This is a genomic window from Muribaculum gordoncarteri (assembly GCF_004803695.1).
GTDB classification, from domain to species: domain Bacteria; phylum Bacteroidota; class Bacteroidia; order Bacteroidales; family Muribaculaceae; genus Muribaculum; species Muribaculum gordoncarteri.
Window position 1 is genome coordinate 1 of record NZ_CP039394.1, and the last position, 57671, is coordinate 57671.

Genomic DNA, 57671 nt, shown 5'->3' on the forward strand with positions numbered 1-57671 from the left:
ATGCCTTCTTTTGACATCGCGGCAGAGTGGCGCGGCATCCTTTCCCGGCTTATCGACATTGTTCCCAAGGTGGATGCAGACGGTGAAATAATATCCGAGGATGTTCCTTTTTCATCGGACGCTCTTGACCGCCTCTATCAGTGGCAGAACGAGCAGACCGACCGTTGCAACGCTGACGGCAGCGATACCCTTACCTCCATAGCAAGCAAACTCGAAATCTACGCTATCCGCTTTTCTCTCTTGCTGGCCCTCTCCGACTGGGCGTGCGGCAGTGAAAAGAAAATGATAGAGGTGGATACGGTGGAGAGGGCGATACGTCTTGCGGAGTATTTTCGCATAAGTGCCTCAAAGGTGCAGGGCATCATCAGCGAGGATGCCCTGACTGAGATGCAGCTCTCGGTTCTCTCGGAGCTTCCCGACGGCTTCACTACCGCAGAGGGTGTGGCGATCGCCGGGAAATGCGGTATGCCTGAGCGCAGTTTCAAGAGGTTTCTCAGAGACAGAAAGGGAGTGCTTTTCATCCGCAACACCCACGGAAATTACACCAAGTTATAACCTATCCACCCCTTGGCATTTTTGGCACTTTGGCATTTCTGACGGATATGCCGAGGCATCCCCTTTATGCCAAAATGCCGAAAGTGCCAGGGGGTAAATCCAAAACTGAAATCCCGTGAAACATTCTTTTTTCATTGAAGAAACCATTGCATTCAGTGCAGTGGTTATAGCGGTGCATCACTGCTATGGCAGTGCAGTACCATCCGTGCAGTGGCGGCACGGAAATTACGCCATCCGGAAATTCCTTAGCATATTAGGGAATTTTCCGAGCCGCATATCGTTCCGATACGCTGAAAATGTCCCCAATATGCCAAAGAGGTCAACCCCTTTGGAAACCCCGGAACGGCTTAACAGAAAGCCGTACACTCCGATTGCTCCGCAACTTAAACTCGTCCGCCTATGAGCTACGCAGTGTTACACATCATCAAGGCGAACTCGTCACTGAACTCGATAGCCAAGCATATCGAGCGCACCGCCCATCCCGAAAACGCGGACCTGGCGAGGACGCATCTCAACCGCTACAATCTGGTCGAATATCCCGACGGGATAACCGGGCTTGCGGCGGCTGTCGAACACCGTATATCCAATGCAGGGATTACCCGCAAAATCTCCGACAGGCAGGTTCGGTGCCTCAACTTGGTTATGACCTCCGACAACGAAGGTATGCAGAAAATCATCGACAGCGGCAAGCTCGACGAGTGGATTGCCGACAACATAAAGTGGGCGCGCGACACATTCGGCGGCGACAATGTTGTCGGAGCCGCACTGCACATGGACGAGCGCACTCCGCATCTTCACATCGCCGTCGTTCCGATAGTGACCGCCGAGAGAAAGAAGAAAGCGAGGGAGGCGACAGCAAAGAAGCGTTACCGCACAAAAGCCGCCAACCGTCCGAGGCTGTGCGCCGACGACATAATGGAGCGCGGAAAGATGAGCCGCTATCAGGACATCTATGCCGAGGCTATGGCGAAATACGGTCTGGAGCGTGGTATCCGTGGTTCCGAGGCGCGCCACATCGGGCAGCACGAATATTACCGCGACTGCATGGTGAAGAAGAAAGGTCTTGAAGAAGACATCGGCAATCTCTCCATTGAGAAAAGAAAGCTCGACAAAGAGAAAAAATCTCTTGAGAGCAAGGTGGAGAGCCTTGAGTGCCGGACAACCGCCCTTGACACCCGGAAGAAAATGCTCACGCAGGTCAACGAGGAAATACGGCAGCAGAACAACGAACTTTATTCCGAAAACACTCGGTTGACCGAGGCTAATTCTTCTCTCGCCGCCGAAAACAAATCGCTTGCCGACACCAACGCTGGACTGTCGGAGGAATCCGTCAGACTTGCGGAGCAACGGAAAGGACTTGCAGAGGATACCGACAGGCTGACCGCCGAGAAAAAGGCATACGAGGCACAGACTGATGAGGCGAGAAAAGAAGCCCGAAACGCCATCCGTGAGCGCGACGAGGCGAAAGCCGAGCGGGATGCGCAACGCAAGGAACTCGGCAGCAACATCGCCAATATATTCACCGGGAGCAAGACCAAGAGACTTGAAGCCGAGATTGTCAGAAAGGATAATGAAATCAGCGAGATGAAAGACCGTGCAGAGGCGCGGGAGCGGGATTTACACCGTGAGATATCCAATCTATCGGATAGCCTGAGACGGCAGAAAGAACATGAGGCAGACACCGTCCGCAGCTATGAATGGAAGATTGGTAACTTCGTCAAGTTCTTTCCCGATGCGGTTGCCATGCTTCCGGCGATAGAGGAATGTCAGGACGTGGGATTGAATGACAACTCCATAAAGGGGCTTCTCTCAATGAATGAATATGTCTTAAAGTCAGGCACGACACTCTATTATCCGTTCCAGCGGAGAGAGGTGGACGCTTCGGGGGCAAAGGTACAAATCAAGCGAGACCCCACGGACAACAAATTCCATCTCCATGTCAATGGCACCCGGATATTCCAATGGCTCAAAGACCAATGGCAACGGCTGACACAGACCATAAAGCGAGGCTTCGGAATAAGATAAACAACCGTACACATTACAAGAGCCACTGAGAACAGTCAAATTTTCTCAGTGGCTCTATAATGGTTAATTCAAATCAGCTCCTTCATTTAAGAATTGCACTCTGTCCAGTACCAGAGCCACTGACTTCATTACCCCGTTGTATCTTTTTACCGTATCCGAAAGTATAAGTTACAGAGAATTGGAAACGCATATGCTGCGCTGTTCCATATGTGCGTCTGTCAAACTGATAGTATTGGCTGGTTAGTGTCTCACGGGATGATTCCCAGCTTGAACGAAGAAAATTGTAAGCTGTCGCAGATGCTCTCCAAGCCCCTTTGCCATATCCAATTTGAAGCTGGTATCGTGATGGTGTCCTATCCTTTATTCCGGATGTCTGGCTGAGGTCTTTCCGTGGAGTGGTATATACCATCCAAAAAGGTAAAAATTGCCGAAATACCATGTGAGTTGTGCCGTGCATTGTAGTCCGTCCATCTTTTGCGCGTATTCGCCTGTCGTGGAATAGTGCGTGTACATGGGACTAACCCGTGCAATTAGTTTGCCTCCGAGAAATTTAGCAGTGGCGTTTGCCGTTACCGTAGTCCAGCTGAAATTACCATCGTTGAGATATTGCCGCAACATCGTGCCATTCGGAGCTGTGGGAGTATAAATAGAGGTTACACGGTTGTCTGCTATGAAATAAGCCCCATTCAGAGAAAGTTGCCATTTATTGTTCGGAAGCCATGTATATGTAGCATCGGCCCTATGATTCCAATAGTTGTCAAGTCCGGGAGTTCCGGCATACCACATCAATTCATCCTGCTGAAGCATATTAGGGCTCTTTTGGTAAGTATCGGGAACCTGCTTGCCAAAAGCGTATGTGATTTCAACCTGATTCTTATCGTTGGGAGAATATGTGCCGAAAACGTTTCCTTGTGGATAATTGTCTTTTATTCGTGTGCCTGATAGATCTACGTCAGCATATACCCAGCCCACAAGACCGCCCGCAGACCATTGGCTTTGCTGATAAGTGTATTTCACGCCTGCCATATATCCCCAGATGTCGTAATCCTGATGCGACGGCGAATTCCCAAAATAATTTATTTTGGTTGTCGAATATTCAGCGTGCATATACGGCATCAAACTGTTATGATTATTGGGATTCCATACGAGGCATGGCGTGGCACTCACATAGTGCATATCCTCTTTCGCATCATTGATAATACGGAAATCATTGTCTGTGTAATCCGAATTTGATGTGTTATGGTCGTAATTATAACGTGATTCTATGTTCATACCCAATTTCTCGCCGAAGGAGCGATAAATCTCAAAATTATAATTAAGACTGAAGTTATTGCTTGAGGCGACTGACTTAGCTGTCGAACCGGGTAAGAAATCATTTGCATATGTCAGTGATGTTGTGGCATCATTACGCGGTATAGAGGTGAATGCCAACGACAGCGTATTGGAGATTTGTGTCTTGTCTGTATTATATAATGCACGAAACGTTATGTCATTGCTATTGTTTCGGTAACGGAGAGCAGCGGGAATGGAAACTCTCTCAACGGTCTGCGGCCCCTTACCATATAAATCCGGGAAACGAAAAGTTTCGGTTGACTGTGTCCCTGTGTGTCGGTTTGTCAGATAAATTTCATCCGCATAGAGGTCAAAGGTCATTCGCTTGTAGGAAAATTTTGAATAAACCGAGGCCTCCGAGCGATTGACGCCAAACCATTTGTCTGCACTAAGTTTTGTATAGCCACCCCATTCATATTTCTGCATTACGAAATTTATGACATATTGCGCCCCTCTGAATCGCGGGTCAGTGGGATAAATGAGATATTCGACCTTCTTTACATCAGTTGTGCGCATTCCGCTCAAATCTTGAGCAGAGGCAGCGACATAGTCTATAAATATTGAAACGGCCTGACCCGAAACAGTCTTTACATTTTGACTTGCAGGGTCAACATTGAGCTGGGGTATTGCCATCTGACTCAACAGCGATATAGCATCCGAAGCTGTATTCTTTTGCCGCGACATCGGAATGTAAGTGGAAGATGTTGATGAAGTCCGCTGATTAGAAGCCTCCACAACGACCTCATTAAGTTCTTTTCCCTCTATGCTATCCGGAATTTCTGTTTGAGAATATCCCAAAAGAGGAATAAGAAACAACGAAGATAGTATTACTTTACGCATAATCATTCGGTTAATAATTTACCCTACAAGAAGCGTGAGCAACTATGTCACGTCTTGATAGGAGGCCCTGAGAAAGCCTGTGAGCAGATATAACAGTAGCAGCCCACGCTATATGCGTGAGAACCACTATGCTTTCTCTGCTCGGTTGAAAGTTTCTCAGGTTTCCTACCATAAGATAAACATAATGCTTCGTTTCCAAAATGTAGTGGAATGACCTGTGTCAATCCGACTGCAAAATTAGCGATTTTTTCTCAATGAACAGCCGTTCAGAGCCTCAAATCTACTGCGACTATGAGAAAAAGAATCGAATTAAATATAACTAACAACCCTTAAATATCCCAAAATCGGACATCCGTTTTTTGATTTCTCCAACTAATTAGTACACCACGAGTACACCATCAATTTTGTATAACACTGTATATCAGCACAGTTATAAACAATAAAATTAGATAAGGTATATTTTCAGTTACCCGAATAATTCTAAGTAACTGAAAATGCCTTCACCGCCGTGGGCAGAATTATCCTCCGCAGTCGGATAATTTCGGGGTTCTTTAATCAAAGATTAAGCAATAGACAAGCCATAAAATTAAAAGAATTAAGAAGTATGAAAAAGAAGACTAAGTACGGGAGAAATCCCAAGTTGAACCCGAAGACGCACTGCGTGATGGTGCGCTTCGACGATGTGGAATGGAACAGGTTCCTGACGATGTACGAGGAATCGAACGTGTATGCGAAAGCAGTCTTTCTAAAAGCGCACTTCTTCGGACAGAAGTTCAAGGTGCTGAAGGTGGACAAGACGATGCTGGACTACTACACCAAGCTGTCGGATTTCCATGTCCAGTTCCGCTGCATAGGCACGAACTACAATCAGGTCGTTAAAGAGCTGCGCATCCACTTTTCGGAGAAAAAGGCGATGGTGTTGCTCTACAAGCTGGAGAAGTGTACCATCGACCTCGTGAAACTGAGCCGGGAGATTGTGGAGCTTTCGAGGGAGATGGAGGCTAAGTGGCAACAAAGATGGGACGATTCCATGGCATAATGCTCCTTTGATAAGCAGTCCGGCAAGTGAACGAATTCCCACGGGCAATTTCATTGCCGACCATGTCACAATCGTGCGTCCGGGGCTGTATGTCAAGGATGAGAACCGACCGATAGGAATGAAAATGTAAAATTTTAATAGTCCCAAGAAGCCATTTAGAGTGAATTGTAGTCTGAATGGCTTCATTTACATGTTATGTTATAGATAGTTTGAAATAAAATCACTACCTTTGCAAATAGATGTCATACAGACTATTATATGGATAAATTCAATCTCTATATAGATAAAATTGATTTGAACTTTTGGCGCGAACTATGCACCAAAGAGGGTAAGTTACGCTCATACAAAAAAGGTGAATATTTTCTTCATCGTGGAGAAACCACAAAATGTGTATGGGGATTCATTAAACACGGATATTTCAAGTATTCTGTGATAGACTCAGAGGGTAATATTCATATTACCGGATTTTCATTTTGTGATACTCCGATAGGTGATTATTCAAGTCTGGTGATGAATACTCCTGTTGCAGCAGATATTATAGCGGCAAAGGATTCTGAAGTTTATGTATGTAACCGAAACATTGTGGATGAACTATTCGAGAAAGAACCTAAGCTGCATAGTGCTATATCGGACGGATTTTTCATTCAGGCATACGATAGTTTTCTGAATATGTATCGTCTGTCTGCAAAGGAACATTATATCCATTTATTAAGGTGTTGCCCTGATATACTGCAAAACATCACACTTAAAGAATTGGCATCTTATCTGCAAATAACGCCAACATATCTTAGCCGTATTCGCAAGGAGATTACTTTTGGAGAGAAATAGCATCTCCGAAAAAATACCCTTCTGTGCAACTCTCAACTTAGTTTGAGAGTTGTTTCGTTTAATGCCCGTAACTTTGCACTGATTATAACAACCAAAAAAAGTAATATGAACCAACTTAAATTCTGGCATATAGCATTGCTGCTAAGCATATGGTCACTGACAAGTTGCAGTGATGATAATAACGAAAATGAAGCGATTACTCCGTTCTGTCTTGGAGATACTTACTATGAGGTAAGATTAGGACAAGAAACTAACAGCATCTACATAACAAATGGTAGTGGGGATATTAGTTTGGCGATAGAAGATGAAAATATTTTGCAAGCCACTTATAATGGCAAGTTATATGCAGACAAGCCGGGAGGTGTTGTCTCTTTGTTCGGAAAACAGAAAGGAAGTACCATGCTGTCCATTATAGACAATGTGACAGGAGATAAAGAAACTATTGAAGTGAAAGTAACAGATTGCTACCTTGCATACGTTATCAATGACAGCAACTACCCGATATTGCCGGCAGGCACCACACTCTTTTTAGTGAACAATCAAGCTCAGGACTACTATCTGTTCGACCAAGATAACATATATAACAAGCCTATACTAAAAGACAGCGGTTACGAGTTCTTCATCACGCAGAATGCCGACACAGGTGCGGCACCCACTAAATACGCTATTCCCAACTTACGCTTATACAAACACAATCCCGCTGATGCTGGAACTACTGCGTCGAAGTTCTATGATTTCCAAATAGAACTGTATGGCGAAGAAGCCAGTTCTTCGTACGTGCTACAAGTCATTCAAGCCTACTTAGGCGTCGATTGGGAAAGGCTTATAAACAATGCTTTGACCAAATCACCTGCTCCCATAGATATGACTATGATATTGACCGTTCCTGATACAGACTATCGAATAAGAGGAATAATAAGCTTTGTATCCATTCCGAAATACATATTGGATTGATAGATTTCTTGTAATCAACTGAATTCGTATGATGCAGTTACGCAAAATTAAAGTACTTACATTTTTCTTCCTATCGTTCGTTTGCTCCCAAACGACTGTTTATGGGCAAATGATTAGCGGTAAAATAATAGATGCCGAACAACTACCGATAGACGGAGCGACTATTATTCTGCAAGCGATGGATTCGACCTATATAGCCGCATCCATCTCTAATACTGACGGTATATTCGTTTTTAATAGCCAACAGGAAGAATACCGTTTGATAATACAACACATTTTATATGAAACCAAACAAATGGCAGGTAAGGGAAATGATGTCGGAACTATTCAACTTCAACCTAAAGACTATGCTTTGGATGAAATTATTATAAAGGCAGAACGTCCTTTTGTTAAAGTGAAGAATGGACTTTTAGGGTATAATCTTGCTGTCCTTACCCAAAATCAACTTGTAAACAATGCTTATGAAGCATTGACAAAGATACCGGGAGTACAAGAAGAGAGAGGAATACTGACTTTGGCAGGAGCCGGGAAACTGACGATTATTCTAAATGGCAAACCAACAACAATGGATGCCGGACAACTTGAAACGATTTTGCGCAATACTCCGGTTAATCGTGTGGAAAAAGTGGAAGTGATGTACAGTGCGCCTCCTGAATATCATGTACGGGGCGCGGCTATTAATGTTGTTTTAAAGCGTTCAAACGACTACTCTTTTCAGGGTGAGATAAGTGCTGACTATAAAAACCAATACTTCAATGACGGGGGAATGAACGGGAACTTTCGGTTGTCAACTCCTAAAATGGCTTTTGATGTAATGTATGGAGTAAATAACGTAAAAAAAAATGGAGTACATAGACCTTGATTCCAAGCATACGCTAAAAGAAGAACTCCATTCTATCACACAAAATGAACAGTTGCGCAGCAAGTATTGGAAGCATGACCTTAGAGCCGCTTTTGAATATAATTTCAACGATAAAAACAATATCAATATTGCCTACACAGGTAGTTATACCCCTGACCAATATAATAACAGCCGGACATCAGGCAATTACCAAACCGGTAATGTTGATAAATATATTGACAATCAAATGCACAATGTCACATTGCAATATCATTCAGGATTCGGTCTTGAAATAGGAGGTGACTATACCTATTATACTTCCAATAATAATCAATGTTTACATACTGATTATCAAAATGGAAATCAGAGTAGTTTCTCTATGGTTGGCGGACAAAAGATAGACCGCTATTCTATTTATGTAGACGGGAAACACTCTTTATCCAAAGGATGGAATTTGGGTTATGGAGTTTCCTATCGATTTGCCAAAGATCTTGATTTCCAAACTTACGATAAAGTGACAGGTGACATTCAAACACAAAATACATATTCCAATCTGAGAGAACAAACTGCCAGTTTTTATGTGTCGTTGAGCAAAAACTATGCAACAGGTACATCTTTATCCGTTTCTGCTACAGGAGAGTATTATACGATTGGCAATTATCATAAATGGGCAGTCTTTCCACAAGCATCATTGACCTATTTTAAAACACCGGAACATCTGTTTCAATTGTCATTATCTACGGATAAAACCTATCCAAGTTATTGGGATATGCAGTCTTCCGTCAGTTATCTTAATGGATATACAGAATTGTGGGGTACACCGAATTTGAAGCCGATGACGAATTATAATCTGAATGGAAGTTATATCTTCATGAAGAAGTATATTTTCAGTCTGTTTTTCACGCATACATCGGATTATTTCACACAAGCCGCCTATCAATCTACCGACAGGCTGGCACTGATCTATAAAAATACAAACTGGAACTATATGCAGCTATGGGGAGCAAATATCATAGTACCCTTTAAAGCAGGAAACTGGCTGGATTCCCGATTCTCCTTAGTCGGAATGCAAATGCACCAACGCTGTGATGATTTTTTCGACATTCCTTTCAATCGGAGGAAATGGGTATTTAGCGGCACATTGGATAACACGTTTAAAGTAAACAAGAATTTATCTTTCGAGTTGATAGGGAATGTACAGACTCCTGTCATACAAGGGACATTTGATATAGAATCTATTTTTAATCTCACTGCCGGATTAAAATGGAATTTTGCAAATGACAAATTGAGTTTATCAGCCCGTTGCAATGACATATTTGATACAGGAATGCCTGCAACAAAAGTCCGCTTTAAGGGGCAACACTTGGATATGAACAGCGGATTTTATTCACGTTCATTTACTTTGCATTTCAGTTATTGTTTTGGCGGATATAAGAAAAAGGAGATAAAAGGAATAGATACATCAAGATTCAGATACTAATTCAAAAATGATATGAGGACATTGTTGCTAACTCTGAGTGTTTTATGCTTATACTCATGCTCATATAAAACTTCTCTGATTACCTATCGAAATGGATATGTATTTAACACCCAGGGTAAAATGATTGGAAACTATTCCAATGGCTATATTTTCACCGAAAATAAAATACTCATAGGATATTACTTCAATGGATATATTTGTGATGATAATCACAATATTATAGGAAACTATGCAAATGGATTTGCAAAAATTGGAAAAACAAAATAATTAATTTTTTTCTGTCAATATCATAGATGTAAACATACAGTGAAACATCTTCAGAAAGCGGTCGCTTTCGGCTATACACTTATTGCATTGTTAATCGGATGTATTGCCTACACTTGGCATCATGAATGGCAGGAAGTGGAAGCATTGGAGGTTGGCAATCGACGTATAAATGAATTCAGGAAGGATGTAAACCGTATTCATATCCGACTGATAGAGTTCTCTTTGTTGGGAGAAACTATATTGGATTGGGACGAAACAGATTTGGAGAATTACCATGCCCAACGTATTGCATTGGACAGTATATTATGCAGTTTCAATGTAACTCACAAAATTGAGCGTGTTGACAGCGTGCGCAGTCTTTTGGAGTATAAGGAACGGCAGATATTCCAGATTGTCCGGTTAATGGATGAGCAACAATCCATCAACAGGAAGATAGCCAGCCAAGAACCGGTGATTGTGCAGAAGATTGTGCAGGAACAGCCCAAGAAACCGAAGCGCAAAGGATTCTTGGGCATATTCGGTAAAAAAGAGAAAACGAAGCCATTGACAACAACGACTACGCTTCGTTCTCCCGATAGAAACATGGTCAGCGAACAGAAAGCACAAAGCCGTCGGTTGTCGGAACAAGCCGACAGTCTTGCGGCTCGTAATGCCGAACTTAACAGACAACTGCGAGGATTGATTTGCCAAATCGAAAAGAAGGTACAATCTGATTTACAAAGCAGGGAAGCCGAGATAACCGCCATGCGTGAAAAATCATTTATGCAGATAGGCGGCTTGATGGGATTTGTCCTTTTGCTGTTGGTCATTTCTTATATCATCATACACCATGATGCAAAGAGCATCAAACGATACAAACGCCAGACAACGGATTTGATAGGGCAATTGGAACAGTCCGTGCAACAAAATGAGGTACTCATAACCTCCCGAAAGAAAGCGGTATATACTATTACCCACGAGTTGCGTACACCGCTGACGGCAATAACAGGCTATGCCGAACTGTTGCAAAAAGAGTGCAGCAATGGGAACAATGTGCATTTCCTTCAAAGCATACAACAATCCTCCGACCGTATGCGGGCTATGCTCAACACTCTGCTGGACTTCTTCCGCTTGGATAACGGCAAGGAACAGCCCAAAATGCAACCTTGCAGAATTTCAGCAATCACGCACATCCTTGAAACGGAGTTCATGTCCGTTGCCATGAACAAGGGACTGTCCTTGACCATGAAGAACGGGAATGATGCTGTTGTATTGACCGACAAAGAGCGAATAGTTCAAATCGGTAACAACCTGCTGTCAAACGCCATCAAGTTCACAGAGAAAGGTGGTGTGTCACTGACTTCCGACTATACCAACGGAGTGTTGACACTGACCGTCGAGGACACCGGTACGGGCATGACCGAAGAGGAACAGCACCATGTGTTCGACGCATTTGAACGCCTCTCAAATGCCGCCGCAAAGGACGGTTTCGGACTTGGACTTGCCATCGTTCATAATATCGTGACGATGCTTCATGGAAAAATCAGACTGAACAGTGAAAAAGGGAAAGGAAGCCGTTTCATGGTGGAAATACCGATGCAAAAAGCTGATGATGTGCCGGAGCAAGTAATACAGACGTATATTCACAGAAAAGACAGAAACCTCAATGTCATCGCCATCGACAATGACGAGGTGTTGCTCCTGATGCAGAAAGAGATGTACGCCCAAGAGGGAATACACTGCGATACTTGCACCGATGCGGCGGAACTGATGGAGATGCTACGCCGGAAAGAATATAATCTGCTGCTGACAGATTTGAATATGCCCGGTATAAACGGTTTCGAGTTGCTGGAACTTCTGCGTTCGTCCAACGTGGGCAATTCATAGATAATCCCCGTGGTCGTGGCAACCGCTTCGGGCAGTTGCGATGCGGAGGAACTTTTGGCAAAAGGCTTTGCCGGATGCCTGTTCAAGCCGTTCTCCATATCGGAGCTGATGGAGGTCTCGGACAAGTGCGGCATAAAAGAAACTCTGGACGGAAAGCCGGACTTATCCACCTTGCTGTCATACGGCAATGAGGCCGTCATGCTGGAGAAACTGATAACGGAAACTGAAAAGGAAATGCGCTTGATGCAGGATGCGGCAACGCGAAACGACCTGCAAGAACTTGATGCCTTGACACACCACTTGCGTAGCTCGTGGGAGGTACTCCGTGCCGACCAACCGCTGAGGGAACTTTACGGATTGCTTCATGGAAAGGCTATACCGGAAGAAAGTGAGTTAAGCCATGCTGTTACCGCAGTATTGAATAAGGGCGCGGAAATAATCCGGCTGGCAAAAGAGGAAAGGAGAAAATACGAAAATGGATAAGACCAGAATAATCGTGGTGGAGGACAACATCGTGTATTGCGAATATGTCTGCAACCTGCTGGCACGGGAGGGCTACCATACCGTGAAAGCTTACCACCTATCGACAGCGAAGAAACATCTGCAACAGGCAACGGATAATGACATAGTAGTTGCCGACCTGCGCCTGCCTGACGGCAACGGTATAGACATGCTGCGTTGGATGCGCAAGGAAGGAAAGATGCAGCCGTTCATCATCATGACCGACTATGCCGAAGTACATACTGCCGTGGAGAGCATGAAACTCGGTTCGATAGACTATATACCTAAAAAACTGATAGAGGACAAACTCATTCCACTTCTCCGTTCCATACAGAAGGAGCGTCAGATGGGACACCGCCGTATGCCCGTGTTCGTCCGTGAAGGTTCCGCCTTTCAGAAAATCATGCATCGCATAAGGTTGGTAGCCGCTACCGATATGAGTGTGATGATATTCGGAGAGAACGGCACGGGCAAGGAGCATATCGCCCATTACCTACACGACAAGAGCAAACGTGCGGGCAAACCCTTCGTGGCGGTTGACTGCGGTTCACTCTCAAAAGAACTTGCGCCGTCGGCATTCTTCGGACACGTCAAGGGAGCGTTTACAGGTGCAGACAGCACCAAGAAAGGGTATTTCCATGAAGCGGAAGGTGGCACGTTGTTTCTGGACGAGGTGGGCAACCTCGCGTTGGAAACCCAACAGATGTTGCTCCGTGCCATACAAGAGAGACGTTATCGCCCGGTCGGTGACAATTCGGACAGAAGTTTCAATGTCCGCATCATCGCCGCCACCAACGAGGATCTGGAGGCGGCAGTGAGTGAAAAGCGTTTCCGGCAGGATTTACTCTACCGTCTGCACGACTTCGTGATAAGCGTGCCGTCGTTGCGTGACTGTCAGGAAGACATTATGCCGTTGGCAGAGTTCTTCCGTGAGATTGCCAACAAGGAACTGGAGTGTAATGTGGGCGGATTCAGTCCCGAAGCCCGTAAAGCATTGCTGATCCACACATGGCCGGGCAACGTGCGGGAACTTCGGCAGAAAATCATGGGTGCGGTATTGCAGGCGCAAGAAGGTGTTGTAACGAAAGAGCATCTGGAACTTGCCGTGACGAAACCGACCTCACCCGTCAGTTTCGCCCTGCGCAATGATGCAGAGGATAAGGAACGGATAATGCGTGCGTTGAAACAAGCGAACGGCAATCGGAGCCTTGCCGCCGAACTGTTGGGAATAAGCAGGTCGGCACTATACAGTAAACTTGAAGAGTATGGACTTAAATATAAATTCAAGCAACCATAGCCGATTTTATTGAATTTGACTATCTGCAAAGGTTTATTATTCAAAAAATAATATTACCTTTGCATTTAGGAAAAGCGTTCTTTTGAATTACTGCAAAACGAAGTGAAACACAGAATTTCGCTGGTTTCTAAATCGTTACCTGTCAAGCTGCAAAAATTTGCAAGTGCTTGAATTTTAGCAAGAAAGAAAATTTGATATGTCTTCTCACATGGAAAGTGATGCGTCGGGTTAATCCCGCGGACTTTATCCACTCTTTCAGAGGATGGTTGACCATGTGGCGTTTCAGACCATTGAAAACAAGGCCTTCTGAACGCTCTCCGCACAGAGCCAGTGTTTCATCACTGATTGGGAGATTCGTTTCTTCTTCCGTTTTCTCGGTGCAGAGACGGATTAGATAGCCTCCGTCCTGACCCATCTGGATATGTTTCCATGAGAGTTGCAGGATGTCGCTGATTCGTAGCCCTGTCATGCAACTGAACAGCACAGCTTGTTTGAGTACGGGTATCTTGCAGGGAGTGGCGACAAGCTGCTTGACTTCTGCGAGTGTAAGAAACTCCTTCTTGACCTCCTTCCACTCAATCTTTTCCAGAAAGTCATTGAGATTTTCGCGGATATATTTCTCCTGATAGGTGATTTTCAGCAGAGCGCGGAATGTTGACCAGTAGCCCGCAGCAGAATTGTGGGATATTGGCCCTTTGCCATTGTTGCGCTGACGCTGGGCGGAGAGAAGATATGTGCGGAAGCCATTGCAGAAATCCACAGTAAGGTCGCCGAAAGTGCATTTGCCCTTACAATAGATAGTGAAATGGCGCAGAAGCAATCCCATTTCTGATATTTCTGACGGCACTTCTGCTTGAAGTAGGCGAGGAAGTCCATACGCAGTTTCTCCTTGTCGAGAAAATCAAACTGCTCGTTGAGCAACTGCTCGAAGCGACGGCAACGGATAGCCTCCGCCTTTTCCATCATGGAGGCGTTGAACTCTCGTTCACGGGCATTTGCCGGATGCCCCTAGAGATATATTCCCAGACCCTCACGGCGGCTGAGCCTGTTGGTGTGAGGATTTCGGATTGGGGGATAGAAGTCGAGGTAGAGCGATATGCGGTCGCCCGATATTTCCTTTTTACGAAGGAAAACTTTAGTGCAGGTATTCATTGTATCTTGAAAGAGTTAAAAGTTTGACGCAAAGTTCGGTAGTGTTTGCATGGTGGAATCAGCCACCATCGCGCCACTATAGCCGGATTCGGCTAAATCGTAGGTGGCGCAAGCAAATCATCCAGTTCTTTGCGGGAGAGATAGGTAAACTTGCCTCTCTTGGTACGGGTTATCTTATAGGTTTTGACATAGTGATAGAGCTGGTCTCTGGTCATGCCAAACTTTACCATAGCCTCTGCTATCGTGTATTCAGCCGGAGGTTCAGGTTCCGCCACACCTTTAGCCACATCAAAATGATTCTTTGAATAGCGTACTTCTTTACCGACTTTAGTTTTCGGAATTCCTTCCTTGGAAGCAAGGTTGTATATGGCTGATAGTGTCATCCCGAATTTCTCTTGGATTTCAGCAACAGTGTACCACTCTGTGATTCCCTCCGGAGTTGGTTTCTTTGCAAATGCCCGGTCAACATGGGCTTTGCTCCACATGTTTTTCCCACGATACACGGTCTTGGGGATTTTCTTTTCTTTACAGACTTTCCAAAACCAGCCGTTAGATACCTGATATTTGTCAAGAACTTCCTGTGTAGTGTAAAACTCAGAAATTGGAGTTTCCTCTCGTGCAATGGTTGTCCGTTCCGTCGCAGCGAATAGAGTGTCAATATCGCTTCGCTTGACAAGGGTCTTACGGTTGAGTTTCCATGCCTTGATTACACCTTTATTGATATAGATGTAAAAGGTCTTATAGCAAAGACCAAGATACTGAGCTGCCTGACGGGGAGTGAGAAATTCTTTCTCGTCAATTTCTTTCATCCCGGTCTGAACTCGACGCACCTCTTCTTTGCACAGTTCCATTTTCTCTTTGCGCTTTCTATCCTTATAGGCATGTTCAGCGCATCGTTTGGAACAGTACGCAGTCTGAGTAGTCCGGGCAATGAAGTTTTTTCCGCACCACTGACAGACTTTTTCAATTTGAATGTTACTGCTCATACTGGCTTTATATAAGTGGTTATTTCGCCAATTATTTCGCCAAAAGCGTGTATGGGCGTGTATCGACGTGTACTGACGTGTAAATCCTCCATCACTTATCTCGCGCTTTCGGTCCCGGTCGATGACGAAATACAACCGGGATACAAAAATGGGCGAAAAAGGGGTCAGAATCCGTTAGAATCCATCAGTAAGGGCATGAAAAAAGCGTGCCGTAAAGCACGCTGTACTAATGGATTGTGACGGATTGTGACGGATTGTGACAATTACGTCATTTTCCGATGCAGAATGTGGGTATATGTAAGGTAACTATTTGTGTAATAATATAATATAATCTCTTATACGTTTTGAAAGTCACAAAATAACAACAAAAATGTAAAAAACAAGCACTCCGAGCCGAGAAAATTCACGATTCGGAGTGCTTCAACGCAAATGATGATTGAAAGAAATCATCGACCACAAAGGTAGTCAATAATTATGAGTTTTCAAACATTAGCCGCATTTCTCAACGCGGCTAATATCCAATATATTATTAACAAAACAAAATGAGTTAGTCCTTATGACATAACCGGCGGCGTAATCTGCGGACTATGACGCATAACGAAATTACCGTGGCTATTGCGCCGGTAATTGCGCAAAGGTGGTAGAGTGTTCCGCGTATTGGCTTTTCGTCAGATTTTACTTCGGTGCCGTTGTCTTCGTCACGTGAGGAATCAATGCTTTCATCGGACTGTGATTTATCTTCAGTCACTATGTCGGCGTCGGTCGTGGCGTTTCGATTATTGTTAATGTTGATGCGCCCGGTGGTAATTGCTTTTATGCCGCCGTGATTATTGGGAGGTTTCTTGCTCTCTCGGTTGCGAGGCTTGGGAGTTGCAGTATCTCCGGCGCGTTTCGTAGTGTCAGTTTCACAAGTACCGTCATTATATTCTACTTTCGTAAACTCGATAACGGCATTTGTAGTTTCGTTAATGTTCTGCGAGAGGTTGACGGCTTCTTTGCTTTGGCTCTCGTCATGGCGGTCTTCACTCTGTGAAGCTGTGATGTGCTGCTCGGTGGAGCTTTGCACGATTTTTCGAGCCGAGCCGCACGATTCCGCCATTGCGGCAATCAGCAAGCCGACTAAAAGCGGCAAGATGCGGTTGTTAGTCATAAGTCGTGATTTAGTTGTTCTCGAAATACTTTTTTATCGCGTCAATGTGTAACGTGGCTATGGCTTCTTTGCCAGACTCGCTTACGAGATATTCAACATCATCTTTGTTGTCTTGAAATAGATTCTCGGTAAGCACCGCCGGGCATTTTGTGTCACGCACGATTGCGAAGTTTCCTACCCAATAGCACGATGATGAGGGCAGTCGATTGCCCTGCAATCCGGCTCGGCTTGCTTCAATGTATAGCAATCGTGCAAGAGTCTTCGACTTCTGCGATGATTTGGGAGCAACCCACCCGGTCCATCCACGCGCATTGAGCCACTTCCCTTCGTTTCCGGCAGCGTTGATATGCACCGAGATTAATGCGCAATTCTGTGTTCCGTATTTGGCGCACAACGCATTTACTCTGCGCACACGCTCCCTTAGCGGTATGTCTGATTCTTCCGGCACAACAATTTCGGTATGGATTCCAGCTAAACACGCTTTCTCTGCAATACGGCGCACCATATCACGCGCCCACTCGTATTCAAGTATTCTCTTGTCGGGGCTGCATTTTCCGGGCGTGTTCTTTCCGTGTCCGTTGTCAAGTATTAACACTTTCATCTTTAACTGTGCTTTTGGGTTCAACATCTTCTAAGGCACGTTCAATGTCATGCCGTCCGGGTACGAGCTTCCAAAAGTTCAACTTTTTTTTAAGCCCTTTGTAGTCTGCATAGTTGTTTCCTATGCTTGCAAGTTCGTTGAGGTACACGTACATTACTATTGCGGCAGATACGACCGGCACGCCGAATAGCGCACCGAATGAATTGCGACACGTGTAGGCGACAAACATCCAACACGAGTAATCGAGTACTTTGTTCATAGTGCGGCGGCGCATACGTGAGCCTCTTATTTCATCTCCACGTTTTTTCGCGGCTAATATGCCGAATCGAAGGTCTGCCAATATGAATGCTATCGCTGCGTACAACCACCCTTGCATTGTGTCGTAGAAGTCACAAAAGAGCGATGAGAGCAACGCCTGCATGGCTTCGTGTAGAGAGTGATGTTCCATTGGAGTTGTGATAAACTGATTTTACCGCAAAGATAGGAAAATAATACTTAATAGGTACTATTTTGGGTAAAATTTTTTACTCGCTCTACAACAACGCTTCAAGCTCGTTGATTCTATCTCGTACAGTCTGCCTTTCTGAATGCAACTGCGCTATGTCATAGGGCAGTGTGTCGCCGAGCAAAGATGCTTCATAACATTTAGTCACGCGGTAGTCAGTCGCGGCGAGATTGTCTTTTAGGTCTTGAATCTGCTTGCGTACCTTTTGGGTATCAAATTTCCGCTCGTAGCGATATTTGATACAATCTCCGGCATCGTATGGTATTGGCACGACGATGCAATCTTCATCGTCGGCTATCATTTGACTTTCGTCAATCGGTTCTACCGGCTTCCAAATATCCGGGAGTGCCGCGATTTGCTCTTCAATGGAAACTTCTACACTCGCGACTGTTCCGTCTTCTTGTTTACGCTTGTAGATTTGGGGGGTCAACTCAATCGCCCTCAAATATCCATTTTCGATATATCCGTATTCTGTCATATTGATTAGTATTTCCATCGTGACACAAGCCACGACTCTTTTTTAGTTGTAGTATTTCCGGAAGTCACATATCCGATAGAGAAGACGAACATTCCGCCTTGCCCTTCGGAAAAATCGTAGTAATCATTTTCGGTTGCATCATCGTAGATATGATGCCCGGAACGAGGCTTAAATCTCATGCTGCCAGTCCACCATTGTTTAACGAATATCACTTGCCCCTCGTAAGGGTTGGAGGGGAGATATACAGTCGCTTGGTCGGAAGTATAACCAACTACGATAGTGTGATTATAGCTTAGGTACACAGTTTGATTACTACCGCTGACTGCTCGGCGGTGCAGTATCAGTCCGTGCGCATAGAGCTTATCAAAGAATCCTCCGACAGCCATTGCAGTCCCGGAGTTTTGTGCGCTGCCATAAACGCCCATGACAAGAGTGCTGAGTTTATCAATGTTCCATTCGCTCTTATCAACATTGGCAAAACCAAGTCCGACAAGTGAAGCGCGGAATGTTCGCCCGGTTGTAGCTGACATTGCTTCCGTTCCGGCTCTGTTAGCAAATATGCCGGACGGCGACATATAGCTAACATCGTAATTCTGCTTTGAGCGAGTTTCGACAAGGCCGCTCGTTGCGTCTAATGTTACCACTGCGCCTCTGCTCGATTCTCCGGGCATGATATGGTCGCCGCTCGAAGTATCGGTTTCAAGAATGATTTTAGGCTCATAGATGAATGTTGAGCCGACATATCGACCGACTTGCAGGAGTATTCGGTTTGCTGCTGTGTCATCGAGCGTTGAAACTATCTGACCGGCTTTGATAAACCAATCGCCAATGTTCGCGCCCTCGGCTAACAACAAGTTAGTCGCAATGCTCTCGAATGAAGCACCAAACGAGTTCCATTTTGAGGTACTGTCGGGAGTCACGCCGGAGAATGTTCCGGCATCAATCCTTGCAATATAATACTCGTTGCCGTATTTTACTGCGTCTAATCTATGTTCATTGCCGTAATATGTCTTCGTGTTGTCATACTTGCCGCAGAAAACCAATACGGGGCTTTTGCCGTCTTTGCCTGGCTTACCGTCAACACCGTCATAGGGCGTTACCCGCACCGGGCTACTCCAATCAGAGAGTAATTCGTTTGTTTCGCCCGATATTTTGGCAAACGTGCGCCACATATACTGAAGCGTTCCGAGTGTCGGCTGTCCTACGCTCCAACCGCTTGGGTTACGATTCTTTGAGGCAAGTGCCGGCGCACTTGCCTTTGAGCCGTTGACTGCGTATCGGTATTCCGTGAAGTCGCCGTTGAGGGCATATCGTAGCCATAGTGTCGGCGTTGAGAATGCACCCCAAACGCCGTCACGCTTGTATCGGACTGATTCAAATTCGTACTGATGCGTATATGTTACACCGCTCGGATTGTCAGTCCAAGAGTTTACGACCGTCCAATACGTTGAATCGCTGGGGTTATGAGCATTGCCGCTGCTGCTTGCTTTGATAGCCTTATAATACCGGTTATTGTATCTTACCAACGCACCGACACTATAAGATTTATCAGCGGCATACTCGTTGTTTGTCAGTGGTGGCACATAATCGTCAATATGTGGGTCACTGTATGGAGTACCCGGCACGGTGTCGCTGTCTGATAACAAATATATGCGCTCCGTGTCGGTTGTGTCGATTGAGAACGGCACCGGCACGCTCCACGCTCCAACATTTTTCGACATACCGTTGAAACGACCTACCGACACCCAACAATTTTCAACTGTCAAGATTCGATATTTCACGCAATCTTCATTCTGCGAGGTTGATGAGTCTTTCGCATAGCCGACTTCAACAAAATGGCTTCCGGGCGTTGGCACATTCACATAAAAGACTTCAGACTTTTTGCCGCTGATTCTTGCGGCATAGTTGGTCGTGCGGGTCATTCCGGCATCATCAAGTATGCCGAGAATGCCGAAGTCATAGTTTTCTTCAGATGAAACTACAAGCTCTATCGCGATAGTCTGATTTGCAGTCCGGGTCGTGAAGCTGATTCGGTTTTTCGAGAGATTGCCATCGGCAGTAGCCGGAGAAACGCGATAGCCGTCCTTGTACGTGAAAGTTGAGCCGTGATTGAAAGTGATAGTGTCTTTGTCGGGCGTGTCACTCCAACCGGCAGGCGAATTGCCCTCCGGCGTAGTCGGTCTGTTGATTGAATAGCGATATATGAGCTTGCTCCAATCGCCGTTTGTACCTTGAGATGCGTACAACGACCAATAAGCATTGTCATCGCCGCCGGGCACGCGTCCGGTACAATAAGATGGAGCAATACAAACATACATTGAAGTGCCTCTACCGTCATTGTATGAAACGAGGTCGCCTTTGTAATACGTTGTTTGAGAGTTCCAAACACCGCGATAGCAAGGCACCGGAAATTCATCTCCACTCTCGCTTTGCACCATCGTTCCGTTAAGAATGAGCTTATTGTCGCCGTTGATGTTGAAACGGAGCTTGTTGCCGAGCTTGAATGCGTTAGCAAGCATATCAAAGAAACTGTTGCCGTCAGCCGACACAACTTTGTCCGTTGTCACGCGCCCTGGCAATATCTCTGTGAAACCGTATAGGGTAGCGAAACTGCGCTCTCCGTCATATTCGCTGTTCAGCACGCCTACGAGCAAGTGATAATAATTTGCTTCTTGCTTCATCGCGATTGCCGTAGGCGACAATAGGAATGAGCCTACAGCCGAGGTGTTAGTACGATGCACTCTTGCATACAGATAGTACTGTTTAGAGCCGTCAGTAAGTTGTGGCGACTGATAGCCGTTCATCTCCCAAATAAGATATTCATTCGGGGTATGGGACGGTGCAAGTGTGTTGATTCCGAGTGTCAGATGTTGTAAATATCCGTGAGGGCAGCTTAATTGTTTTGTCGTGTCATTGTAAGTGATATTGAATCCGACCGCGACAAGTGAAGTCCGGCTCTGAACGAAACGGAACTGCAAACTCTCGTCTCCGACAAGCATCTGCATTGTTCGGACTGCTATTGGATTTATTGAGTTCGTGAAGTTGTCGAGCAAGGCATCTTCAAGCATCGACATCGTTTCGGTTGCATCGCGGAATCTGCGTTTTGTGAATCGTATCGCATCGCCGTGAGCTTCATCAATCTTCACTTCGTTTTGGTCTATCTCTTTCAGTTTTGAGCTTACACTTGTTCCGCGAGATTCGTTTGAGATAGTGATGATTGGCGAATATGGAGATGATAGATTTTCTTTTATGCCTACGATTCGGATAGGCACGCCGTCTTTTGCAAACTGTTCGTCAGTAAAGAGTATATAGCTTCCGATTTTAAGACGGCCGCCGATGCGCAACCAATTCTTTTTAGTGTAGAGCGACTGAAGCTCTCCGCTAAAAGTAAATTTCGGGTCTTCGTTCTCGTACAAGTATCGCGCCGCTTCTCTGAACATCTCCCAAGATGCGCCGGATTTGTCGGCATCGTTGCGTATGTATTCGTTAGGCAGCATGATTCCGAAGACAGCGTACTTATCGCCGACTTGTGGAATGTAAGACGCATTCGGCATTGTAATGCCGTCTATCTCTTGCGGTTTGAGTTCAAAACGCCGCTTATCGTGGTCGTACTTAAATTCAAACTGCTTTTCATCTCCGGCAAGCATTCCGCTTTGAAAGATGATTGTAGCTGTTTCGCCCTCAATCAGATAGTCGTTGAAGTTAAGATTGCTCGGTATCGTGTTATCCACAAAGTCATACCAATTCTTATTTGCATCGACTGTCACGACTGAAGTAACTTCGCCGACACGAGAGGGGTATATTTCCGAACAATCGAAGCTATCCTCTTTGCGTGCTGAAGATATTATGTCGTAGCGTTCTATGAAGTAACCGTCACTGTCGGCTTTATAGACACGCCCCTCATATTCGAGCGTCTGACCTTTCGGGAGCAATAAGTCCGGCGCACCATACTTGGAGCGGTCTATATTTCGTGAGCCGCCTTGAACGTAGAGCCTCTTGACCGGCACTTGTCCGCTGTCGGTCGAGCGTCCGACACCCGGTTTGAATCCGTTGCCTTTGCCGTAGCCAAGCGGCAGTGGGTCATTCTTGAAGTATTCTACTTTACGAAGATGAATCACCTTACCTATGATTTCAAACTCCGTGTTAAACACTTCTGCCACACTCTGTAACGCTGCATCGCAATATGAATGATTAAACTCAACCGTCTTTTCGGTCACGTCAATACATTCGCCCACACTCCAGCCACCTCCGGCGCGTTGATTGAGATTCGCAACGATTATCTCAATAAACTCGTGAGGCTTTGCGCACAACGACCACTTCAAGCGGTGGTCTACTGTGTTGCGCATTTTGTATTCGCCGAGCAATTCGGATGGGTCGCCAAGCGTCAGAGTGTATTCAAGCCTACGAGTTCCGCTTTTCTTGAAGTTCTCCGGCTTGTTGAGCGTATAGACTTCGCCTTGATACTCGCACCAAGCTCCGACCGGGATTTCGATAAATTCCGGCATCGAAAATTTGAGTGTTAGAGTGGTCTTCTCTCCAAGGGCACGGTAGCGGTAAGAACTATCGTCCTCGTAGATTTTTAGAGTCTTGTTATTGAAATGGAGCGTTATCATGTGGGTGTCGATTATTCGATGTTTAATTCTTCACAGTCCGCGTCAACCTGTGATTTGATGGAATCGCGCTGCGTGAGGAATGCTTTGTATGCGTTGATGGCAGACTGTGCCTTTTCGCCGGTTTTGGAGCCGAAACAACCGAGCTGCGCGGCGTTGTAGTCGTTGATTAACTTCTGTTCGCGATTGTTCGGCCACATAGCGGAAATGACGGCTTCGAGTATGGCGTTACTTGACACCGGCGACCACACAACGACTTCCAGGCACGAGTACTGCGTGCCGCTCTCCTGCGCGTTGGCTGTTTCGCCGTCAGCGGCTGAATGTTCAGTTGCGGGCTTTGCTTCTTCTTGAATGTCCCAACGGTAGAGATAGCTTCCGTTGCCGACTGCCTCCAGAGTAGAAGGCATTTCATCGTAAAATGCACGTTTCATAAAATTGGGGTTTGATGATTGTTTTTAGTAGATGTTTTGAGTTGCATACTTTCGCCCATCCAAACCAACTGCAAAGCTGTTGTTTGTAATCGGCGGCGGATATGTCACTGCGTTTGTTCAATCGGGCTGCTGCGCGGCAAAAATTCTTCTTGATGCCTTTGCGTATCAGCGTCTGATTGTGATAGAAGACGAAACCGACAAAATCCAATCCGCGACCGTGTTTGTCGTTTCGGCTCTCGGCGATTGGAAACACTTGCTCATTACCCTTTAGATTCAATTTGAGTGTAGCGAGGTATGCTTTTATGTCTTTGAGCAACGCTTGAAGTTCCTCTTTGCTCGATGAGAGAAACACCATATCGTCAGCATATCGGAAATAATACTTTATACGCTTGACTTCTTTAATCCAATGGTCGAAGTAAGCAAGCATGAGATTGGCGAAGTATTGGCTTAGGTAGTTTCCGATAGGCACGCCGTCAGTGCTGTCAATTATCGTGTCTAAGAGTTTGAGCGTGTCGGCGCATTTGATTTTTCGCCGGACAACTTGCTTCAGTATGTCGTGGTCAATAGACGGATAGAACTTGCGCACGTCTATTTTAAGGCAATAGCGCGTGTTCTCTTTGTCGCGAAGTGCTTTCTTGACTTTCCGCATTGCGCCGTGAATGCCGCGACCTTTGATGCAACTGTATGTGTCAACTGTAAATGTTGATACCCAAATAGGCTCTAACACATTCATTATTGCATGGTGGAGTATGCGGTCGGGATAGTACGGCAGTCGGAAAATCAATCGTTCTTTCGGCTCGTAGATTGTGAATGTCGAATAGGGCGAATTGACAAACGCCCGATTCTTCAGTTGCTCGTGAAGCGCGATGATGTTGGCTTCACGGTTCTTGTCGTGAAGTCGCACACCGTAGGAGCGAAGTTTTCCGCGCCTCGCCTTTTCATCGGCAAGTCGAAGATTCTCCAATGAGATTATTTTCTCATATAAGTTTCCTATTCGCTTCATTCGCTTTGCTTTTCATTGTTGGGGCTTTTAGCAACGCGGATTACTCCGCGCTGCTTACTAACTCCGTTTTGAGGTGATGTTTTTTGCCAAGGGGCAGGGTCATTGCTCCGAGTTTTGTATATTTTTTACCAAATTGAAAATCATTGACGGGATCTGATATTCGCATTCGTATTCGAGGGCGTGTTATTCGAGTTCGCATACGCAAAACCGGCATTCGCGCTGTTATTCGCATTACCGCTGAAAAGGACACCGCAAGAGCAATCAACCTTATATCGTCACTCGAAGTAATATCGGTTGCCGTTCACTTTGAGGGTCACTCTGCGAGGAAAAGCGTTGCGCTTCTTAATCTCGTTGAGAACGTATCGTATATCACGCGAGTTGGTAAAGAACTTTCGAGCGTCTTTCTCCGGGTCTTCAAGATTCATCTTGATTTTCACGAGGACGCGATTCTCGCCAAACTTCGTCTTCATTCCCTCGAAGAAGTCACACACCCAAAAAGTGGTGTTGATGAGATGCTGCTGATTCGTTTCTTTGCAGTTGAACTGCTTGTTTGTTTCGTCAGCCGGAATTTGGAGGAAGTCAAGTGAGCCATCATCGACTCTCTCTTTGTTTTCGATTTCTTGTTTATTTTCCATTGCGTTGTGGATTATTATGTTACTTGTCGTATTTTGTGGGCGCGGCGTGCCGTGTTACGCTTGGGGGATAAAGCAAAGACGGGAGCCGACAGACGCATACGTAGCCGAGGGCGCGTTAGACGAGTCCGCATACGCAAAACCGGCATACGCGCCGTTATACGCATTACCGCCGAAAAGGACACCGCGCAGAGCTTCAGCCGTTGGAATGTTCGTATAGTGGTAGTCACAGAAATACGTTGTCGAGCCTGCGCCGGAGCTTACAGAAGGCATAATGTCGCCGTGTTCGCCAAAGATGATTTCTTTGACATATCCCTCGTTTCGAGCTTCATTGCCGACATGAGCATAGCCGGTGTAATTGCTATCTGTAAACTTTGTCGGGTCTGCACACACGAATACCTTGCTAAGTCCGTCACCGGTCGGGGTGTTCGGGCTGATACGCACGTTGATTCCGTCAGTCCATTGCCAAATGTGACCGAACGGATTTTCAACGCCGCGATAGCGAGGCACACTGAATGTTTTAAGCACATCACCGGCTTCATTGTGCGCTTCATAGGCTACGATGCCCGAATTGTTGCCGAGGCTGTCAGTGTGACCGCATGGAACGAAAGGATGATTACCGTTAAAATTGCTCCAACTGCTCCAATCCCACGTTGTCACGCCATCGCCTAAGCCACCTTGCGCATAGCCGTTAGCGTCTTTTGCCGCGTTGTATGCGGCTTGGCTGTCGAGCGTTGCATACTCAATCACAAAGAGCCAATAGAGCGTCTTTTGTGCTTCGTAGGTCATGCAGTTCCACTCGGTGCTTCCGGCTTTGCGGTTACGCGCATAGGTGCGGAAGTTCGTGCGGCTGATTTGAGTGACCGGGCGACCGAGTGCCGAGCGGTATGTGCCATCCCATGCACTCTGATTGCCGCACCCTCTGAAGTCGGCAGAATCATTCACGACTGATGAAAGTTTGTTGCCGGTGCGCTGCAACGATGCTTCATAGGCAGACACGTACATTTTAGGCACGTGGTGATAGCCGGGAAGTGGATGTTCTGATATTTTCACGCGCTGTATGTTGCCGCTCGTTTCAAACTTGCGGTAGTGGTCAGGGATTTCGACCATGACTTGACCGCGTGAGCCGTCACGAGTCGAGCCGAGCCACGATTCCGGCGGCAGATACTCAACAACTTCGCTGTCATCATTCAGCAAGCAACCTTTCATGCGGTTGTGAATCGGGAGTGAGCGGTGCAAGTCCATGTTGCCGATGCGTGTGCAAGCCGGAGATGAAACGGTCTTGTCGCGCTCTATGCCGTAGGCGCACTGGCTCTCCAAATAAGGGAGCATCGTAGCGAGTGCGGCTTTCTTGCTCTCTCCGTCTTCGTCAATAACGTGAGTTACGAGCTTGAACGGATTGGTACCGTTGACTTCCGGCAGGTCTTGAATGCGTTTGCCGGACTGAAACGCTGCAAGCATCTGAATTACGCCTGCTTCTTGGTCTGATGTTAATGCCATATTTTGTTAATTAGAGGTTAGTTTAATAGGAAGTTGCCCGATGAGAGAATCATCGCCGTATTGCGGTTGTTGACAAGCGAGATTCCAGCACATTTTACCCTTATCGAGATTGTCTTATATAGCTGCGTGTTGCCGGTCGGTATCACATGAATCACACTGACACCCTCGTGATTTATTGATATTCGACCGTCCGGCGCGACTGATACGGCGTTATTGTCGCTGAGATACATGATGTTAGGCAGTGAGTATTCCGGCTGCAATTTAGCGCGTATGAATATCTCGGCAAGATTTCCGAGCGTGAGTTCTTCCGGGTATTCAACCGTCATGCCGGACGGCAGCAATCCAAGCGAGGTAACTTGTGATGCAGCGTCAATCAGTGCCTGGCATAGTTCGGTTGCCGAGATTGTTTCTTCTTTGGCTGTCTGCGCTTCACTCGCTGCTGTCGTGGCGGCAGCTGCGGCGGCTGAAGCTGCGGCGGCTTGCGTGTTCGCGTTTCCGGCTGCTGTATTTGCGACATTCGCCATCTGCAACGCTTGCTCCTTTGCGGCGTTTGCATTGGCGGCAGCTGCAAGAGCTTCAGCGGCAGAAACGACACAAAACCACCACGCGCCATCTGTGACGGCGTGATTTGTATTGCCGTCTTTGATAGACAAATACGCGCCGTTATTATACGAAACGAGGTCTAAACGCTCGTATGTGGTCGCGGATGAATATGCACCTTTGGGCGATATTGCGACTTTTCCTAAGTCGATTGAAAGATTACCTGCCATAGTTTACTGATATATGAATTTTAAGTGACCGGTTTCATTGTCGAGAACGAATTGATTTTCGGCGATTTGGTCTTGATAGTACATGATAAGGTGCATATCGCTTTCGTCAACGATGAATGACGGATACAATACACCGCCTTTCGCGAGTACACCGGTATCGACATACTTCTTCGCGGTTTCGTCCCAACGCCACCAATTACCATTTTCACCCATCTTCGGAGGGTTGTTGGCTTGCTCTTTCGCTCGTCCGGCTTGTTTGTCTGCTTCTTTTGCAGAGTTGTTTGCAGTCGTGGCGGCATTATTGGCGTTTGTGGCGGCATCGTTAGCGGCTTTCGTTGCTTCTGCGGCAGCTTTCTTTGAAGCATCTACACTATTGGCGGCATCGTTAGCGGCTTTCGTTGCATCTTCAGCGTTCTTCTTCAGAGTGGCGTGTTCTGTCACTCTGTCGGATTCAGCTTTCGCACGAGCTTGCTCGGCTTGTTTCCGGGCTTTCTCATTGTTTATGCGTGTCGTTTCATTGCCATTTCGAGTCTGCTCATTTGACAGTCTATCTCGCTCGTTGCTTTGTCTGGTCTGCTCATTGGCTTCGATGGCAGCTCTCGATTTGTCGGCATTCTGTGCGGCCGTATTTGCTCGTGTCGCTGCTTTGTCGGCATTGCCAATAGCGGTTTCAACACCCGATTTCAACGATGCGATAGTGTCTGCAATATATTGCAGCGACACGCGGACACTCCGATTGAGAGCGTCAACGCCGATAGTCCACAAACCGTTGAATGCGGTTGACGGAGTAAGCTCCGATATTTTCTTTCTTATTGCACCCATATCTATTCGTGTAGTTTCAAGTTAATTTCTACATCCTCGCTTCCCGGCTCGGTAATGACTATCTCTCCGTCTTCGGTTACAAGCACGAAATAATTGCCGAGAGGTCGGCAGTTCGTGAATGTGAGCGTAGTGGTAAATTCGCACCAAACCGAGCCATTGCGCCGAATGTCAAACGTCGTCACGCTGTTGCTCTTATAGTGACATTCGAACTCATCTATCGGGTTGTCGATATATAACTTTCGCGATTCCGGCTTCAATACGACCGCCCAAAAGGAGTACCACCGTTGCCAAAAGTCCGAAATGCTCGGAGCGTGTATCAACAACTTCAGTCCTACATCTTTCGACTTATACATTACCCAGTCATTGTCATACACGACACCCGGCGAGTTTTTGACATTGACGGTAAGATTCGCCCTTACATTCGGAGCTTTCTCTATATTGTCATCGGTGCCGTCAAGCACATAGATTCCAAAGCGAGAAAAATCTATATCGTCAAGTTCATAGCCTTTCTGCTTGAATCCGGCTGGAGCTGTCGCATACGGCTTATGATTCAATATGATGTTGGAATCGTCCAAATCATCTTCATTAATGAAGTCGTTAAGCACGACCGGGGGGAAGTCATCTGCGAAGTTGACCGATATTTTGCCGAGATGAATCAGAGCCGACCGCGAGGGGTTTCCGACAAGTCGCAACTTGTAAGACTTGGAGAGTTCTGCAAAATGGAATGTGTGATATGATTTGTCCGACAGCAATTCAAAAAGATTGTCGACCATATCAATTTCAGTGATGCAGAACTGAATCGCGAATGTCTTTGTGTCGAGAATCGGACTTGTGAGGTCGGTTTCCTCGCCGTCATACTCATCCCATTCGGTAGATTCCAACTTTTTGAAAGAGGGCATCTGTACGAGTGCCTTGTACCCGTACTGTTCAACGAATACGCCATATTCGGCGTAAGCGTCTTTGCCGTCTATCAAAAGTTTGTTGAACATCATAATACTTTTGCGTTGTCTTGTGTCATTATCGCGACTTGTGATTTTTTGTCATTCTCGATTTTTACTACACTGTACCCGGACGCTATGACCGTAGCTTTCGCGCCACACATGAGGCAAACGGTATAGGCTGCGGTTTCGCGGCATTTCAGCACGGCGGTGGTATCTCCCACCAAAAAGACATTTCGGACATCTGTAAGCGTTATTTCTCCACAGTCGATATACACGCCTAACCGCTCCGGGCTGTACGGCTTGAACTTTCGGAATGTATCGAGTTTCGGGAATCCGAAAGTTGTCATAAACTCCATTCCTTGCACTGTAAACATAAGACGCACCAAGTCCGCGAAATCTTCATAACCGGCAAACATACGGCACTCGGAGAGTTTCCGGGCGACATCGTGCCGTCCGGCTCTCTCGCATTGAGCTTGCGCCTTTGCTTTGGCTTTGAGCCAATCTTGCTGTATGGATTTAATAAGCTGATTTATCATGTCCGTAATTTTAATCCGCGAGTATCAATTTCATCTACGCTGTCTTTGATAGCTTTGACGTTTTCTTTGACATCATCGAGTTTTTTGTTAGTTTCTTCGGTGTTGTCTTTGATGCCGGTTGCTACTTCAAGTAACCGTGTGCCGGTCGCGTTAAGCTCTTTTACACCTTGCACAAGCGTATATGTATGCTCTTGAATCATCGAGAGCCTTGCATTATTTTCATCTACGCTGTCTTGTGAAGCTGTGGCGATTCCTTTTTGAGTGCCCTCGCGTTCGGCATCATCCAACGGAGCAAACCACTTCTTCATATCGTCCGGCAGATTGTTCCAAACTTGTTGAAAGTTTGAGCCGACTTCGTTCAAGTCCGAAGACAGGTCATTCATCGAGTTAATCACGTTGTCAATGCCTTTGAATCGACCGTCAGAGCCAAACCAGCGAGTCTTGTATTTGTCGAATATTTGCCCGATAGGTTCTTCAATGAATTTCGATATAAGCATTCGTTTCGTGATGTCGGCGATAATGTCCTTGACGGTCGAGTGCCACGCTTCCATCGCGTCCTCGCCTTGCGCTGCGGCATCCATAAAAGCATCTCCGAGCCGCTTGGAAATATCTTCAGATGAGCCACCGATAATGTCTTCAAGCATCTCATTGATGATTGTAGCCATTTCGTGCGCAATCTCTTGGATTTGGCGTTGCCAATCCTCAATCTTGCCGTTGTCGGTGTCTTTTTTGTCGCGCTCTTGATTGATTTGCCGCTGAATCAAGATTTGTTGCTCTGCGAGATTCTCAATCTGCTTGCGCGATTCCTCATATTTCTTGCCGCCGAGAGCTTTGTCAGCGGTATATCCGACACTTGCATAGGCATCCGCGAGTTTCTGAATGGATTTCTCGTAAATCTCGTTACGATATACCATTTGACCGATAGCGCGGTTAAACCAATTCGCATATTGCTGCGAAGTCAGATGCAAGCGGAGTACTTCTTCGGTCGTATCGCGATAGACGCTGTTCAGCTTCTTCACGGCATCGCCCACGCGCTCTTTGAATCGCACTGTGTCGGCGTTGTCAAGCTCCCATTGCAGTTGGTCGATGCGTTCTTGCAGCCGCTCGATTTCTTTCTGCTTGGATTCATCATCATTGAAAAGGCTTGCAATAGCTGTCGCAATCTGTAATGCGGCAGATATTACAGTCAGAATGATAGATGCTTTTTCAACTGTCGATATTGAAGTGGCGGTCGCTTGTGCGGTCGCTTGGGTGGCTGTTCCGGCTGCTTCGGCAGTTTGAGCGACATTCTTAGACACGCTCTTGCCGACATCTCCAATCGCGGAAATGACATCTCCGGCTGCGTCTACGACTTCATCAATAAAGCCGAGTGCCTTATCCATACTGTCGGCAATATCGGATGAGAATATCCGGGCGAGCTTTGACGCACGGCCGCCGATATCGGTAACGACTGTTCCGGCAGATTTGAGTTGTGTCGCGAATGTCTTGTATGACTTAGTGACATTGTTCCGGGCATTTAATGCGCGTTGGTCTGCTTGGAGGCTCTTTGTCTTTGCGTCAGTGAATTTTCTCTCTGAAGCTGTGACACGCTCGTTAGCATCTGCAAGCTCCTGACAATCTTGTGCGAGTTCGCCGGTTTCGATTAGTTCGAGAATCTTATGTTTAGCCTGCAAAGCGGCGTTGTATTCCGCTTCGGCTTCGTTGAGTGCTGTTTGTGCGGCCGCAACTTCGGCGAGAGCCGCAACAAGCTCGTCTTTCGCCGTAGATATGTCCTTGAATGACTTATGAAGAGCCGTGAATGGGTTGCGTGAAGCAATCTCATTCTCCATCGCCGTTATCGCCTCCTGGAATGTCTTTATCTGCTCAACGCTCATGCTTGCTTTCTCACGGTCAAAATAGGTCTTGACCTTTTCAAGAGAGTATTGCAATGACTGAAGCGACTGATTGCCAAGGTCGCCGAAAACAACATCCCAATTAATGGTCTTCTTGAAGTCCTCGGCTTTCAACGATGAAAACGCTTCTTCCATTTTGTCTAATGCTTTCGGCAGCATATCGGGCGCGATTGCGGCGACTTGATTAATCTTTTTAGTCCATTCAATAGTCAGCTTGTCGAATCTGTCCTCATACGAGCCAAATTCATCTATTAGCTGATTCATGTATTTTGTGCGCACGTCGGCGAGTTGACGCTCTACTGAATTGGCAATGTCGGCTAATCCCTGCGAGTAGTTAGCTGCGACATCTTTGTTTTTCAGTAGTTCATCAATCCAATCTTGCAAAGAGCGTTTGCCTTGAGCGGAGTTTTCCCAAGTATCTTCAGTGGCTCCGTTCTGTGTCATAAACATTGCGTGAGCGTTGTCGCGCATTGCTTCGGCAAGCTCGATTAACTGCTGCTCCCATGCTTTCTTGCGGCTCTCGCCGTTCCGGCGTATAGTAGCGAGTTCTTTGCCGTAACCGGCTTCCATGCTGTCTATCATCGCTTGCGAGATAGCGTTATTGGTGTCGGTTATGTATTTTTTGACTTCAGCTTGATATTCAGCAAGTAGTTTACGCTGTTCACGTGCCGCTGCTTTGGGGTCGAATGTCTTGCCGCTACCGCGATTGCCGCCGGATTTCGGGTCAATGTGAACGACATCGAAGTGATTTTCTTTTTGGAATCTTTCGAGGTCAGCTTTTTGCTGGGTCATCGCTTCTTTCCAATAGTCTGCTTCTTTGTTGGCTTCTGCAATCATATTCGCCCGGCGTTCCTCGTTTGAATCTCCAAACCAACGTGCCGGATTATACCAACTGCGGTCAAATTCTCCGTTTTCGGCTTTGTGGGCTACTTCAAGAGCTTCAACGTATGCTTCAACGTATTTGTTAAGCAAACCTTGCTGAACGGCTTTCATCCGCAGCATCTCGCAATACGCGGGGCCGCGTTCAGTCAATACGCGCTCCCACTGTTCAAGAGAATCATAATAGCCAAGAGCTTCACCGTATTTGCTGTTAAGCTCATTGACTTTCTTCTTCTCTTGCTCTTTGGAGCCGGTAAAGTTTTTGCAAGCCTTGATGTTGTCTTCGAGTGCGACTTGTTCTTGAATGTAGGTCTTTGCCGCATCTTCGTTGATTTTATTGAGGTCTTGTGTATGTTTGACGGCTTCGTCTTCGGCTGAACATAAATCGACAATCCACGAAACAAGTTCGCCAACGAGTACGACCAACGCGCCTATGCCGGTTGATATGAGAGCGAGTTTCAAAACGCGCATTGCAATCGACATGGCTTTTGATGCGGCAGTACCGGCAACCAATGCGCCGGTATGTGCGTTCTGTGCGGTTGTCGCTGCTTTTGTCGCGCTCGTGTTTGTAGCTTGTGCGCCTGCTCCAGCAGTCGTTACGGCATTGTTCTCTTGCTGTGCGGCCGTATCGACTTTCGTAACGGTCGCGTTTTCTGCTGTCGCTGTAGTGTTGGCATTCTGTGCCGCTGTCGCACTTGCTGTCGCTGTCGCTTCTTGGGTCTGCGATGCTGCGCTTTTGCCGGTCAGCTTGTTCCACTTTTGTTTGACCGCATTGAGCGTTACGAGTGAAAAGGCTGAATCCTTGTTTAAGGTCTGCTGAACTTGCTGCAATCCCATCGTAATAGCCATTAGGGACTGCACCTTTAGCATTATTTCTTGCAGATGTTCATTCTCTCCGGCGAAAAGTCCGACCGCGCCTTGTGCTGCCGAAAACGCGCCTGACAAACCGGTTAAGCCGGAGATTATTCCGGCAAACTGATTTTCATCATTAGCGAATACATTTCCGGCTGACTGAATATCGCCTTGAATATCTTTGAGCCGACCTATTTCTTCTATGATTTCACGATAACGCCCTGTCGTTTTGTCTATTTCGCGCCCTTGCGCTTGCTCGGCATCGCGCAATGCGGCAGCTTCCATTGTAAGCTCACGGATGCGCTGGCGTAATGATACTGCGGCAGTGCTTTGTTTCTCTGCGGCATTGGCGGCAGCAACTAATGACTTCTCGTTTTTTTGTAGCTCTTTTTCTTCAGCTTGTGCGGCCGCAATAACCTCTTTGCGAGTAGTGATTACTTCTTGAATAGCCTTGCGCTGCTGTCGTAGCTCTTTGACATACTCGCTACGTCCAGGCACATTCGCATACTTGTTGGCTTCTTCGGTTACTTGGCGATATGCCTCTTGAAGTTCGTTTACGGCAGAGTTGTTTTCGCGTATGACACGCGCAATCTGCGCGTATGCTTCGCCGATAGCGTTCAGTGTCGGAGTATCATCATACAGAAATTTGAGGTCAACTTCCGGGATTGAAGACGATATGAGTTGCTGAATCCTCGCGCTCTCCTGCTCAATCTGTGAGGTCACGCCGCCGACTTTCTCGGCCATGTGGTCGAGAGCTGCGTCATATTCCGAGGTATCTATCCTCGCGGCATAGGAAAGTCCGTCATTAGTATTCATCTCGCTTTAACTTCTATTTCTTCGTCTTCGTCAAAATCCTTGAAATTATTGGGGTTATTTGCGTCTTTGCTGTCATCGTATAGCGGCGCGTCTGAATTGTCTTTGTTGCTCGTATCATCCGGCATCGGCATCGCGCGGCTGTAAAGCAAAGCATTCAAAAAGCTCATTTCATAGAGCGCGTATTTTTCGGTTACGCCGAATATCTTTGCTACTCCAAGTATCGAAGCCCAGATACTGTCATTCAGCTTATCACTTCCGCTTTTGTTGGCTTTAGTATATTTACCGCGCTTAGGGAAGTGATAATTGCGAAAAAACTTGCCGCCTCGTTCTGCTTCAGTCGCTCAATTATCATGTCGTTAAGCTCCGAGGGACGCACGTTCAAGAGAATCGCATTGGCAAGCTCCGATTTGCGGTCTATTATTTCGACAACTTTTTTACGGCGTTTGATAAGTCCGAAGAACTTGCGTTCTTCGATGATTTTTTCACGCCTCTCGGTAAGATTCTTTGCACCGAGAATCAGCACGGCGGCAATTTCTCCGAGCGGCTTGAAGTCTTTTGCATGATGCGCTACTATGTCGAGCCACTGTTTTTTGTCAAGATTCTCGAATGTCGGGAGTGTCGATATAATCTCCGACACGAGAATGAGCGTAGCAAGAGAGGGCGGCGCAATCTCGTATTTCTCGCCGTCAATCTCGAAAGTGATGTTCCTTTCAAGAATGGTGGCTGCAACCTTGCTTTCTATTGTCGTTTTATCGTTCATTGCTTTTAATGATGAATTAGTGCGCCGAGCCGAATCGAACGGCTGTTTCTCGCCTAAGCGAGCGCATGACCAACTATGCTGCAACGCGGATGCGAGTTTAACCTCCAACTCGAAAGGGCGTCTTTCCGCTTGTCATTGCCGGTTTAGGAGCCGCCACCGGCAGTAAGGTCAGATGCAAACGTGGGGTCTGCCCAGTCTGTCTTTTTGACTCTGAACTTCTTGTAGAGCAAACCGTCTTCGGTTTCGATGATTTTGAAAGTGAGGTCAACATACGAGCCTTCGTCTTCAGATGAGCCGGGACGGAATTTGACGGAGCATTTCGGAGCTTTTACACCCTGCGCTCCGATATTCTTCGGGGTCACTTTGACTGAAAACTCGCCCTGCACGATGTTTGTCTTGACATCGAGTTCATCGCCGTCAGTGCTGATAACTGCGCCGGTCAACATCTTCTCGGTGTCGAAGTCCATCTCCTTGACGCGAGTAGTGATTACTACTTCGGGTTCGCCCTCTTCTTCGGCAACGGTTTTGCCGCCGGATGCTTTCGCGGTCAGCGTTTCGCCATCAGAAGTTGAGAGTGAAGTCGATTTGTCGTTAGTCGTGCCGACCGAAACGAGCTGCGTTGCCATAGCATCGTTAGCCCCGGTTGGTCCGATTTCAACACGACATTCCGACCACGACATGATGATTTTCTTGCGTTTCATACTGTTACTGTGTTAATCGTTGAAATTTTAATCGTGTTACAATTAGATGCTGCTCTATTTCTTCGGGGAGTTCCGTTGATTTTGGCAGTCCGTCACATCGAATCAGATACTCGGTATCTTCGCAATTCTTTACAAAGGCTATTATCGCGCTTTCCAAGACACCGACACGCGCTTTGTCTTCGACTTTGCGCCCATCGTTGTTTGCAATGTCAGGGACATAGACGTGAATCAGCATTATGCCGCCTTGCACTTGTTCGTCAGTCCCGGCAAGAAACTTGACAATCAAATCTTCGCTTTTAGCGTTTGTCGGTCGCATCCCGCTTCGGTACACGCTTCCGCGAATTTCCTTGCCTAAGTCGCTGTTTTTTACGAGCGTATAGAAGTCGCGCTCAAAGTCTATTTCCGTCTTTGTCATTGCGGCGTGATATATCCTTTTAGAAGTTTGTTCAGTAATCGTTCTGCTTCGAGTTCGGCAGATGCAAGCACGTTTTTACCGCGCACGTTTTCAACATAGGCGGCGTATTCCATGCCAGCGCACACAATCAGCACCACGCCCCAAGGGAATTTAGCTTGCAGACGCTTCAAGAGAGCTTGCCCCTCTGATACGCCTTGCGCTCCGTTTCCTTGTTTGCCGGAGTATTGCTTTGTCGCGCCATGCACTTTGACTTCGCCATCAACGAGAATGACATACCCGATAGAACTTCTGAGATTGCCGGTAATGTCGTTGTAATCTCCGCTTTCACGCGCCATTTTGACACAAGCCTCACCGATGAACGAAAATTGCTTGACGAGATGAGCGATAAGCTCTTTTCGCTTTATCTTCAGCGATTGATACAGCTTGCGCGTGTCAGTCTTTGACACCAACACGCCTTTGTATTTGCCGTGTGTCTGCGTTGTTTTTGCCATTACACAAGTATCTGAATACGTCCTACGGTTGTCAGCGGCTCACGACTCATTACCCGAAATTCGCCAAGTTCTTCAGAGTGCCGGGTCAGTTTCACACGTTCAAATTGCGCTTCTTCGTCAGATTCGATAAGCACTGTGAATGAAGCCATGCGAAATTCGCCATCCTCGTACTTGCCCTTGCGGTTGTCGGAGTTCGTTTTGATAGAGCATTCTATCGGGTCACTCCATTCGGTAGTGGCTTCGATAGGCTCTCCATACTCGTTCTCCCCACCGGGTACGACTTTCAGATATTGAAGTGTGCCGTTTGTTCTCATTCTTACCAAAGATTAGTGGCATCATCAATCGTCCGTAAATAGTCGCCAAGTTCCTCGTCTGCATCAAGTCCGTATTGCTTGCACCAATACGATAGAGATTCTTTTACGGAATCCTCGCGTACTGAAGTCGATACGCCGTTTTCGCTCCGGCTGCTTTCGACATATCCCATGACAAGGCGAATCGCCACCCGAAAGAGTTTTGCATCTTTCGGGGTGGCTTCAGCTTGTGCCTCGATACCCTCATTGAATAGCGCGAAGTTGAGTGTCGCGCTATCCGGGTAAAAGGTATTCGCGATTGCATTGCAAAGTCTGCTTAATGCTTCGAGATTCTTCACGACTTTACGATACTACTGTTTTGAGGGTATAGATACCGTTCATTTCGGTAATAACCGGCAGCGACTGTGATTCAGCCTTGGTATATTCAGTGTGCTTCGAGCCCTCTTTCTGACCGACACTCCACAGAGAAGTGACAATGCGGCCGTAGTTGGCATACGACACTCCGTCATCCGGCTTCAACTCGCAATCCGAGTAGGCATTCTTGACAACGCCAAGTTCGCCGGCAGGGACGAATACGATGTTGTCTTGATTCCACGGGGTGTAAGGAATAGCCTCACGCCCTTTCTGAATGCGTACTATTCGACGGATAGGCTCGAATATCGGGTAGTTGTTCGTCTCCATAAACTCGTTTATGTCGCGGAGAAGTACCGGCTTTGAGGACTTGTCAGTACCCCAAATAAGCTGCTTCATCTTCTTTGTGCGACACATATACGAGAGTCGGGAGGGCGAGAGTAGAGCTTTTGCAAGCGCGACCTTATCCTGCGATGCGTCAAGGATAGCTTGAATGTCCTCAAAGCAATCCACAGTGTCGATATTGGCGAGAGTCCAAGCGGTCTTGCAGCTTGCGATGTTCTCGCCGGGCTGATTGAACGAGATAGAGCCTTTGACACCGCCCTCCGGGTTGGTTGTTTCATCGAAAGTGAACGTACCTTCGTTGGAGAGTGCGCCGAGGAATATCATATCGAGTTTGCCGTAAACCGCGTTGACAACGGTCTTAACATCGCCCATCATAAGATTTATGAGGCGGTTTCTTTTGTCCTCATCCTTGATGAGCTTGCTGTCGAGCAACGAAAGAATCTTTCGGTACGTCTTCATCAGCATCGGGAGCGTGAGGGCGTGGTTTACGAGAGTTTCTTTGAGTGTTTCTACACCCGAAGTACCCATAATCGGCTCGGCTGCGTTTTCTCCGATAGTCGGTGCGGCTATCGTGATGTTGTACTTGCCGATTAACTCTTCAAAATCGAGTTCGATTGTGGGGTCATCCCAGTGCATATATCGCTCAAAGATAACTTGGTCGAAAAGCTGCTTGTTGAGTTCACTTGCAGCATCGAATCGTATCTGCACCTCTTTGGTGAGGTCACCAAAGACGGAGCTGGATAAAAATTCCTTTGGCATAGTGATTACTGCTTAATGTAGATGATGTTGGGGTTGTTTTTGAGCGCGATGCCGGTCAACCATTCCGGCAGCATCGGGAAGAGAAGTGACGGCATGAGAACGACTGCCTCATAGGCAGCATCGAGAGTAGGCAGTCCGCGACCGGTAAACTCTTTGTCTTCGCCCACGATGTTGTTTGGGGAGTAGCGCACGGAGTTTGTAGTCGTAGCTGAATCTCCCTGCCCCTCTGTCACTGCGACACCCTCTGCGATTACATCATCGGCTTGTATGCCGGTGTATGCTGCTTTGAGCTTCAGAATGTCGTAGGCATCGTTGGTGCGGTCGATTGAATCAATCTCGCCGAGCTCGGTTGCACCGAGCTTGATGATTTTGTCGCCTGCCACGAAATAGTGACCTTTGGGGACTCTCACTTCCTTTGTAGTGCCGCCATTGAGGACAGTCGCGGTCTTGCAGACGGCGGCGGTCATAGTGTCAAAATCGACATACAAAGGCGTTGCGCGGCGTACTACTGTTCCGACCGGAAATTCTTGTGTAGGCTTGAAGCCACCGGGGAGCATCTTGCATTCACCACGCCAAATCTCCGGGAAACGACCCGGAAACTGCTGTGTCTTAAATTCAATAGCCATTTTGGGGTTGATGAATTAGAAGTTGATAATTGACCTTACTTTTTGTCGGGGAGTGACTGCGCCCAGGCTTTTGCAGCCGCTTTCGACTCTTCCTCGGAGTTTCCGAGTTCATGCGAACGGTCTTTCGGCATGAGATTGTTGTTTACAAGGTCTTGTTTGAAGCTGGTGAGTTCTGCGTCAACATCCGCATCGTCTGCCAAATGCAGACGCTTCACGAGATAGTCAGGAATGCCGAGCTTCTTTGCCTTGTCAGCGATGAGCGATGCACGTTCCGACTTGGCTTTTTCCTCTTTGAGCGTCTTATTCTCTGTTTCGAGAGCGTTCAGTCGTTCAGTAAAAGGCTTCATCCATGCCGGTATTTCGTCTTCGCCGGTTTCGCCGTCTTCTTCCTCTCCGTCGCCCTCGCCTTTGGATGGCTTGGTAGATGATTTCTTGCGTGACTTCCTCGTAATCTCCCCCTGCATCGCTTTTGCATAGGGTACGAGCGAATCCACTTTTGCGGCTATTTCGTCATCGGTCGCTTCGTCTGTGAGGTCGGAAGCTCCGATTTCAACGAGTTCTTCTATTCCTTTGGGTGTAAGTCCGTATTGCTTACATTTTGCGGTCAGTGCCGCGAGTAGTTTCTTCTTCATTGCAATGGTTGATTGGGGTTTGAATATTCAATACGCGCAAAGATAGGGAGAATTTTCGACATAATACCTATTAAGTATCGGAATTTTTCAAAACTTTTTTCTTCTCTCATGTGGCTACCTATTAGCAATATAGGAATTTGAGTAAATTTTTATCAAAAAATAATTGGTGAAAAAGTTGCCTATTATTAGGATAGTCTATAACTTTGCGACATGAAACAATACTTAATAGATAACGAAAATGAAAATCCGAAAGAAAATAATCAAAGTGAGCCGAGAAAGAGCGATAGAGTTAGCCGCTAATCTCAACTGCATCTCAAAAGAGATGGCAAGCAAGTACACCGACAGCGAATTGAAAGAGTGCCTGCGTCTTCTCAAACTCAAAGCTGACTTCTAATCATCAACCCTCAATCTCAACGCAAATGAAACCCGAACACCTTGCCGAAGCTATAAGCATCATCAGCAACAGCAACTCAATCAAAGTGTCGTTCAATGTGCCGGTCAATGATAACTACTCGCACACATACGCGATACTCATTCACGAGAGCAACGCATCAGTCGTTAATCAACTCGTAAAAGCCGGATTCTCGCTCTCTATGAATCCTAAAGGGCTTTCAGTCGATAAATTCTAAATCCAATCTACGCAATGAAGACTTATGACGAAACAATGAGCATACTCAATAGCTCAAAGCAATTCAAATTCGAGTATAACGAGGATAGCGGTCGCCCGACAGTACTTGCCGTAACTGATTACTATACCGGCGAGAGTGTCAAACTTGACCTCTCACGCCTCACCCCGGAGATGCTTGATGAACTTCAGATAGAAGATTCGGAAGATGAATACTAAAGCAAGCATGGAACAATATACTGTAACTTTCTTCGTAGAAAAGACTGATTTAGCCGGGAATCATAAGGGCATGGAGAAGCGAGTAATCCGAACCGGCAAAACTACTATCGCAGAAGCCGCAGAAGTGGCGATTGCTCACGGTGCCAATCCGTTCAAAAATTGGAAGCTAACTTGGGAAAAATAACAACTCTAAAATACAACGCAAATGATTACTGAAACCACTCTCGAAAACAAGATGTTTGACTTCGACAAAGCGAAAGTTCAAACGCTCTCACTCGCTCAATTAGAGCGCACACACCGTGAAAACGATGTCTACGGCAAGCCGCTTCGTGGTATCTATCACTTCGAGCTGCTGCAAACGCTCATCAACGAGTGCAACAACCTCGGCTATAACGTAGAGGTTTATGACCTCTTTGCCGCGCAGAACAAAGACCGCAGCACTCCCGGCGTGGTGCTGCTCCCACAAGTCGAAGCACAATACGGCGAAAGAGCCTTTGAAGCTCACATATTGCGCCGCGTCTTCGCTAACATCCGTATAACTGACTTCGATGATGAGGAAAAGACAACAAACCTCGCAGTCGCTTTCCATCAGAAAGGCATTCAAGTCGGCTTCGGAAACATGGTCAAAATCTGCCACAATCAAACTATGCTTTGCGCCGACAAGTATATCGCCACATACAATGAGCGCGGCAAAGGGCGCGGCGAAGCTATCACGATTCCGCAAGTTCTCGATGTTGTCAAGTCGTGGCTTGTAGATGCCAGGCACATCATCGTGACCGAGCGCGAAAAGATAGAGCGCATGAAAGAGATTGAGGTCGGCGTTCAACAAGCTCTCTTGCTCATCGGTATGCTGACCGCAATTCGCGTTAAGTGCGACTCTGCATATCCGACAATCAAGGAGAATCGCGTCTATCCGCTCAATCAAGCTCAAATAACAAAGTTCACGGAGAGCTTGTTGCTGAAGTATCACGATACACCAAGCGTTTCAGCGTGGGACTTGTATAACGCCGCGACTGACCTTTACAAAGCTGACTCGATGGATATTCCGGCACTCATGCCGCAGAATCGCGCAATGGTGCAATTCCTCAACGAGCAATTCAATATCTGACACAACATATCATCAACCGGCGAGAGGTAGCCTTAGCCGTTGCCTCTCGCCCTTACAATCAATCTAATGGCAGACAGTAAAGAACAACTAACAGCAAACGATGAGGAGCTTATCGAGCTTGCTTATTCGACAACATACCGCAGTTCCATTCGTCAGTATATCCGCGAAGCTGACACGGAGCGTTGTCGTGAGATTTTAACCCGAATTATGAATGAATCTGATGTTGAATGGGAGGACTGAAGATGAAAAAAGCACTTATTATCGACACCGGCGAAGTGATTAGGGTTGTCGAAGTTATCAAAACGACTAACAACGGCACGATATTTCGCGATGTCGCTACCGGCAAAACATACTACGACCGCGAGATTCAGATATTCGATGACAGTGGCGTTATGGAGTTCGTTGAAATGTGGCTCCCGAACTATTATCACTCTGACATGATTGGGTGGATTGACGACCTGCATTGCGCTCTTGATAACGAGTGCGATGATGAAAAGCTCGCTCGTATAGAAGAAGCGTGGGGAACTGACCCCAAAGGATGGCTCTACGAGTTAATCAATCTTGAATCGGCTGCATATCGCCACGCCCTTGAAAGATTCTACGAGCTGCAATATCCCGGTATTAAATCCTAATAGGCACGGTAAGGTTAGCCTACTCCGCATTTCTCGCTTTCAGTTGATAAAATATACATTTATTCGGCTGAAATGCGAGGATTAGCGAGGAAATGAGTAATTTTGCAAAACCTTAAAACTCAACGCAAAAATGGAATCATCGAAAGTCGTACACGTTCACTTCAAAAAGCCATACGAGGGAATGACTGACCTCTATTTCGGCTCTCTGAAAGCGATATATCTTCAAGTGCCGGAAGATATAATCGGGATAAAATACAAGTCGCTTACAAACGCCATTCGAGGCAAAGATTGTTACGAGAATAAACGCTGCATTATCCGCATCGGTGCATTGCAGCGTATGTCAAATATAAAAAACAAAGACAAACAATGATAGGAGCAATAATAGGCGACATTGCCGGTTCTCGTTTCGAGTTCAACAATACGAATGACTATAACTTCGAGTTCTTTCACAAAGATTGCCGTTATACCGATGACACAATATGCACGGTTGCCGTTGCAGACGCTATTCTACACGGCGTGAGCTATAAAGATAGCATCTTGTATTGGTGTCGCAAATATCCGCATCCTATGGGCGCGTATGGTGGCTCTTTCTCACGTTGGCTGCATGAAGATGACCCGCAACCGTACAATTCATTCGGGAATGGTGCTGCAATGCGAGTATCGCCGGTTGCATGGGCATTTGATGATGCAAGCGATGTTATGCGTCAAGCTATGTCAAGCGCGGAATGCTCACACAATCACTATGAGGGTATCATTGGGGCAATAGCGACTGCGGAGTTGATTTTTTCATTTCGCAAGCTGCCGGAAAAAGATAACTTTGTGAATCTAATCGGAGGACTGTATTACGGTCAAAATTGGGAAAACAATTTGCCGCGTCCTGGCGTTTTCGATGAAACTTGTCAAGGCTGCGTGCCACTCGCATTTCACATCATCAAAGAGAGTTCATCATTTGAAGATGCTGTGCGTAATGCCGTAAGCTACGGCGGCGATTCAGACACGCTCGGCGCAATAGTCGGCTCAATAGCTGAAGCTCGTTGGGGTGTGCCTATCGAGATGCAAAAGATGGCTCTGAATATGCTTCCACAAGATATGCTCAAAGTCGTTACTAACTTCATACAAAAGTGTCAATACAAATGAGCAAAGATTCATTACTCAAATTATGCCGTTACTATCACGGTGAAAAAAATAATCCATACGAGGGCGATAAAGCTCTATTATGGGATTATGAAAGAGCTTGGGTTGAAGATTCTGCGAATGATTCAGATTCAAATTCCGAGTATCTTTCGGATTATCTGACTTACGGACTGCGTGACTTCTCGAAGTTCGATAAAATCCCGGTCACGCTCAAAGCAATGTTATTCAATCGCTATGCGAAAAACGCATACTCAATGAAAGATGCCGTTTCCGGCTTCAAAGAGTTTTATCAGAAATACTACAAGTAGCAAAGGGCGCGATTATGCGCCCTTTGTCTTACTTCGTCATACCGGTTGGCTGTGTGAACTGCTGACCGATTAACATTAAGTATAAATTTTTGCCGCTCTTTCTGATTACTTTGAATCTACTGCCGCGCTGACCTATCCATTCAAACTCACCTCCTAACCCCACTTTTTCAGTACCGTTCCATATTCGGGTCTGATAGTCATAATAACCGGCGTTATAATGAGTGAACGGTTCTGCGAATATGCCTTGTGCGCCCTTCGGTATCAAAATAATCATATTAACAGAGCCGCCGAATCCCTTATCTCGGTGACACGCCGTTGATAAGAATGCGCCGTCAATGAACGTATCGCCAACTTCGGCTTGGCTCAAATTCTTGCCGATTTCCGGAATATAATAATCGCTCGTACCTCGCCTTACGACCATATCTTGCTTTGTCTTAACACGGCTCAAAGCTGCGGTTATTTTCGGCATATCATTGTCATATTCATCTTTCGCTCGTCCGCCACAATATGACATATTACGCAATGGCTCGTTGAGGTAGCTATATGTCTGCGTATATTTAGTGAGCAACATACGTTCTTCTTCGATAAGTCCTTTCCATGCTTCTTCAGTAGCCGGACGCATCACATCATCCATGCCCTCTACTGTATTGACTTTGTAATCATCGAGCAACTCTTTTTGTCGCTTTTTTGATAGCTCCTTAAATGTGACTTCACCGATTTTGCTACCCTTGACAGCTTTTTGCGCTGCTGCTTTTTCTTGTAGTTCTTTTCGTTTTTGGGCGTAGTCAATCTTCGCTTTAATCGTAAGCATATCGCCGCCGGATGCAAGCAACAATTCTGCTTCCAAGACAGCATTAGCGACCGTAGTGGCTTTCGGGTGTGAAGCGACATACACTTTCAGTTTGTCGATAGTGTCTTTCGCCTCCGCTACTGCTATTTGCTTCTTAACTTCATCGAGCTTCTTCATATAAGCATCTTGAGCTACATTCCAAGTCGGATATTGCTTATGCGGCTTCAGATATGTAGGGTCAGATACCCACTTGATTTCTTTCTCAATCGCTTTGACTTGCTCGTATAATGGAAGTGTCGATATGTTCGCGAGTTTCGATTCAACGGCGGCATACACTTGTTGCAGTTCTGCAAGCGTGAATTGTTCGTGCCAAGTGTGAGCATCCGGGATTATAGCTGACAATGCTTGCTCGGCTTTCTTCATCGCGAGTACACTTTGAGCGAGGGCGCGTGTCTGCTTGTGTATCGCTTCAAGATTGCCGGATGCAAGAGCTTCGTTGAGTGCGGTCGTATCGACTTCGCTATAACCGTCAGCAATACTATTGACCTTTTTGGCAGTTGCTTTGATAAGCTGCTGTTTTGCTGACATAGCGAGTGCGAGCGTCCGTGTCTGCGCTTGAATGAGTGCTGTGTTTCCGCTCTTGATTGCTTCTTCGAGTTCGGCGGTAGATATGCCGAAAGATGCAAACCGCTTGGCGGCTGCATTGAGTACGTTGTTTGCAGTAGCGTTGACTTGTCGCGAATGTCTTTTTTCGGCTTCGATTCTCTCGCTTCGCTCTTTCCAACGGCGGCGAATCTCGTCCTCTTGCTCCGGCGTTCTCGCTTCATGCCGTTTCGCCGCGATTTGCTGCGGTGTGAGCTTCTTTAATGACGGGTCAAGTATTTCATCTATCGCCATAGCGTTGTTGCGGATAAAGTACGGTTCTGTGCCTCTATCGCGAGATTGTGCGATGTCTTCTTTATGCTCTGACACCCACTGTTTGAAATTGTCCGGGTAGTCAGTTATTCGCTTGCCCCTCGGCACATACTTTTCGCCACGCAAAAACGCTTCTGATACTTTCGCCATTTCATCTTCATCCATCAGAATCGGAGTAACGAAACAAAAGCATTGCGGATGCCAACCGTCAAAGACAAAATCAACCGGATAATCACCTGCGAGCTTGTCGCAAATGTCTTTTTTCGGGTGCGAGCGTGAGAGATTGACACGTTGACCGAGAACAAAGTCCATTTGTTGCCACCGTTCATTGTCTGCTCTGCGATATGCGATATTCGTTTCAGTTCGAGCAACACGCATAGCGTTTTGAGCTGAAGACTTGTAATAGCCGCGCCCAGTCCATTGGTCTTGATAAGTACGCTTGTCGTAGTCTATCCATTTGACTTTGCCGGTTGCCGGGTCTTTGATACGCTTCTTCCATTTGCGCCGCCATTCGCCGGATTCAGGGTCTTTATATCTGAATCGGCGAAACATCAAGTCCGGGTCGTTGAGGTACTGACGGACTTTGCGCGACATTTGCGCCGCCGATTCTCCCTCTCCGACTGAAACTGTTATCGCGACTTCCATTTCATCGCGTAGCTGCTCGACGGCTTTCCATACTCGCTGTGACAAATTCAACCCCTTTTCACTTCGAGCGATAAAAGCGTTCATCGCCGCATTGTTACGTTGAGTCCATGCCGAAAATTCGGGTGAAGATAATGCGCGTTTGCCAAAGCACGATTGCACGAGCTTGTCACATTCTTCATTAGCTTGCGCCCATTCGAGTTTGATGCCTTTTTCGATAGCCATAGTCGCGACTGCATGAAGCTGACGGAGTAACCGCTCAACTTCCTTTTGTCGCTTCATTGATTCTCCGGCGAAAGAAAACATCTCGCCCTCGTCAAGCTGCGGCATAGAGCGATTCAAAGCGAGAATTTCATTGACTGTTGCCGCGAACAACGTGCGCACACGCTCGGCGTATGCTTCAGTACGCTTTATTCGCGCTTGTGTCGCGCTCTTGGGGTCTATGTCATTTTGCTTCTTTGCCATGCTTGCATTCATCGGGGTAATAGTCCTCATCTTCCACGCATTCCGGCGCATATTGCGGAAATACGTTGAATCCTACCTGACGGCGTGAAGATTCTTGCTCAATCGGCATTTCTTCTGAATAGATGCAAATGCCGAATGCGTAGATTGAAGTCCGCTGAATCTTTTTGTCAGTCGTGATTCGCTTGAAGATTATCGACTTCATTTCTTTTCTTTTTTCGATTTCTTCTCATCGCCAGGCTTCTTTTCCTCATCTTCCTCTCCGTCTTCTTCATCGTCACCGTCAGAGAATGATTGCGCTCCGGCTTCGCCTCCATCATCGCCGAATATAGACTGTTGCTGTTTCATTCGCTCGTCTGCTTCAGCTTTGATGCGTTCTTTTTCGAGTGCCGTGTCAGAAATAAGAGGATTCTTTTCGATAGCTGTTTCATTCGACATGATTTCTGCATCGAGGCAAGCTGTGATGTTCTTGATGTCAGCTTCGATGTCTTCTCCGAACGGCTCTTGAAACTCGTGAGCAACGCTCAATTCGTCACACTGACTTTTGAGCGACACATCGAGTACATTGCCGATGATTGCTCCAATGAGAGAGCCGGTGCGGTCAAGTAGTTCATCGTGGCTTTCTTTGCGCTTCGATGCCTTGATGTCTGCAAGCATCATAACCGTGCGCAATGCCTTTGCCGAGAGTTGCGAGATTGATTTGAGCGTGTCGAGAGTGATGTTCGGCGTGAATGACTTTGAGAGTATATGAGCTTCGAGGAAGTCAAGCTCATCTTTCTTCGACTGTGGAGCGTTATCCCACGTGACATAAGCCATTGCGTTTTGAACACCGTCTTTATTGTTCGTGTATAGAGCTTTGCCGACATCTCCTTTTTCGGGCAGATTCTTGATAACATCGGCGTTATACACGGCAATAGGGTCGGCGAAGTAGTCATTGGTATCGGCGTTTCTTGACGCTATCCATTCCTCGCGGTTGATAAGATGCTCTACGCCCTCCCATTCTTTCTCTTGCTGAAAAAGAATGATAGGAATCTTGCCTATGAAGTTGATTTCTTTCTCAACTTGCCACCCGAGGGACTTCTTTGTGCATCGGTATATAAATTCCGGCGTGAAGATGTCGAAGTGATATACGACTTTATCCTCTTTTTCGCGCACGTTATATCCCCATGCCACCGAGATTAGATTCTCGTACTGGTCCCAACGTGTGTATATCTCATCGCCTTTGCTCTTGGCGAGTACGCGAATCTGCACGTCCGGGTTGCCGTCATCGTCTTTGAACACGCGGAATAGCATCGCGCTCTCTGTTTCCTTTCCGGCGAGTCGCTTGCATTGGCGTATCTTACTGTTGAATCGGGTGCGCTTGATTACATCGAGGAACTTTGCAAACGCTTCGTCAGTACCCTCGGAAACTTGTGTCCACTTAACCGGGCGACCGTAGAGAAACACAAGCGCGATTTCGTTGATATAGGCTTGATACGGAATGGGGAGCTTCCACAAGTGTTGCACCCCACGCCGGTTGCCTTTCTTGTCGGTTAGAATCTTATCCTTTCGGGACATTACTTCGTGCGTTGCGGTGTCATACTCACGCATCGCGCTGTCTGCTGCGCGTCCGTTGGTGCGCATCTTCGACCGAATCTGCGATATGTCGCCGGAAGCGAGTAGTTCATCAAACTCTTGCTTTCTTCCGGCAATTCGGTTGATGAGGTTAGTCGTTACTTGCAAAAACTGCATAATTTAGAGATGTTGAGGGTTAAAAAACTTGTAAATCGTCATAATCAAAATTATCATCGTCTTCTTCGTAGAGGTCATTAATGGCATAGCCGAGAACATCCACAAACTCATCGTGCGTTGAAGCCGGGAATGCGCATACTTGATTCAAAAAATCTTCGTTCCAAGAGCCTTCGACTATGAAGACACGGCCGCACTCTATGCGCGGCGAAACGACACGGAAACGCACTTCTTTATCGTCTGTCGGTGTCGGCGTTTCCTTGACGTTGAGAGTCGATATTTCACGCAACATCTGCACAACTGATATGCCGTTAGCCTTTGGCTCGATATTGAGCTTGCTTTCACGAGTGCCTTTGTGCGCTGATATGTATTCGGGGAGAAACCGCAGTAAGTCAGGCATTTCTTTGTAGACGGACTGTGCATCGTAGATGTAGATGTTGTTCTGAATGCGACACGCTGCAAGTATGCCCGATGGGTCATTGTCTTTGCCGACTTTCTTCTTGTTGTAAGCGGTATCGAGATAGAAGTGCATCGGCTCGTTGTATCGCAATGAGAGAAATTCAGCCATTGAGATTTTACGAAACCAATCGCGCTTAACGATGTTGCCGCCCTCGATTGTCGGGTGCTGCTGATAGAGTGCTGAAAACTCACGCGGTGCGCGTTGCTGTTGCTTCAGTAGCTTTGCAAGCGAATGTTTCCACGGCCATAGAGCATCTCCAATGTGCCGCTGTGAGAGTCCGTTGTCATTCTCATACTCACATATCGCCGGAATCACAAGCACAGTCCAATCTTGCGGCTCGGCTTTCAATATGCGCCCTGCCAAATCGTCTTCATGCCAGCGCGTCATAATAAATAGCTGTTTGCTCTCATTGTGAAGTCGGGTTGTCAGTACGGTATTGTACCAATTCCACACCTTTTCACGATATGTAGCCGAGTATGCTTCGCTTGCGTCTTTAACCGGGTCGTCAATGATTGCAATATCGACCGGCGTACCTGTCAAGCCGCCGCCAACGCCGACAGCTTTGTAGAATCCTTGTCGCCCGACTGTTTCAAAAATATCCACATTACGCAAATAGCCTTTTGTGTCAGTTCTCACATTAGAGCCATTGAGATAAGTGTTAGGGAAAATTGCCTGATACTCTTTACTGTCGATTGTGCGCTGTATCGAGCGAGAGAATTGAGATGCAAGATCAATCGTATATGAACTGCCGACTATTCTTAAATCGGGATTCTTTCCGAGTACCCAAGCCGGAAAGTTGCGAGAGATGATTTCTGACTTACCGTGCTGCGGCGGCATGAATACCATAAGATTTTTGATTTCGCCATTATATAGTTTCTGACAATAATCAGCGATTAAGATATGAAACCACTCCGCACGATATTTCGGGTTGACATAGCCGAGAAAAGACGCAAAGCGTTCCGGCGCATCTCGCTTCAGCTTAATGCGCTTCAATTTCAGTAGCCTTTTCATCGTGTCACTCTCCGTTGATGTCATTTTTGTATCATTTCGAGCCGTTCAATTTCGGCTGCGAGTTCTTCGGGTGTCATTTGCTCATCCGGGTCACTATCTTTCTTAATCGCCACATCGTTGCGCTGCCGGTTCTGATAGTGTTCCGGGTCAAGATTGCAAAGCAAGAAGATTGCGGCCGCAACATCTGATTTGACGTGAACGGTCGTAGTCTTTCTTCGCATTCGGTGTATGATTGGCTGTGAGGGGTTTTGTGGATTCTGCCGGTATTCGGTGTTTTCTTCCGTAATTTGGTGGTCATATCCTTTTGCTGATTTGGCAAGCGATTCAACCAACTCCCGGCATAGATGCTCTTTGAAATACTGCTTTGCTCGGTCTATCGCTTCGCGAAATTCCGGCTTCTGCAACCACTGATAGTAAGTCTTGTGGTGCAAGCCCATCGCTTTGAAGAAGTCTTTGAGCTTCGCGCCGCCGTGTTCCATTAGGCCGTTCTCCATTATCCACTCCTCACACTCTTTGATTTTAGCTTGGGAGTATTTAGCCATAGCGGTTATTCTTTCTTTTTGTATTTCTCTCTGATGATTTTTGGAGCCGTAAGAGTCCAATTTACGCGGTGGTGTAAACGCTTCTGATTGACATACTCGTTACCCATAGTCCGCACTTTGACTGATGACGGCTGATACATGACCGTGAAAAACGACTTGAGATAAGTGCCGGAATCGAGATATACTTCAGTCATGCCACCGGCATTCGATTGAGTCTGTTTTTGCAAGAGGCATATTTGCTGAATCTGCAAAAACAAGTCGCCGGTTGAAGTATTGCGCGTGTACGTGTTCACATCTTCATTGATGCGCCCAAGAAACGTGAATCGCCGTTCAGTGTCGCAAATAAACGAGTTCATTGCTTTTCGCTTCGTGCGTAGCTGCTTGCCCTCGCCACCGGCACCACCGCCGAGATAATCGCCACCCTGCGCCATTGCGATTGACTTAGCCGGAATCTTCTTGAAGAAGTCGAGCATAATATCAAAGACGGCATCGAGATTGCGGATTACCTTGTCTTTGGTAATGTAGCGTAGACGGTTATCAAACCTCCATTCAAAGACTGTATAATCATCGTCAAGCTCGATAAAGTAGCGATAGCCGAGTTTCTTTGCGATGTCGAAACAAGCATTTCGGGCATACACAATCGTGCGTCTATCTCCAGGCACTCCCTCATCGAATGTTTCAGCGATTGCGGCTTTGTCGAAGATTACTACATTCTCGTTGCCGAATCGTGATATGTATTCCGGCGCGGATGGGTCTTCGTTGTCAAGCACGATGACAATACGCCCGGTATAGCCCGACTTCTTCAAGCTGTCATAGGTCACAACTCGGTCAGCTCTGCCGTGAGAGAGGATAAAAGCGACAAAATTCTTATTCTTCATCATAATCTTCTGCGATGTCGTTTTCGGTTAGAGCTTCTTCATCCGTAATGTCGCGTTCAACGCGGTAAGCATTCGCGAGGTCTTTGGTCAGTGTGATAAAGCCGTTCTCAATGGCTTTGTCGAAGTCGATAATCACAAGTGCGGATTGCTCCATGAGAGCTTGTATTTGCGGCGATGCCTGCGCGTAATAGTCCGCAATCTTGGCGTAGTTGAAAACCGTATGCCGTCCGGCTGCCTGACGTAGAAACTCGCGTACATCATCCGGCAAGTCTGCGTTCTCTATCTCGTGAAGCAACGCATCTCGCTTTGTGGTGTCGTACATCTCGCCGAAGCTCGGAGTGCGGCCGCTTGGCTCGTATGTCGGGGCTACGACCTTGCGAGAGTAGCTATCATTTTGCGATTGCTCATTCTCTGCGTCTGCCGCGCTTGTATCCCAATTATCGGGAAGTTCAACGCCCCAAGTCTGCAACTGCTTCGCGTCCCAATTGCCGGACTTCAGCTTGCCCCAATCCCATACGCCGAAACCGTTGTTGTCGAGAATCGCATACGCTTTCAGCTTCTCGGTCGGAGTGTCATGCTCGATAACTACTGCCGGCACGAATTTATACCCGATTTCGGTCAATGCCCGATACCGCATATTGCCTCCGAGAATGATGTAATTGCCGCTTTCAAGCTGATAGACTTTGAGCGGATTATATTTCAGATATTCCGGGTAGTCGATGATGTCTTGCTTCAATAATGCGAATCTGTCCTCATCAATAGTGCGAGGATTCTCCGGCACTCCGGCAAGCTGTCCGGCGTTTTCTTCAAGCTGCTCAATGTCAATGAGCCGCGTTTGTGCGAGGTCGTTAAATTTTTCCATATTTTTTATATAGCGATGAAATGCGACTTTTGCGGTTTTTGTGCAAAGGTAATAAAAAAGAGTACTTGTTAGGTACTCTTTCGGGGTAAAAAATATATTGAAGCGGTTATTTTTCAGCGTTGAGCTAAATAATTCCGCATTAGCTCAATAAATTCTTCTAAGGAACGGACTATTTCGTAGCGATAGCCAAAAGCCTCAACTTTACGTTGGAATCGCTTTTGAGAGTCTTGCTGCTTGCCTTTCGGTGTCTTAAACTCGATGCAAAGAGCGTGATGATATTTGTTAGGTAGTAGGAATAACATATCAGCGACTCCGGCTGTTACTCCCTCGCCTTTCATTATCCCGGCTTCGATTCTGTTTCTTGCTCCACCATTCGGAACGGCAAAGAGCAAGAGCGCGAGGTCTGCATACTGAAGACGAAACCACTTCACGCAATTTTGTTGTATCTGACTTTCTGCGTGTCGCATCTTCAGAACGGTAAGTCGGGGTCATTCATACTCGGTTGCTGATAGCCATATTGCGGCTGTTGCTCTGCATACTGTTGCGGAGCTTGTGAAGTCGCCACGCTTTTGCGGTCGAGCATCTGCACCGTGTCGGCGTGAATCTCTGTGACGTATCTTTTGATGCCGTCCTTATCGTCATACGAGCGAGTGCGCATCTTGCCTTGAATGTAGAGAGCTGCGCCCTTGCGTATGTAGTCACGCGCTATTTCGGCGAGTTTACCGAAAAGCACTATGTTGTGCCACTCGGTGCGGTCTTCGGATGTCGAGCCGTCTTTCTTTGTGTAGCCGCGTTCAGTTGTCGCGACTGTGAGCGTTGCCATCGTCTTGCCGTTGCTCGTGGTGATGATTTTCGGGTCTTCACCAACGTAGCCGATGATTGTTACTTGATTAACGGATGCCATGAGGTTTACTACGTTATAATTATTATTTAGTTTTATATATACACACTTATTGATTATTATATATTATATCAATAGAAGTGTGCGTTGACTATTTCGCGTTTCTGATTTTCACTTGCTTTTGACAAGTATAGGTTGACGGCTCGTATTTCGGCGACATGAACGATATTACTCCGGGTATTTTATGCTCACGCCCGGCATATCGTCTGCGTATTTCACGGAATCGTGCGTATCGTTCACAATTCATTCTGATAAGGCAGTTTGTGCCGGAGCATACGATTGAATCCGATAGTACTGTGCTTGCCATGTCGCTTAATATCGAAAGTCTGTGAAGTGGATTATTACACCGTTGAAAGTCATATCGCCCTGCGGCTCTTTGCCGAAAAACCAATCGGCGAAGTCAGAGAGCGACAAACCGTCATTCTTTGCAAGTTCTGCCACATCAATATTGTTGCCTCCGATGATTCTTGCCGTCAAGTACGGCTTGTTTGCGTGGAAGTCGTGATGATAGCTGATTTGAATGCGCTGCACTCCTATCGGCTTATCTATCGTGTGGATTTCTCGTTGCTTCGAGCGGTACGGCTTGCCGGACCACTGCCTTACGGATAGGTAGAAGTCGCCACGCTGCATCTTTTCAGCGTTGACCGCCCACAAGTCGAAGTTGCGGCGTATCGTGTGAATCTTCTTGCCGGCTTTGAGCTTTGTTTCAAACTCGGTCAGTTCTCCGGCTCTCGGCAATGTTGCCGGAAACACTCTCGATAGAGTGATGCAAATTTTCTTCTTTGCCATTTCTTCAGTTCGGGTTGAATGTTGTTATCAGTTTACGTTTGGCGAGATAGTTGCGCGTTGCAGGGTCTTTAACCACGTCAATGTCGATTTCATCAAGTCGAATCTTGAGGTGTATCGCTCTGCCTCGCTTGTTAATCTCGCAATGGATGCTTTGCAGATTCTCGTATTCTTCGCGAATCTGATTCATCTTGTGTTCGAGATATGCCTTTGTGCGCTCGTTTCTTCTCGCTATGCGCACTTGATTCAGCACGAGAGCGATGTTGATGACAAGGCAAATTATCTGAAATGTCATAGGCGCGGTTTTTACGGCGTTTTATCGTTTGGGTAGTCGAATATACTCGGAGCTTGCGGAATCGCGTCAGGCAAGCCGAGAAGCCGCTCTACGCGGCTAATCTCGGCATCAACCTGCGCTTCGATTCGCTTGCTTTCAGCGAGGTCAGATTTGCGGTGATATTTGAAGTAATCACGCTGCTTGACTCTCATACGCCTCACAAGGTCGAAGAACTGCCGGTTATCCATTGTCTGACTTGCTCGTGAGTTTAGCCGGATACACGTCCATTAGGGCGGTTTCAGTGATGGCGGCAATCTCGAAGTCTGCCATTGTGCCTTTCATGCCGGCGATGAAGTTGTCATAAGCTCCTTTGAAGTCGGAAGCCTGCACGAGTATGTAAGACGCTTTGCGTTTCTCTACGGCCGTCTTCTCATCTATCGTGATGAAATTGACTTTGACCTTATACCACTTGTCGCCGCTATCATCGCGGAAGATTTCAGCGATATTCGATTTCTTGACTGCCGACACGGTGAAGTCGCCGCTTATGAACGGCGTTACTTCCTCGATGATACGCGATTCAGCTTCAGTGAATGAAAGCGCGTCAACGAGATAAGGTTCGGTTACTTTCTTTACGGTGCCGTTCTCCATCATCTTGTCGAAACGGACTTTTGTTTCAATCCATAGTGCCATGATTGATTTCTTTTTTTGAGGTTGATAGATGTTTGAGTTATCGGTTATCTCCAGAGCCGCCGAGCATTCCGCGCTCCTTTCGTGATTGCAGCTTGTTGATGTTCATTTGTGCGATTGCTTCAAGTGTGAAGCCGAGGTCGTTTGCAAGCGTAGCGCAATACCACATAACATCGCCTATCTCTTTCGCGATTTCTATCTTTCGCACTGTGTCGAAACTCTGATTGTTGTCGCGAATTACTTTCTTGACCTTATCGGCTACCTCTCCGGCTTCTCCGCACATTCCGAGTGCCGGATAGATGATGCGCTTGTCTTCGGGATAGACGGCGGTTGTGAGTGCTGCCGCCTGGTATTCGTTTATTGTCATTTGATAGTAGTTATTATATTGTTATATAGATATTATCTCATGTTGTAGTTAACTGCTAATGGTACGGCAATCTCGCACGGATTGTCGGTTTCGCGCTCTGTCTTCTTCGATTTATAGCCGGGCGAGGTCTGCCGATTACAGTCAGCACATACCAAAACTCGATGCCTAAGCAAAAAGCTGCATGATGTTCGATTTCAAGTGTCATATTTCGTTGAGTTCTATAATCGCGATTTGTGTCGCGAATGTTTTTATGTATGTTTCTTTGAGAGAGGCGAAGCGGTCCGATACCGGCTTGTCGCCGACAAACTCCAATACGAGCTTGTCAAGTCGATATATCTCTATCGGGAGTATTCGCCCAATTTTATGCCCGACTATCTTCTCTATCTTTTCAGTCTGCCATCTGACATATCTCAATAGCGACTTCAAGAGAATATCACACTGATATACGGCTAAAAGATAGTTGAGAGAATCCGGCGAGAGTTGCGGATATTCGTGCATGAGGTCGCAACGGAGATTAACAAGTAACGTCTTGAAGATGTCACTTACTCCATCTTCAAACATATACATATTCTGCGTTTCTGAATCGCGGTGCTGCTGGTCTATGTACGTTGAGCGTAAACGGTCGTAGTCACGGCGTAATTCGCGGATTGCTCGGCTGAGTTTCTTCGTTTCTTTAAGCTGCATTGTTATTGACAGGTCTATGATTGTGTCGGCGTAGTCCCACACAAGTTCGGCGATGACAAACGGCACATACGCGAATCTGAAAAGCGTATCGTGGTCGAGTATCTTTGAGAGCTTCAGAGTTTCGCGTTCCTCGCGCTGCTGTGCGGCTAATGCCTTACGGCGTTCAATTTCTCTGACTAAATCAAACCCCGATTCAGGCGTGTAGTTGGTATTGAGCATTCGCGTTTCGCGGTAGAGCGATTCTACCAGCATTCGCGGTGCGGCGTTTGCAATTTTCTCTGCATCTGCAAACAACATATCTGCCATAGCTGACTTTTGCTGTTCGGACATTGCCGCGATTTTCTTCCTAACGTCATCTTGATTCATACCCTCTGTTTTTTGAGTTTCAATGAGAATATTCCTTTTGCTTTATCCCATTCGGGGTAACTGTATTTGTCTTGCGGATTGAAAGTGCTTATCCACAATTTTATCTGCCTTTCAAACTTTTGTTGGTCTTTTTGTGCTTCAACCGAATTGAGAATGTTGCAAAACTCAATCGCCGCGTTCTGATAGTCGCCAAAGCATTTAAGTGGAGAAACATTGTACCCGTCCATCCAACTCACAACGTAACCGTCAGAGGTATGTGTCTTTACCGCTTTCATGCCGTCTGTCGAATTAATCGTTTCACTGAATCGCATAGAGCGACACACCAAGCGCGGGCGATTGTGACCTCAACCGCGTTGCCAATGAACTTCTTTTGGTCTGCTTGTGTGCCAATCAGCACGTAATCTTCCGGGAAGCCCATAATCAGTTTGAGTTCTGATATTTTGAGCATTCGCATCTTGATGTCGATAATGCGATAGAGTGCCATAAACTCTTTGATTTTAACCATTATCGGGCTGTCGGTGTCATATACCGCAATCGCGAAGTCGCCGGATTCGGTAGAAATGAGATATGGCGGTCGTTTATCCATCTTGGCTATAAGTGTGAAGCAAGGAGATTCGACCGAGCCGCCAGGCGATGAAAATTGCGGATTCATCAAGTAGTGATGCTTGCGATTGGCTGTGATGACCCTTGACGGCTCATCGATGGAGCTGTCGACATTGTTGTAGTTGGTATCCATTACCCAAGGGCACACGCTTATGAGCTTTTGTTTCGGGTTAGTGAGTACTGCCGGATTGGGGCTGTCGAGGCTCGAAAGTTGACCGCCACCGGAATACTCGTTTGCTATGAACTGCGTCTGAATCAAAGCAAGCCTATCGCGTGTGAGCAACGTAGGGCAGGGGCGGTCAATGCTTTTACCTGCGTCTTTGAAGTTGTAGCTGCAAAGGAAGTCAGTGTGTATCAATGCGTGATGGTCTACTGTCGTGATTGTCCCTGCCGGTGCTTCGAGAGATATGTTCTTATCGTCAGGCGCGCCGCTGTACTGCTTTGAAAGGAACTGAACGGAAGCGAGTGCAAGCCGCCCTTGTGTCGCGACTGTCGGGCATGGGTCTTCAAGCGAGGGAGCGACATATCGGCCGCGTTGATTCATGGAGTTGTATTTTACCATGAATGCCTGCTTGCCACCGGCGACAAACTTAATCAGTCCGGCATATATGCGTTCAAGCGTCTTATCGGAGAGCGGCTTCTTGCGGTTGAAGATTGAATTGCCCTCATCCTCCAAATCAAGGACTTCACGCACCGGCTTCCACTTGTATAAAGTGCCGAATAATGCCGCTTCGCCGGTCTTGCTGTGTGTAGCTTCGGGAAACACTATCGGCAAGTTCTTTTTCGCGAAGATGCCGAAGAATCGTTTGCGAGAAGTATATGCGCCGTAGTCTGCCGCATTTAGGATGCGATGCTCGAAATTATAGCCGTATCGCTTGACATTGTTAACCCAACGGAGATATGAGCGTCCCTTGT

Annotated in this window: 60 protein-coding genes and 3 pseudogenes (1 of these 63 running past the window's edge); 19 read left to right on the forward strand and 44 right to left on the reverse strand. The window is 46.7% G+C overall.

Annotated elements, in window-relative coordinates; genetic code table 11:
- Both E7746_RS14420 and mobV read left to right on the forward strand, forming a co-directional pair.
- Positions 1–555: DUF3987 domain-containing protein (locus E7746_RS14420; protein WP_136411373.1), on the forward strand; the 555-nt coding region annotated here is incomplete at its 5' end.
- 399 nt (positions 556–954) lie between these two features.
- Positions 955–2580, forward strand: a complete 1626-nt coding sequence (gene mobV, locus E7746_RS14425; RefSeq protein WP_136410605.1) for a MobV family relaxase — start codon at positions 955–957, stop codon at positions 2578–2580.
- A gap of 360 nt (positions 2581–2940) precedes the next feature.
- Here the strand turns inward: mobV and E7746_RS14430 are convergent, their stop codons facing one another.
- The gene (locus tag E7746_RS14430) at positions 2941–4752 is read right to left on the reverse strand and encodes a TonB-dependent receptor (protein WP_136411374.1); all 1812 of its coding nucleotides are present in this window, start codon (positions 4750–4752) and stop codon (positions 2941–2943) included.
- Positions 4753–5356: 604 nt separating this feature from the next.
- On the opposite strand from E7746_RS14430, the gene mobA reads away from it, so the two are divergent.
- The 7 genes and pseudogenes from mobA to E7746_RS14465 all read left to right on the forward strand — a co-directional run bounded on the left by mobA (position 5357) and on the right by E7746_RS14465 (position 13825).
- Positions 5357–5791, forward strand: a complete 435-nt coding sequence (mobA, locus tag E7746_RS14440; protein WP_121737300.1) for a conjugal transfer protein MobA — start codon at positions 5357–5359, stop codon at positions 5789–5791.
- Between the two features lie 258 nt (positions 5792–6049).
- Positions 6050–6619: a Crp/Fnr family transcriptional regulator gene (locus E7746_RS14445; protein WP_027201740.1), complete on the forward strand. Its 570-nt coding sequence runs from the start codon at positions 6050–6052 to the stop codon at positions 6617–6619.
- A 105-nt stretch (positions 6620–6724) separates the two neighbouring features.
- Positions 6725–7573 (forward strand): hypothetical protein, encoded by an 849-nt coding sequence (locus E7746_RS14450; protein ID WP_027201741.1) that lies wholly within the window; start codon positions 6725–6727, stop codon positions 7571–7573.
- A 28-nt stretch (positions 7574–7601) separates the two neighbouring features.
- Positions 7602–9894, forward strand: a pseudogene (locus tag E7746_RS14455) (TonB-dependent receptor domain-containing protein).
- A 120-nt stretch (positions 9895–10014) separates the two neighbouring features.
- Positions 10015–10161: a hypothetical protein gene (locus E7746_RS15155; RefSeq protein WP_157517392.1), complete on the forward strand. Its 147-nt coding sequence runs from the start codon at positions 10015–10017 to the stop codon at positions 10159–10161.
- 39 nt (positions 10162–10200) lie between these two features.
- Positions 10201–12510, forward strand: a pseudogene (locus E7746_RS14460) (hybrid sensor histidine kinase/response regulator).
- Positions 12503–13825, forward strand: coding sequence for a sigma-54-dependent transcriptional regulator (locus E7746_RS14465; protein WP_027201744.1), 1323 nt, complete (start codon positions 12503–12505; stop codon positions 13823–13825). Before E7746_RS14460 ends, E7746_RS14465 begins: the two are co-directional and overlap by 8 nt.
- Before the next feature lie 65 nt (positions 13826–13890).
- On the opposite strand, the pseudogene E7746_RS14470 reads toward E7746_RS14465, so the two are convergent.
- The 26 genes and pseudogenes from E7746_RS14470 to E7746_RS14590 all read right to left on the reverse strand — a co-directional run bounded on the left by E7746_RS14470 (position 13891) and on the right by E7746_RS14590 (position 39772).
- Positions 13891–14977, reverse strand: a pseudogene (locus tag E7746_RS14470) (tyrosine-type recombinase/integrase).
- Positions 14978–15069: 92 nt separating this feature from the next.
- Positions 15070–15963 carry a helix-turn-helix domain-containing protein gene (locus E7746_RS14475; RefSeq protein WP_136410603.1) on the reverse strand — a complete coding sequence of 298 codons (894 nt, stop codon included), beginning with the start codon at positions 15961–15963 and terminating at the stop codon, positions 15070–15072.
- A gap of 547 nt (positions 15964–16510) precedes the next feature.
- Positions 16511–17113 (reverse strand): hypothetical protein, encoded by a 603-nt coding sequence (locus E7746_RS14480; protein ID WP_136411375.1) that lies wholly within the window; start codon positions 17111–17113, stop codon positions 16511–16513.
- A 10-nt stretch (positions 17114–17123) separates the two neighbouring features.
- Positions 17124–17714, reverse strand: a complete 591-nt coding sequence (locus tag E7746_RS14485; RefSeq protein WP_135472859.1) for an N-acetylmuramoyl-L-alanine amidase — start codon at positions 17712–17714, stop codon at positions 17124–17126.
- A complete protein-coding gene (locus tag E7746_RS14490; RefSeq protein WP_135472860.1) occupies positions 17695–18162 on the reverse strand; it encodes a phage holin family protein in 468 nt (155 codons plus the stop codon). The genes E7746_RS14485 and E7746_RS14490 overlap by 20 nt, the downstream gene beginning before the upstream one ends.
- Before the next feature lie 85 nt (positions 18163–18247).
- Positions 18248–18697 carry a hypothetical protein gene (locus E7746_RS14495; RefSeq protein ID WP_136411376.1) on the reverse strand — a complete coding sequence of 150 codons (450 nt, stop codon included), beginning with the start codon at positions 18695–18697 and terminating at the stop codon, positions 18248–18250.
- Positions 18698–18702: 5 nt separating this feature from the next.
- Entirely contained in the window at positions 18703–23310 is a 4608-nt protein-coding gene (locus E7746_RS14500) for a hypothetical protein (protein ID WP_135472862.1), read from the reverse strand.
- 11 nt (positions 23311–23321) lie between these two features.
- The gene (locus E7746_RS14505) at positions 23322–23738 is read right to left on the reverse strand and encodes a hypothetical protein (protein WP_135472863.1); all 417 of its coding nucleotides are present in this window, start codon (positions 23736–23738) and stop codon (positions 23322–23324) included.
- The gene (locus E7746_RS14510; RefSeq protein WP_135472864.1) at positions 23716–24741 is read right to left on the reverse strand and encodes an RNA-directed DNA polymerase; all 1026 of its coding nucleotides are present in this window, start codon (positions 24739–24741) and stop codon (positions 23716–23718) included. The genes E7746_RS14505 and E7746_RS14510 overlap by 23 nt, the downstream gene beginning before the upstream one ends.
- Before the next feature lie 275 nt (positions 24742–25016).
- On the reverse strand, positions 25017–25376 hold the full coding sequence (locus tag E7746_RS14515; protein ID WP_135472865.1) for a hypothetical protein: 360 nt from the start codon (positions 25374–25376) through the stop codon (positions 25017–25019).
- A 54-nt stretch (positions 25377–25430) separates the two neighbouring features.
- Entirely contained in the window at positions 25431–26873 is a 1443-nt protein-coding gene (locus E7746_RS14520; protein ID WP_136411377.1) for a hypothetical protein, read from the reverse strand.
- A 17-nt stretch (positions 26874–26890) separates the two neighbouring features.
- Positions 26891–27643, reverse strand: coding sequence for a hypothetical protein (locus E7746_RS14525; RefSeq protein WP_135472867.1), 753 nt, complete (start codon positions 27641–27643; stop codon positions 26891–26893).
- 3 nt (positions 27644–27646) lie between these two features.
- Complete coding sequence (locus E7746_RS14530; RefSeq protein WP_135472868.1) at positions 27647–28465, reverse strand: hypothetical protein; 819 nt, start codon at positions 28463–28465, stop codon at positions 27647–27649.
- Positions 28466–28467: 2 nt separating this feature from the next.
- Positions 28468–29457: a hypothetical protein gene (locus E7746_RS14535; protein ID WP_238337399.1), complete on the reverse strand. Its 990-nt coding sequence runs from the start codon at positions 29455–29457 to the stop codon at positions 28468–28470.
- Positions 29454–29942, reverse strand: coding sequence for a hypothetical protein (locus E7746_RS14540; RefSeq protein WP_135472869.1), 489 nt, complete (start codon positions 29940–29942; stop codon positions 29454–29456). The genes E7746_RS14535 and E7746_RS14540 overlap by 4 nt, the downstream gene beginning before the upstream one ends.
- Complete coding sequence (locus E7746_RS14545; protein WP_135472870.1) at positions 29939–34381, reverse strand: hypothetical protein; 4443 nt, start codon at positions 34379–34381, stop codon at positions 29939–29941. The genes E7746_RS14540 and E7746_RS14545 overlap by 4 nt, the downstream gene beginning before the upstream one ends.
- Positions 34378–34548 carry a hypothetical protein gene (locus tag E7746_RS15160; protein WP_168184420.1) on the reverse strand — a complete coding sequence of 57 codons (171 nt, stop codon included), beginning with the start codon at positions 34546–34548 and terminating at the stop codon, positions 34378–34380. Before E7746_RS15160 ends, E7746_RS14545 begins: the two co-directional genes overlap by 4 nt.
- Before the next feature lie 74 nt (positions 34549–34622).
- Positions 34623–35141, reverse strand: a complete 519-nt coding sequence (locus E7746_RS14550; protein WP_135472871.1) for a hypothetical protein — start codon at positions 35139–35141, stop codon at positions 34623–34625.
- Positions 35142–35284: 143 nt separating this feature from the next.
- The gene (locus tag E7746_RS14555; RefSeq protein WP_135472872.1) at positions 35285–35842 is read right to left on the reverse strand and encodes a hypothetical protein; all 558 of its coding nucleotides are present in this window, start codon (positions 35840–35842) and stop codon (positions 35285–35287) included.
- Between the two features lie 4 nt (positions 35843–35846).
- Positions 35847–36257 carry a hypothetical protein gene (locus tag E7746_RS14560; protein WP_135472873.1) on the reverse strand — a complete coding sequence of 137 codons (411 nt, stop codon included), beginning with the start codon at positions 36255–36257 and terminating at the stop codon, positions 35847–35849.
- Complete coding sequence (locus E7746_RS14565; protein ID WP_135472874.1) at positions 36254–36748, reverse strand: hypothetical protein; 495 nt, start codon at positions 36746–36748, stop codon at positions 36254–36256. Before E7746_RS14565 ends, E7746_RS14560 begins: the two co-directional genes overlap by 4 nt.
- Positions 36748–37062 (reverse strand): hypothetical protein, encoded by a 315-nt coding sequence (locus E7746_RS14570; protein ID WP_135472875.1) that lies wholly within the window; start codon positions 37060–37062, stop codon positions 36748–36750. The genes E7746_RS14565 and E7746_RS14570 overlap by 1 nt, the downstream gene beginning before the upstream one ends.
- 2 nt (positions 37063–37064) lie before the next feature.
- Positions 37065–37397 carry a DUF6706 family protein gene (locus tag E7746_RS14575; protein ID WP_135472876.1) on the reverse strand — a complete coding sequence of 111 codons (333 nt, stop codon included), beginning with the start codon at positions 37395–37397 and terminating at the stop codon, positions 37065–37067.
- 4 nt (positions 37398–37401) lie between these two features.
- Positions 37402–38514: a major capsid protein gene (locus tag E7746_RS14580; protein ID WP_170957583.1), complete on the reverse strand. Its 1113-nt coding sequence runs from the start codon at positions 38512–38514 to the stop codon at positions 37402–37404.
- A gap of 5 nt (positions 38515–38519) precedes the next feature.
- On the reverse strand, positions 38520–39140 hold the full coding sequence (locus E7746_RS14585; protein WP_135472878.1) for a hypothetical protein: 621 nt from the start codon (positions 39138–39140) through the stop codon (positions 38520–38522).
- A gap of 35 nt (positions 39141–39175) precedes the next feature.
- Complete coding sequence (locus tag E7746_RS14590) at positions 39176–39772, reverse strand: hypothetical protein (RefSeq protein ID WP_135472879.1); 597 nt, start codon at positions 39770–39772, stop codon at positions 39176–39178.
- 238 nt (positions 39773–40010) lie between these two features.
- Between E7746_RS14590 and E7746_RS15165 the strand changes: the two genes are divergently transcribed.
- From E7746_RS15165 to E7746_RS14630, 10 genes are all read left to right on the forward strand, one after another.
- A complete protein-coding gene (locus E7746_RS15165; RefSeq protein ID WP_168184421.1) occupies positions 40011–40166 on the forward strand; it encodes a hypothetical protein in 156 nt (51 codons plus the stop codon).
- 25 nt (positions 40167–40191) lie between these two features.
- Complete coding sequence (locus E7746_RS14595) at positions 40192–40401, forward strand: hypothetical protein (protein ID WP_135472880.1); 210 nt, start codon at positions 40192–40194, stop codon at positions 40399–40401.
- Positions 40402–40415: 14 nt separating this feature from the next.
- Positions 40416–40616: a hypothetical protein gene (locus tag E7746_RS14600; protein ID WP_136411378.1), complete on the forward strand. Its 201-nt coding sequence runs from the start codon at positions 40416–40418 to the stop codon at positions 40614–40616.
- Complete coding sequence (locus E7746_RS14605) at positions 40606–40800, forward strand: hypothetical protein (protein ID WP_135472882.1); 195 nt, start codon at positions 40606–40608, stop codon at positions 40798–40800. The genes E7746_RS14600 and E7746_RS14605 overlap by 11 nt, the downstream gene beginning before the upstream one ends.
- 21 nt (positions 40801–40821) lie before the next feature.
- Positions 40822–41724, forward strand: coding sequence for a DUF932 domain-containing protein (locus tag E7746_RS14610; protein ID WP_135472883.1), 903 nt, complete (start codon positions 40822–40824; stop codon positions 41722–41724).
- 66 nt (positions 41725–41790) lie between these two features.
- Positions 41791–41964 (forward strand): hypothetical protein, encoded by a 174-nt coding sequence (locus tag E7746_RS15170; RefSeq protein ID WP_168184422.1) that lies wholly within the window; start codon positions 41791–41793, stop codon positions 41962–41964.
- Between the two features lie 2 nt (positions 41965–41966).
- A complete protein-coding gene (locus E7746_RS14615; protein WP_135472884.1) occupies positions 41967–42356 on the forward strand; it encodes a hypothetical protein in 390 nt (129 codons plus the stop codon).
- A gap of 130 nt (positions 42357–42486) precedes the next feature.
- Positions 42487–42726, forward strand: coding sequence for a hypothetical protein (locus tag E7746_RS14620; protein WP_135472885.1), 240 nt, complete (start codon positions 42487–42489; stop codon positions 42724–42726).
- Positions 42723–43493, forward strand: a complete 771-nt coding sequence (locus E7746_RS14625; RefSeq protein WP_135472886.1) for an ADP-ribosylglycohydrolase family protein — start codon at positions 42723–42725, stop codon at positions 43491–43493. Before E7746_RS14620 ends, E7746_RS14625 begins: the two co-directional genes overlap by 4 nt.
- On the forward strand, positions 43490–43798 hold the full coding sequence (locus E7746_RS14630) for a hypothetical protein (RefSeq protein ID WP_135472887.1): 309 nt from the start codon (positions 43490–43492) through the stop codon (positions 43796–43798). The genes E7746_RS14625 and E7746_RS14630 overlap by 4 nt, the downstream gene beginning before the upstream one ends.
- Before the next feature lie 28 nt (positions 43799–43826).
- Here the strand turns inward: E7746_RS14630 and E7746_RS14635 are convergent, their stop codons facing one another.
- The 17 genes from E7746_RS14635 to E7746_RS14710 all read right to left on the reverse strand — a co-directional run.
- Positions 43827–46610, reverse strand: a complete 2784-nt coding sequence (locus E7746_RS14635) for an ADP-ribosyltransferase (RefSeq protein WP_168184423.1) — start codon at positions 46608–46610, stop codon at positions 43827–43829.
- Positions 46591–46812 (reverse strand): hypothetical protein, encoded by a 222-nt coding sequence (locus E7746_RS15175; RefSeq protein ID WP_168184424.1) that lies wholly within the window; start codon positions 46810–46812, stop codon positions 46591–46593. The genes E7746_RS14635 and E7746_RS15175 overlap by 20 nt, the downstream gene beginning before the upstream one ends.
- Positions 46809–48338: a phage portal protein gene (locus E7746_RS14640; protein ID WP_135472889.1), complete on the reverse strand. Its 1530-nt coding sequence runs from the start codon at positions 48336–48338 to the stop codon at positions 46809–46811. Before E7746_RS14640 ends, E7746_RS15175 begins: the two co-directional genes overlap by 4 nt.
- Positions 48339–48357: 19 nt before the next feature.
- Positions 48358–49830, reverse strand: a complete 1473-nt coding sequence (terL, locus tag E7746_RS14645) for a phage terminase large subunit (RefSeq protein ID WP_135472890.1) — start codon at positions 49828–49830, stop codon at positions 48358–48360.
- Positions 49827–50348 (reverse strand): hypothetical protein, encoded by a 522-nt coding sequence (locus tag E7746_RS14650; RefSeq protein WP_135472891.1) that lies wholly within the window; start codon positions 50346–50348, stop codon positions 49827–49829. Before E7746_RS14650 ends, terL begins: the two co-directional genes overlap by 4 nt.
- Positions 50349–50353: 5 nt before the next feature.
- Positions 50354–51229: a GREB1-related protein gene (locus E7746_RS14655; protein ID WP_135472892.1), complete on the reverse strand. Its 876-nt coding sequence runs from the start codon at positions 51227–51229 to the stop codon at positions 50354–50356.
- Positions 51216–52088 (reverse strand): ParB N-terminal domain-containing protein, encoded by an 873-nt coding sequence (locus E7746_RS14660; protein WP_135472893.1) that lies wholly within the window; start codon positions 52086–52088, stop codon positions 51216–51218. The genes E7746_RS14655 and E7746_RS14660 overlap by 14 nt, the downstream gene beginning before the upstream one ends.
- Positions 52089–52201: 113 nt before the next feature.
- Positions 52202–52555 carry a VRR-NUC domain-containing protein gene (locus E7746_RS14665; RefSeq protein WP_135472894.1) on the reverse strand — a complete coding sequence of 118 codons (354 nt, stop codon included), beginning with the start codon at positions 52553–52555 and terminating at the stop codon, positions 52202–52204.
- Between the two features lie 2 nt (positions 52556–52557).
- Complete coding sequence (locus E7746_RS14670; RefSeq protein ID WP_135472895.1) at positions 52558–52992, reverse strand: single-stranded DNA-binding protein; 435 nt, start codon at positions 52990–52992, stop codon at positions 52558–52560.
- Between the two features lie 309 nt (positions 52993–53301).
- Positions 53302–53778 carry a hypothetical protein gene (locus tag E7746_RS14675; RefSeq protein ID WP_175577983.1) on the reverse strand — a complete coding sequence of 159 codons (477 nt, stop codon included), beginning with the start codon at positions 53776–53778 and terminating at the stop codon, positions 53302–53304.
- Positions 53779–53782: 4 nt separating this feature from the next.
- Positions 53783–54070: a hypothetical protein gene (locus tag E7746_RS14680; protein ID WP_135472896.1), complete on the reverse strand. Its 288-nt coding sequence runs from the start codon at positions 54068–54070 to the stop codon at positions 53783–53785.
- Between the two features lie 11 nt (positions 54071–54081).
- Positions 54082–54297: a hypothetical protein gene (locus tag E7746_RS14685; protein ID WP_135472897.1), complete on the reverse strand. Its 216-nt coding sequence runs from the start codon at positions 54295–54297 to the stop codon at positions 54082–54084.
- Entirely contained in the window at positions 54290–54742 is a 453-nt protein-coding gene (locus tag E7746_RS14690; protein ID WP_168184427.1) for a DUF4494 domain-containing protein, read from the reverse strand. The genes E7746_RS14685 and E7746_RS14690 overlap by 8 nt, the downstream gene beginning before the upstream one ends.
- A gap of 34 nt (positions 54743–54776) precedes the next feature.
- Positions 54777–55103, reverse strand: a complete 327-nt coding sequence (locus E7746_RS14695) for a nucleoside triphosphate pyrophosphohydrolase family protein (protein ID WP_135472899.1) — start codon at positions 55101–55103, stop codon at positions 54777–54779.
- 201 nt (positions 55104–55304) lie between these two features.
- Positions 55305–56093, reverse strand: coding sequence for a hypothetical protein (locus tag E7746_RS14700; RefSeq protein ID WP_168184425.1), 789 nt, complete (start codon positions 56091–56093; stop codon positions 55305–55307).
- A 56-nt stretch (positions 56094–56149) separates the two neighbouring features.
- Positions 56150–56428: a hypothetical protein gene (locus tag E7746_RS14705; protein WP_135472901.1), complete on the reverse strand. Its 279-nt coding sequence runs from the start codon at positions 56426–56428 to the stop codon at positions 56150–56152.
- A protein-coding gene (locus E7746_RS14710; protein WP_135472902.1) for a DNA cytosine methyltransferase crosses the window boundary here: on the reverse strand, positions 56425–57671 show its 3' portion. 454 nt of this gene lie beyond the right edge of the window; only the last 1247 of its 1701 coding nucleotides appear in the window; its start codon lies off the right edge, out of view; the stop codon is at positions 56425–56427. The genes E7746_RS14705 and E7746_RS14710 overlap by 4 nt, the downstream gene beginning before the upstream one ends.

What these genes read in the sequence shown, in the direction of transcription:
- mobV (WP_136410605.1), top strand. Translation starts at nt 955, where the DNA reads ATGAGCTACGCAGTGTTACACATCATCAAGGCGAACTCGTCACTGAAC.
- E7746_RS14430 (WP_136411374.1), bottom strand. Translation starts at nt 4,752, where the DNA reads ATGCGTAAAGTAATACTATCTTCGTTGTTTCTTATTCCTCTTTTGGGA.
- mobA (WP_121737300.1), top strand. Translation starts at nt 5,357, where the DNA reads ATGAAAAAGAAGACTAAGTACGGGAGAAATCCCAAGTTGAACCCGAAG.
- E7746_RS14445 (WP_027201740.1), top strand. Translation starts at nt 6,050, where the DNA reads ATGGATAAATTCAATCTCTATATAGATAAAATTGATTTGAACTTTTGG.
- E7746_RS14450 (WP_027201741.1), top strand. Translation starts at nt 6,725, where the DNA reads ATGAACCAACTTAAATTCTGGCATATAGCATTGCTGCTAAGCATATGG.
- E7746_RS15155 (WP_157517392.1), top strand. Translation starts at nt 10,015, where the DNA reads ATGATTGGAAACTATTCCAATGGCTATATTTTCACCGAAAATAAAATA.
- E7746_RS14465 (WP_027201744.1), top strand. Translation starts at nt 12,503, where the DNA reads ATGGATAAGACCAGAATAATCGTGGTGGAGGACAACATCGTGTATTGC.
- E7746_RS14475 (WP_136410603.1), bottom strand. Translation starts at nt 15,963, where the DNA reads ATGAGCAGTAACATTCAAATTGAAAAAGTCTGTCAGTGGTGCGGAAAA.
- E7746_RS14480 (WP_136411375.1), bottom strand. Translation starts at nt 17,113, where the DNA reads ATGACTAACAACCGCATCTTGCCGCTTTTAGTCGGCTTGCTGATTGCC.
- E7746_RS14485 (WP_135472859.1), bottom strand. Translation starts at nt 17,714, where the DNA reads ATGAAAGTGTTAATACTTGACAACGGACACGGAAAGAACACGCCCGGA.
- E7746_RS14490 (WP_135472860.1), bottom strand. Translation starts at nt 18,162, where the DNA reads ATGGAACATCACTCTCTACACGAAGCCATGCAGGCGTTGCTCTCATCG.
- E7746_RS14495 (WP_136411376.1), bottom strand. Translation starts at nt 18,697, where the DNA reads ATGACAGAATACGGATATATCGAAAATGGATATTTGAGGGCGATTGAG.
- E7746_RS14500 (WP_135472862.1), bottom strand. Translation starts at nt 23,310, where the DNA reads ATGATAACGCTCCATTTCAATAACAAGACTCTAAAAATCTACGAGGAC.
- E7746_RS14505 (WP_135472863.1), bottom strand. Translation starts at nt 23,738, where the DNA reads ATGAAACGTGCATTTTACGATGAAATGCCTTCTACTCTGGAGGCAGTC.
- E7746_RS14510 (WP_135472864.1), bottom strand. Translation starts at nt 24,741, where the DNA reads ATGAAGCGAATAGGAAACTTATATGAGAAAATAATCTCATTGGAGAAT.
- E7746_RS14515 (WP_135472865.1), bottom strand. Translation starts at nt 25,376, where the DNA reads ATGGAAAATAAACAAGAAATCGAAAACAAAGAGAGAGTCGATGATGGC.
- E7746_RS14520 (WP_136411377.1), bottom strand. Translation starts at nt 26,873, where the DNA reads ATGGCATTAACATCAGACCAAGAAGCAGGCGTAATTCAGATGCTTGCA.
- E7746_RS14525 (WP_135472867.1), bottom strand. Translation starts at nt 27,643, where the DNA reads ATGGCAGGTAATCTTTCAATCGACTTAGGAAAAGTCGCAATATCGCCC.
- E7746_RS14530 (WP_135472868.1), bottom strand. Translation starts at nt 28,465, where the DNA reads ATGGGTGCAATAAGAAAGAAAATATCGGAGCTTACTCCGTCAACCGCA.
- E7746_RS14535 (WP_238337399.1), bottom strand. Translation starts at nt 29,457, where the DNA reads ATGATGTTCAACAAACTTTTGATAGACGGCAAAGACGCTTACGCCGAA.
- E7746_RS14540 (WP_135472869.1), bottom strand. Translation starts at nt 29,942, where the DNA reads ATGATAAATCAGCTTATTAAATCCATACAGCAAGATTGGCTCAAAGCC.
- E7746_RS14545 (WP_135472870.1), bottom strand. Translation starts at nt 34,381, where the DNA reads ATGAATACTAATGACGGACTTTCCTATGCCGCGAGGATAGATACCTCG.
- E7746_RS15160 (WP_168184420.1), bottom strand. Translation starts at nt 34,548, where the DNA reads ATGAGCTTTTTGAATGCTTTGCTTTACAGCCGCGCGATGCCGATGCCG.
- E7746_RS14550 (WP_135472871.1), bottom strand. Translation starts at nt 35,141, where the DNA reads ATGAACGATAAAACGACAATAGAAAGCAAGGTTGCAGCCACCATTCTT.
- E7746_RS14555 (WP_135472872.1), bottom strand. Translation starts at nt 35,842, where the DNA reads ATGAAACGCAAGAAAATCATCATGTCGTGGTCGGAATGTCGTGTTGAA.
- E7746_RS14560 (WP_135472873.1), bottom strand. Translation starts at nt 36,257, where the DNA reads ATGACAAAGACGGAAATAGACTTTGAGCGCGACTTCTATACGCTCGTA.
- E7746_RS14565 (WP_135472874.1), bottom strand. Translation starts at nt 36,748, where the DNA reads ATGGCAAAAACAACGCAGACACACGGCAAATACAAAGGCGTGTTGGTG.
- E7746_RS14570 (WP_135472875.1), bottom strand. Translation starts at nt 37,062, where the DNA reads ATGAGAACAAACGGCACACTTCAATATCTGAAAGTCGTACCCGGTGGG.
- E7746_RS14580 (WP_170957583.1), bottom strand. Translation starts at nt 38,514, where the DNA reads ATGCCAAAGGAATTTTTATCCAGCTCCGTCTTTGGTGACCTCACCAAA.
- E7746_RS14585 (WP_135472878.1), bottom strand. Translation starts at nt 39,140, where the DNA reads ATGGCTATTGAATTTAAGACACAGCAGTTTCCGGGTCGTTTCCCGGAG.
- E7746_RS14590 (WP_135472879.1), bottom strand. Translation starts at nt 39,772, where the DNA reads ATGAAGAAGAAACTACTCGCGGCACTGACCGCAAAATGTAAGCAATAC.
- E7746_RS15165 (WP_168184421.1), top strand. Translation starts at nt 40,011, where the DNA reads ATGAAAATCCGAAAGAAAATAATCAAAGTGAGCCGAGAAAGAGCGATA.
- E7746_RS14595 (WP_135472880.1), top strand. Translation starts at nt 40,192, where the DNA reads ATGAAACCCGAACACCTTGCCGAAGCTATAAGCATCATCAGCAACAGC.
- E7746_RS14600 (WP_136411378.1), top strand. Translation starts at nt 40,416, where the DNA reads ATGAAGACTTATGACGAAACAATGAGCATACTCAATAGCTCAAAGCAA.
- E7746_RS14605 (WP_135472882.1), top strand. Translation starts at nt 40,606, where the DNA reads ATGAATACTAAAGCAAGCATGGAACAATATACTGTAACTTTCTTCGTA.
- E7746_RS14610 (WP_135472883.1), top strand. Translation starts at nt 40,822, where the DNA reads ATGATTACTGAAACCACTCTCGAAAACAAGATGTTTGACTTCGACAAA.
- E7746_RS15170 (WP_168184422.1), top strand. Translation starts at nt 41,791, where the DNA reads ATGGCAGACAGTAAAGAACAACTAACAGCAAACGATGAGGAGCTTATC.
- E7746_RS14615 (WP_135472884.1), top strand. Translation starts at nt 41,967, where the DNA reads ATGAAAAAAGCACTTATTATCGACACCGGCGAAGTGATTAGGGTTGTC.
- E7746_RS14620 (WP_135472885.1), top strand. Translation starts at nt 42,487, where the DNA reads ATGGAATCATCGAAAGTCGTACACGTTCACTTCAAAAAGCCATACGAG.
- E7746_RS14625 (WP_135472886.1), top strand. Translation starts at nt 42,723, where the DNA reads ATGATAGGAGCAATAATAGGCGACATTGCCGGTTCTCGTTTCGAGTTC.
- E7746_RS14630 (WP_135472887.1), top strand. Translation starts at nt 43,490, where the DNA reads ATGAGCAAAGATTCATTACTCAAATTATGCCGTTACTATCACGGTGAA.
- E7746_RS14635 (WP_168184423.1), bottom strand. Translation starts at nt 46,610, where the DNA reads ATGGCAAAGAAGCAAAATGACATAGACCCCAAGAGCGCGACACAAGCG.
- E7746_RS15175 (WP_168184424.1), bottom strand. Translation starts at nt 46,812, where the DNA reads ATGAAGTCGATAATCTTCAAGCGAATCACGACTGACAAAAAGATTCAG.
- E7746_RS14640 (WP_135472889.1), bottom strand. Translation starts at nt 48,338, where the DNA reads ATGCAGTTTTTGCAAGTAACGACTAACCTCATCAACCGAATTGCCGGA.
- terL (WP_135472890.1), bottom strand. Translation starts at nt 49,830, where the DNA reads ATGACATCAACGGAGAGTGACACGATGAAAAGGCTACTGAAATTGAAG.
- E7746_RS14650 (WP_135472891.1), bottom strand. Translation starts at nt 50,348, where the DNA reads ATGGCTAAATACTCCCAAGCTAAAATCAAAGAGTGTGAGGAGTGGATA.
- E7746_RS14655 (WP_135472892.1), bottom strand. Translation starts at nt 51,229, where the DNA reads ATGATGAAGAATAAGAATTTTGTCGCTTTTATCCTCTCTCACGGCAGA.
- E7746_RS14660 (WP_135472893.1), bottom strand. Translation starts at nt 52,088, where the DNA reads ATGGAAAAATTTAACGACCTCGCACAAACGCGGCTCATTGACATTGAG.
- E7746_RS14665 (WP_135472894.1), bottom strand. Translation starts at nt 52,555, where the DNA reads ATGCGACACGCAGAAAGTCAGATACAACAAAATTGCGTGAAGTGGTTT.
- E7746_RS14670 (WP_135472895.1), bottom strand. Translation starts at nt 52,992, where the DNA reads ATGGCATCCGTTAATCAAGTAACAATCATCGGCTACGTTGGTGAAGAC.
- E7746_RS14675 (WP_175577983.1), bottom strand. Translation starts at nt 53,778, where the DNA reads ATGGCAAAGAAGAAAATTTGCATCACTCTATCGAGAGTGTTTCCGGCA.
- E7746_RS14680 (WP_135472896.1), bottom strand. Translation starts at nt 54,070, where the DNA reads ATGACATTTCAGATAATTTGCCTTGTCATCAACATCGCTCTCGTGCTG.
- E7746_RS14685 (WP_135472897.1), bottom strand. Translation starts at nt 54,297, where the DNA reads ATGGATAACCGGCAGTTCTTCGACCTTGTGAGGCGTATGAGAGTCAAG.
- E7746_RS14695 (WP_135472899.1), bottom strand. Translation starts at nt 55,103, where the DNA reads ATGACAATAAACGAATACCAGGCGGCAGCACTCACAACCGCCGTCTAT.
- E7746_RS14700 (WP_168184425.1), bottom strand. Translation starts at nt 56,093, where the DNA reads ATGGCAGATATGTTGTTTGCAGATGCAGAGAAAATTGCAAACGCCGCA.
- E7746_RS14705 (WP_135472901.1), bottom strand. Translation starts at nt 56,428, where the DNA reads ATGAAAGCGGTAAAGACACATACCTCTGACGGTTACGTTGTGAGTTGG.